This is a genomic window from Dactylosporangium darangshiense, from assembly GCF_039537565.1.
GTDB classification, from domain to species: domain Bacteria; phylum Actinomycetota; class Actinomycetes; order Mycobacteriales; family Micromonosporaceae; genus Dactylosporangium; species Dactylosporangium darangshiense.
Genome location: NZ_BAABAT010000014.1, coordinates 1 through 57,019, shown reverse-complemented (window position 1 = coordinate 57,019; position 57,019 = coordinate 1). Strand labels below are relative to the sequence as shown.

Genomic DNA, 57,019 nt, shown 5'->3' with positions numbered 1-57,019 from the left:
GCGCCCGGCCAGGAAGATGCCGCCCAGCTTGTACCGCTGGATCGTCTGCGTCGCGTTCAGCGCCGACCCGATCGGGGTGCCGATCATCAGCAGCTGCCCGGCCTGCTGCTCCAGCGACATCTTGGCCACCAGCGAGGTGGCGCAGTCGGCCGGCCCGCTCGCCGCCGGCCCGGAGGCACCCGCCGACCCGACGCCGGCGTTGCCCGGCGGGGTCTGCCCGTCGGACGCGGTCGCCCCCTCGTCCTTCTTCACGCCGGCGAAGGCGACGACGACCCCGGCCGCGACCAGCGCGAGCGCGACGGTGACGACGACCCAGACCGGGAACGGCCCGATCCTCCCGCGCCCGCCCGGCCGGCGCGATCCTCTCGGCATCCGTCACTCCATCCGCATCCGCGATCGGGGGTCGCTCTGCGGAGGGCGACCCCGACCGAGCATACGGACGTTCCGCCTGACCGCCCTCGGCGGTTCGTCTCGCTTCCTGTGCGTGGGCGGTCTTTTCTTGGTTTTCTTGTGCGGAAGCGGTTTTCCTATGCGTAGGCGGTCAGGAACTTGTCGCGGAAGGCGTTCATCGGCCAGACAGGTGCCTTCGGGTCGGGTCGCAGTCCGCTCTGCCATCCCCACCCGGAGATCCGGTCGAGCACCTTCGGGTCCTTGGCCACGATGGTGATCGGCACGTCGTGGCTGGCCTGGTCGCCGACGATGATCGGCGAGGGCTGGTGGTCCCCGAGGAACACCACGACCAGGTTGTCGTCGCCGTACGTGTTGATGTAGGAGATGAGGCTGCTCAGCGAGTACACGATCGAGTTGCGGTACGCCGTGCGGATCTTCTCCGACGTGCGCCAGGCGACGTCCGGCGGATCGCCGTCCGTGCTCATCGAGCTGTAGATCGTCCCGTCACCGACCTGGTCCCACCCGACCATCTGCGGGATCGGCGTCCACGGCGCGTGGCTGGACACGAGCGGAATCTCGGCGAACACGGGCGCGTGCCCCGGCTGGCGCTCCAGCCGCTGGTACGCCGCCAGCGTGAACTGGTCCGGCACCGGCACGTAGCTGAACTTCGGCCCCTTGTACCCCATGTTCCGCGAGTCGTACAGCTCGTGGTACTGGAAGAACTTCCCCTCCGGCCAGTCCCGGTCGTTGGCCGGCATGATCCCGGCGACGTGCCACCCGGCCCGCCGGAACGCCCCGTTGATCGTGAACCGGTCGCCGGCCAGCAGCGTCTGGCTGCGCTGCGCGTTGTCGACCCACAGCCCGGACAGCAGCGTCTCGTGCGCCATCCAGCTCCCACCGCCGGTGATCGGCGAGGTCAGAAACGCGCTGCGCGCCTGGAACCCTTTCGCGGCGAGCGCGCGGGTCCCCTCGTCGAGCGTGGTGTTCACCTGCGGCGCGTACTGCGGGTCCTCGACCGCGTTGCGCCCGTAGCTCTCCACGAACGTGAACAGCACGTCCTTGCCGCGCAGCCCGGTGAGCAGCTGCGACCCGGGCACGTCCCGGAACGCGTCGACCGCGGCCTGCGCCCCGAACTTCTGCCCGTCGTTGATGTCGCGCCGCACCAGCGCCACCTGGTCGCCGAGCGTCCCGGTCGCCCCGTCGGAGGCCACCGGCAACCCCTGCGCGGCCTGCAGGTTGAACAGCGCGCAGATCGCCCATACCGCCGCGAGCAGCGCCGTCCCGCGGGTGGTGGCCGTCCGGTACCGCAGCGCCAGCCGCCCCAGCCGCCGTAGCGCCAGCGTCATGACGACGGGCACCGACAGCACGATCAGCCCCAGCACGACGGCCACGGCGATGGCGGCCGGCCGGCCGACCGACGAGCTGACGAGCCCGAACGCCGGCCCGAACAGCACCCAGTCCAGGATGGGGTCGAACGGCCGCGACAGCGCCGTGTAGAACCCGAGGTTGAACAGCCGCACGATGACGAGCACGCCGAGGATGACGCCCGCGACGGCGAGCACCACGGTGCGCATCCGCCCCCGCACGGCGAGGAACAGGGCGACCAGCAGCAGCCCTTCGATCGGGATGCGCAGGAACGCCGCCGGGCTGAACTGGGTGAGGCGGTCCGGGCTGACCAGCGTGAAGTACACGACCGCGGCCCCGAGGATCGTCCCGACCCACCGGAGCACGGTCCGGACGACGGAGGCTTTCTTCTCTTCTACGTTTGCTTCCGCTTTTGCTTCGGTCTCCACAGTCAGTGAGGTCACGGAATGCTCCGCTTCGATCACCGGCTGTTCATCGACTTCCGCCGTCGATCCGTCCCCCGAGGCGTTCACGGACTGTGACGATACGGACATCAGGACGACACCGCCACCGTGAGCGACTGCCGCCGCCAGCGCCACAACAGCTCGGAGCCGAACGACTCCACGAGGAAGAGCAGCGAGATCGCCACGGCCGCCGTCGCCACCGCGATCGGCAGAATCCCGGACGCGGCGACCGCGAGCGTCACGCCCTGCATCGCCGCCACCACCTTCCGCCAGTACCGGGGCGGCACCGTCCCGCGCAACCACGGCAGCAGCCAGTTCGCGATCCCGATCACGTAGCGCATCGCCCCGATCGCCAGCACCCACGCCCCGACCGACTCGGCCACGAACGCGCTGAGCACCAGGATCAGCCAGGCATCGATCTCCATGTCGAAGCGCGCCCCGAGCGCAGTGACCCCACCGGTACGCCGCGCAACGTTGCCGTCCACGGCGTCGAGCGCGAGCGCAACCGCACTCATCGCGCACAGCACCGCTACGGGCACTCCCCGGCTGAAGGAGTCCGCGGTCAGCGCGGCAACGCCGCCGACCAGCCCGGCGCGGGTCATCGTCACCCAGTTCGCCGCCCCGAACGTCTGCGCGCCGGAGCGTTGCAGCCCGCGACCGAGCGCCACGAACGTGACGATCCCGGCAGTGAGGCCGACCACCCACCCCGCCGCACCGAGCCCAACACTCGCCGCAAGCACGGCCAGCACCGCAAAATGGAAGATCAATCCGACGACCGGACCGGTTCGAACCCTCGGCATCATCGCTCCGTATACGAGGCTGTGCTTGCTGACCATGGACCTGACAGTGCATACGCGCATGGCGCCGTAACGGTTCGATCGCACATTTCGGCACCGAACGACCCGGCCGGGGGTACACGATCACTGCAGGACATCGCTCGTCATGAAGGAGCACCGCATGCATGAGGCCCGGGCCTTCTGGACCACCGCTGCCGGCGGCGAGCTCCGCCCGGCCGCCCTGCCGGCCCCGGCCGGCGACGAGGTCCTGGTCCGCACCCTGTACTCGGGTGTGAGCCGCGGCACCGAAACCCTGGTGTTCGCCGGCAAGGTCCCCGCAGACCAGCACGCGATCATGCGCGCACCGTTCCAGGAGGGCGACTTCCCGTACCCGGTCAAGTACGGCTACCTCAACGTGGGCGTCGTCGAGTCGGGCCCGCCGGACCTGCTCGGCCGCGAGGTGTTCTGCCTTTACCCGCATCAGAGCGCGTATGTGGTACCGCGCGATGCGGTCGTCCCCCTCTCCGACGGCCTGCCGCCGCGCCGCGCGGTGCTCGCCGGCACCGTGGAGACGGCAGTGAACGCCCTGTGGGACGCCGCCCCGCTGATCGGCGACCGGGTGACGGTCGTCGGAGCCGGCATGGTCGGTTGCAGCGTGGCGGCCCTGCTCGCCCGCGTACCGGGCGCCGAGGTCGAACTGATCGACACCGACCCATCGCGCAGAGCGATCGCCGACGCGCTCGGTGTGACCTTCGCCTCCCCCAACGCCGCCTCGACGGAGCGTGACCTGGTCATCCACGCCAGCGCCACCGAGCAGGGCCTGCAGCGCTCGCTGGAGCTGCTCACCCGCGAGGGCACGGTGGTGGAGCTCAGCTGGTACGGCGACCGCCCCGTCACCCTGTCCCTGGGCGGTGCCTTTCACTCCGGCCGCCTGACGATCCGCAGCAGCCAGGTCGGCACGGTCTCACCGGCCCGCGCCGCCACCCGCACCTACGCCGACCGGATGGCCCTGGCCCTGCGCCTGCTGCGCGACCCGGCGTTCGACGCGCTCATCACCGGCGAGTCCCCGTTCGAGGAGCTCCCGACGGTCCTGCCCGCCCTGACCGCCGGCACCCTGCCGGCCCTGTGCCACCTCATCACCTACGGCAACTAATCCTCACCTACGGCAACGAATCCCCGAGGAGTCAACCCGCGTGTACAGCCTCACCGTCCGTGACCACATGATGATCGCCCACAGCTTCCGCGGCGAGGTCTTCGGCCCGGCCCAACGCCTCCACGGCGCCACATACGTCGTGGACGTGACGTTCTTCCGCACCGAACTCGACGCCGACAACCTGGTGGTGGACATCGGCCGCGCCGCGGAGGAGCTCAAGTCGGTCCTGTCGGCGCTGAACTACCGCAACCTCGACGACGAGCCCGACTTCGCCGGCATCAACACGTCCACTGAAGTACTCGCCGCCGCGGTCGCGGACCGCCTGGCCGCCCGCGTGCACGCCGGCGCCCTGGGCGCGGGCGCCGCCGGCCTGGAGCGCATCTCGGTCACGCTCCGCGAGTCCCACATCGCCTGGGCAACGTACGAGCGCGCGCTGTGAATCGACGAGGTCGCGGGCGTGGGTGAGGACGGCCCGTTGTGAACCCAAGCCCGGACACCACGCGTGCGGCATCGCCGAACGATGCCGCACGCCCGGCACACACACCGTCACCACACACGAACCTGCCCAGCGCGCCGTCCCCGCACCACGCACTGTCCCCGCACACACCGTCGTCAGACGTGACGTCGCCGGACGCGCTGTCCCTCCGGGCACCGTCCCCGCATACGGCTGCCCCCCACGCGGCGTTGCCGACCGGCATCGCACACGTGGCGCAGACCGTGCACGTCGTGCTACCCAACGACATCGACGATCCGTCCACACCGAGCGGCGGCAACCGCTACGACCGGGAGGCCTGCACCGCCCTGGCCGCCCTCGGCTGGTCGGTCCATGAGCAGTCCGCCCACGGCGCCTGGCCCAACCCGTCGCCGAACGACCTGGCGACTCTCGACGCACTCCTGGCCGACCTGCCCGCGACCGCAATCGCGCTGGTCGACGGCCTGATCGCCTCGGCCGCGCCCGACGTCATGGCGGCCTACGCCGCACGGCTCCGGCTGGTCGTACTCGTCCACATGCCCTTCGGCGACACCGACCCGGCGACCCGCCCCGCCGAGCACCGGGCCCTGCGCGCCGCGACCGCGATCATCGCCACGTCCGAGTGGACGCAGCGCCGACTGCTGCAGCTGTACGCCCTCCCCACCGAACGCATGTCGGTCGCCATCCCCGGCGTCACCCCGGCCCCGCCCGCACCGGGCACCGAGAGTGGCGACGCGTTGCTGTGCGTCGCGGTACTCGGCCGGCACAAAGGCCACGACATCCTGATCGACGCCCTGGCACGGCTCACACACCGAACGTGGACCTGCATCTGCGCCGGCGCCGCCGACCGCGACCCGGCATTCGTACGCGCCCTGCAGACCCGCATCGACGAGGCCGGCCTGACCGATCGCATCCACCTGGCCGGCCCGCAGACCGGCGCGGCACTCGAAGCGCTGTACGCATCCGCGGACCTGCTGGTCCACCCGTCGCGCGGCGAGACGTACGGAATGGTCGCCGCCGAGGCCCTCGCCCGCGGGATCCCCGTGCTGGCCACCACGGCGAAGGGCCTGCCGGACGCCGTGGGCCGCACCGCATCCGGCATCGTGCCGGGCCTGCTCGTCCCGCCGGATGACCCAGAAGCGCTGGCCGCCGCCCTCGAGCAGTGGCTCACCGACGCCGACCTGCGGATCCACCTGCGCGCCGCCGCGCTGGCCCGCCGCGCGGACCTGACCGACTGGACGGTCACCGCCCGCAATATCTCGGCCACCCTACGAGCGCTGCCAGCAGAGACGCCCGCGGGCTGACCGGTCACTACCGACCGTTCGTGTGCAAGCACGAATAGCAATCGAGCGGAACTTGGGCCGGCGAGAGCCTACGAGCAGTGTCCGAGTCTCGATCGCAAGGTCTCCGTCGCTGGAACGGGCATCCCTTCCACCGCTCCTGGGCGGAATGGCCGTTTTCGACGGCGGCGGCGCGGATGGTTCCCTTTTCTGACACTCGGCGGCGCGGCGCCTCGAGATCTGAACCCGATGGCCCGTCGCGGCGTATGACAAGAGAGATCCCCATGAAGGAGTTCGCCGATGCAGCGCACCGACGTCGCCATTCGCCCCGAGGGCGAAGGCGAGACGATCGCGAGCGCGCGGGCGGGCGGGGGTCGGCCACGGATTCCGTGGGGGCTGGTGCGCACGATCGGCGGTGTGGCGGTGCTCGCGCTGCTGGTGTGGCGGGTCGGCAGCGGGCCGTTCCTCACAGGGCTGCGGATGATCGACGCCTGGGCGATCGTCGCGGCGCTCTCGGTCGGGGCGGCCACCATCGTGGCGTGCGCCTGGCGGTGGCGGCTCGTCGCGCGCGGGCTGGGGCTGCAGCTGCCGTTGCGCACCGCGGTCGCGGACTGCTACCGGGCGGTACTGATCAACTCCACCCTGCCGGGCGGGGTGCTGGGCGACGTCGACCGGGCCGTCGGTCACGGGCGGGAGCGCGGCGACCTCGGGCGGGGCATCCGGGCCGTGGTGTGGGAGCGCAGCGCGGGGCAGGTGGTGCAGTGCGCGCTCGCGCTCGGGCTGCTCTGGGCACTGCCGTCGCCGGTGCGGCCCTACGTCCCCCGCATCGCCCTCGTGCTCGCCGCTGTCGTCGCGGTGTTCGCGCTGCTGGCCCTGGTCGCCGGGCGGCGCGGGCCGGAGGCGTGGCGGCGGCTGGTGCGCATGGTGCGCACCGATGTACGCAGAGTGCTGCTCGCGCGCCGCATCTGGCCCGGCGTGGTGTTCTTCTCCGCCGTCGCGGTCGGTGGGCACCTCGTGACGTTCCTGGTCGCCGCGCGCACCGCCGGCCTGACCGCCCCCGCCACCCAGCTGCTGCCGCTGACGCTGCTGGCCCTGCTCGCGATGGGCGTGCCGACGAACATCGGCGGGTTCGGGCCCCGCGAGGGCGTCGCCGCGTGGGCTTTCGGCGCCGCCGGGCTGAGCGCCGCCGACGGAGTCGCGACGGCGACCGTCTACGGGGTACTGGTCTTGGTGTCGAGCCTTCCCGGCGTCGCGGTCCTGCTGTTCCGCCGACGCGCCGTGGCCAGCTGAAGGAGAAGGATGTTCGAAACTCTGCCCGGGGCAACGATGCGCACGCAGGTGACGGTGCCGCTGCGACTCCTCGACGGGTACTCCACCACCGCCCGTCTGTTCTCGTTCAACGGCCTCGTCGACGGGCGCGAGCACGTCGCATTCGGCCTGGGTGACTGGTCCGGCGCGCTGCGTCGAAGCGCCGACGGCGGCGCCGCGCCGCTGGTGCGCCTGCACAGCGAGTGCCTGACCGGTGACATCTTCGGCAGCCAGCGCTGCGACTGCGGCCCGCAGCTGCGCGAGGCGATCGAGCGGATCACCGACAAGGGCGGCTTCCTGCTGTACCTGCGCCAGGAGGGCCGGGGCATCGGCCTGTACTCGAAGCTCGACGCGTACGCGCTGCAGGACACCGGCCTGGACACGTACGAGGCGAACATCGCCCTCGGTCACGCGGAGGACGAGCGTGACTACTCGGCGGCGGCGCAGATGCTCGACGCGCTCGGAGTGTCGCGGATCGCGCTGCTGACCAACAACCCCGACAAGGCCGACCAGCTCGACCAGCTCGGCGTGACCGTGGCGAGTGTGGTCCCGACCGGCGTGTTCCTGAGCCCGGCCAACGCCGGGTACCTGGCAGCGAAGGCCAACCGTGCCGCGGCAAGGTGAGTCCGCGCCGCCGCGCAGCGCGGCGACGACTCCCCGGAACGAGCGCACGCCCGGCATGATCGCTCTCCGCGACAACATGACCACGTTCAGCCCACTCGAGCCGCCCACCCGCGAACACGACGACCCGACGCACGAACGCAACGGCACCACCCGAGGTCCGGACGCGACCACCCACGAGCAGGACAACCCGACCCGCGAACGCAACGGCACCACGCGAAGTCCCGACGCGACCACCCGTGAGCGCGAAGCGCCGACCCGTGAGCGTGAAGCGCCGACTCGCGAGGAAGACGGTGGCGGACACGACACCGACACCGCCGGGTTCGCTCTCGACGTGGCTGACCGTGTGCACAACGAGGCCGGCCGTGCACACCATGGCCCCGTGCGGGACGGAGACGGAGCGGGAGCGGTGCGTGGGGGCGTGGCCACGCCCCGTGCTCGGCCCTATGTGGTGCTCAGCTGCGCGATGTCGCTCGACGGATACCTCGACGACGCCAGCGACGAGCGGCTCGTGCTGTCCAACAGCGAGGACCTCGACCGCGTCGACGCCATGCGGGCCGAGTGCGACGCGATCCTCGTCGGGGCGAACACGATCCGGCGCGACAACCCGCGGCTCATGGTGCGCGACGCCGAGCGGCGCGAACGGCGGGCCGAGAACGGGCTGCCGCCGCTGCCGGCGAAGGTCGCCATCTTCGGTCACGGCGACGTCGACCCGCAGTCACGGTTCTTCACCGACGGGGAGACCGACAAGATCGTGTACTGCGCGACGACGACGGCGTGCCACAACCGTGAGCGGCTGGAGGGGCGGGCGACCGTCGTCGACGGCGGCGAGCCGGTCGATCTCGAGCTCGCGCTCGAGGACCTGGCCGCGCGCGGCGTGCGGCGGCTGCTGGTCGAGGGCGGCAGCACGGTACACACGATGTTCCTCACGGCCGGGCTGGTCGACGAGCTGCAGCTGGTCGTCGCGCCGTTCTTCGTAGGCGACGGCCGCGCGCCGCGCTTCGTCGGGGACGGTCGTTTTCCCTGGCACCGCGGACATCGTGCGACGATGGTCGAGGTTCGCCAGATGGACGATGTAGTGCTGTTGCGGTACGCCCTGTCTGACCGATTCGAGGCCAAATGACCACCGTCTCACAGCGCACCCGGCCCACTCGTGGCCGATTAGGCACCGGACCCCAGCGAGCCACCGCGGCGGTACTCGCCGTAGCGCTCGCCAACGCGATCGTGGTCGAGGTGCTGTTCTTCACCGCGGCCGGCACGCCGGAGCCGATGCTCTCGGTAGGGCGCTTCCTCGGCCTGCACGCCGCCGTGCTCCTGGCGCTGCAGCTCGTGCTCGTCGCCCGGGTGCCCTGGCTGGACCGGCGCCTCGGCATGGGGCAGCTGACCTCGTGGCACCGCTGGGTCGGCATCACGCTCGCGTGGACGATCACTGTGCACGCGACGCTCGCGTCATGGGCGTACGCGCGGATCCGCGACTGGCCCTTCGCCACCCTGGTGGACAAGTGGCTCGGCTCGCTGGGCACGCTCGCCGGCATCATCGCGGGCACCCTGCTGCTGCTCATCGTGCTCGCCTCGACACGGACCGTGCGCCGTCGCCTGCCGTACGAGCTGTGGCACGCGCTGCACCTGGGCACCTACGCCGTGGTCGGGTTCGCGATCGTGCACCAGACCGTGGAGAACCCGATCTCCCAGCCGGCCACGTGGGCGAAGGTCTACTGGGTGCTGCTGTGGACGGTCGCGATCGGCGCATTCGTGCTCGGCCGCATCGTGCTGCCACTGTGGCGTAACGCTCGGCACGGGCTGCGCGTGTCCGCCGTCGTGCCGGAGACCGACAACGTTGTGTCAGTGCACGTCACCGGCCGTGACCTCGACCGGATGCCGGCGCAGGCCGGGCAGTTCATGCTGTGGCGGTTCCTGACCCCGAGCCGCTGGTGGCAGGTCAACCCGTTCTCGCTGTCCAAGGCCCCGGACGGGCGCAGCCTGCGGCTCACCGCGAAGGCGGTCGGCTCGGGCAGCGCCGGGCTGCGCAAGCTGCGGGTCGGCACGCGCGTGTTCGTCGAGGGCCCGTACGGTGCGTTCACCGGCCAGCACCGTACGCAACCGGCGACGCTCCTGATCGCCGGCGGCGTCGGGATCACGCCGATCCGGTCGCTGCTGGAGGATCTCGACGGCTCGATCGTGGTGCTGTACCGCGCCCGCTCCGAGGCCGACGCCCCACTGCTCGGCGAGCTGCGCCAGCTGGCGGCGGCGAAGGGCGCCGAGGTGCACCTGGTCACGGGTCGCACCCGGGACACCACGCCGACGCCGTTCGGCCCCGAGCATCTCCTGTCGCTGGTCCCCGACGTCCGCCAGCGCGACGTCTACGTCTGCGGGCCGTCGGCGATGACCAACGCGGTCCTCGCGACCCTTCGTGGCCTCGGCGTTCCCGGCACCCAGCTGCACGCCGAGATCTTCGCCCTGGCCGACTGAGCGACCCCTGCTTCGCACGAGCCACGGCTCCGCGAGGGCCCGCCGGGAGAACCCAGGCACCTCCAGAAACGAGACGCCGCGAGAACCAGGTACCGCAAGAACGCGAAACCAGGCACCGCGAGAAACGAGAAAGAGGCGCCGCGAGCAAGACGGGCAGAACCGCCGGCAAACGAGATCGCGCGCGGGCTACTTCTTGTTCTTCTTGCGCGGCTTCACGGTGATGTGGATCGGGGTGCCGGTGAACTCGAACTCCTCGCGCAGGCGGCGCTCGACGAACCGGACATAGCCGGGGTCCAGCGCGCCGGTGGTGAACAGCACGAACTTCGGCGGGGACACGCCGGCCTGGGTGGCGAAGAGCACGCGCGGGGCGCGGCCGCCGCGGACCGGGTGCGGGGTGGCCTGCACGAGGGCGGTCAGCCACTGGTTGAGCTGGCCGGTCGGGACGCGGCGCTCCCAGTTGGCCAGAGCCGTGCGCAGCGCGGGGGCGAGCTTGTCGACGGCGCGGCCGGTCAGTGCGGAGACGTTGACCCGCACCGCCCACGGCACGCGGCGCAGCTCGCGGTCGATCTCCTTGCCGAGCTGGTAGCGGCGGTCTTCGTCGACGAGGTCCCACTTGTTGAAGGCGATGACGAGGGCGCGGCCCGCCTCTATGACCATCGAGATGATGCGCTGGTCCTGCTCGGAGATGACCTCGCTCGCGTCGAGCAGGACGATCGCAACCTCGGCTGCCTCGATCGCGGCGTTGGTGCGCAGCGACGCGTAGTACTCGGTGCCGCTCGCGTGCGACACCCGCTTGCGCAGGCCCGCGGTGTCGACGAGATGCCACGTCTCGCCGCCGAACTCGACCAGGCTGTCGACGGGGTCGACGGTCGTGCCGGCGACGGAGTCGACGACCGCGCGCTCCTCCTTCGCGAGCTTGTTGAGCAGGCTGGACTTGCCGACGTTCGGGCGACCGACGAGCGCGATGCGGCGAGGGCCGGCCTCGCGCCTCACTGTCGGACGGACCTCTGGGAGGTTCTCCAGGATCTTGTCGAGGAGGTCTCCGGCGCCGCGGCCGTGCAGGGCGGAGATCGGGAAGGGCTCGCCCAGGCCCAGGCCCCACAGGCTGGCGATCTCGCCCTCGATGCGGTCGTTGTCGACCTTGTTCGCGACGAGGATGACCGTGCGGCCGCCGCGGCGCAGCATGCGCACAGCCGCCTCGTCGTCCGAGGTCGGCGGGATCGTGGCGTCCACGACGAAGAGCACGAGGTCGGCGGTCTGCGTGGCGATCTCGGCCTGGGTGGCGATGGCCTTGGCGCGCTCTCGCGCGTCGGGCAGCCAGCCGCCGGTGTCGACGATCGTGAAGTTACGACCCGACCACTCCGCGTCGTAGGCGACCCGGTCGCGGGTCACGCCGGCGACGTCCTCGACCACTGCCTGTCGCCGGCCGAGCACGCGGTTGACGAGGGTCGACTTGCCGACGTTGGGGCGGCCGACGACGGCCACGATGGGCAGAGCGAACTCGATCTCCGGCTCGGCGTCGACGGCCTCGCGGGAGATCTCCGCGGGCATTGCGTTCACGCCGTCACCTTGTCGAGCATGCGTTGCAGCCGCTCGACGACCTCGCCGATACCGAGCTCGGTCGTGTCGAGCACGACGGCGTCCTCGGCCTGGCGCAGCGGGTCGGCGGCACGGGTCGAGTCGAGCCGGTCGCGCCGCGCGAGGTCCGCGGCGGTCGCGGCCTGGTTGGTGGCGTTCTCGCTGCTGCGGCGGCGGGCGCGCTCGGCGGCGTCGGCGGTGAGGTAGACCTTCAGGTCCGCGCCGGGCGCTACGACCGTGCCGATGTCGCGCCCCTCGACGACGATGCGCCCGGACTCGGCGATGATCTCCCGCTGGCGGGCGACGAGCAGCGCGCGCACCGCGGGCACGGCGGAGACCGCGGAGACCGCCTGCGTGACCTCGGGCCCGCGGATCTCGCGGTCCACCCCGATCCCGTCCACGCTGATGTGCGGCGAGGTGGGGTCGGTGCCGATCGAGAGCTGGACGTCCTCGGCGACCGCGGCGATCTTGTCGGCGTCGCGCAGGTCGACGTTGTCGCGCAGCACCGCATACGTCACGGCGCGGTACATAGCGCCGGTGTCCAGGTAGCGGGCGTTGAGCGCCTGTGCGACCCGGCGCGAGATGGTGGACTTGCCGGAGCCGGACGGCCCGTCGACGGCAACCACCAGTTGCCGACCTTCGTCGTGCACGCCCGTCTCCTTACGCAGATGACTCGATGAAGCCCTTCAAAACAGTACTTGACTCGCCGATGACGCCGGTTCACGGGAGGTCGTCGTCACACCCCGTTTGCGCCGTATCACAGCCGCCCTCGGCGGGCTCGTCGCCGGGCGCGACGTCGATCGCGGAGTACAGGTCGGGGCCCCGCGTCTCGGCCGCCGCCACGAGATCCGGGCCACACGATGCGGCGTCCTCCATGCACGGCTCCCCCATCACCCGGTCGGCCTCGGGTAGCCGAGACAGTACCGTCCGTGAGATGTCGAGCAGCGCTTCGACCTGCTCCGGTTGCAGAGCGTCGAAGAACCAGTGCCGCACGTGAGCGACGTGGCGCGGCGCCGCGGCCGTCACCGCCTCCCAGCCGGCCTCGGTCAGCACCACGAACGCGCCGCGCGGGTCGTCGGGGCAGGGCTCGCGCGCCAGGAGGCCACGGGCCGTCATGCGGGTGATCTGGTGCGTGAGCCGCGTCTTCTCCCAGTCGGCGACCCTGCGCAGCTGGAACACCCGCAGCCGGCCGCCCGGCGCCTCGGACAGGGCCACCAGCACGGCATACTCTGCGGCGGTGAGCCCGGTCTCGCGCTGTAGCTGCCGCGCCACGCGGCGTTGCACCTCGGAGTTGAGGGAGAGGTATCCGCGCCAGGCCCGCTGCTCACGGTCGTCGAGCCAGTCAGGTTCTGTCACATCTCACATTCTACGGGAATGGGTGACATGTCACCGTGGTTCGAGCTAGCGTCACGGTGACACGTCACCCTCCAGGGTGGCGTTCCCTTCAGGAAGAGGAACCACGCACATGACCAAGGTCGGAATCATCCTCGGCAGCACCCGCCCGGGCCGGAACGGCGAGGCCGTGGCCAAGTGGGTGTACGACATCGCGAGCCGTCGCGGCGACGCGGAGTTCGAGCTGGTCGACCTGCTCGACTACAACCTGCCGCACCTGGACGAGGCCATCCCGCCGTCGCAGGGCCAGTACGCGAACGAGCACACCAAGCAGTGGGCCGCCAAGATCGCCGAGTTTGACGCCTTCATCTTCGTGACGCCCGAGTACAACCACTCGACCAGCGGCGCCCTGAAGAACGCGATCGACTTCCTCTACGCCGAGTGGAACAACAAGGCGGCCGGCTTCGTCAGCTACGGCGCGGCGGGTGGCACCCGGGCGGTCGAGCACCTGCGCCTGATCGCCGGCGAGCTGCAGATCGCGGACGTACGGGCCCAGCTCGCGCTGTCGCTGTTCACCGACTTCGAGAACTTCAGCGTCTTCAAGCCCGGCCCGCAGCACGAGGCCACGCTGAACACCGTGATCGACCAGACGGTCACGTGGGGCAAGGCCCTGGCTGCGGTCCGCAACAAGGCCTGATAGCCAGCTCTTTTTCGAAGCCGGCCGGAGATTCCGAGGGAGGTTCTCCGGCCGGCTTCTCTTCGCAGTCGGTACGCCCAGTGCTTCCCCTTCAACCACCGCCCCCGGTCGGCAAGGCTGCTCCCGGCTGCTACGAAATCGTCGCTCCCGGCCGCAGCGGGTCCGCTACCCGGCGAAGCGGGCCCAATCGCTCCCGGCTGCTACGAAATCGTCACTCCCGGCTACACCGGGTTCGATGCCCGGGCGAAGCGGGCGGCCAGCTCCGACGCGGCCTCGAGCAGCTCGGGCGGGCCGACGAGCTCGAAGTCCACGCCGAACATGCCGAACCACGAGGCGAGGCCGGTCCACGACCACGAGCCGGCGGTCACCCGGCAACGGTCCTGCGCGATGTCCTCCACCAGGCCCTGGCCGCGCATCCACTCGTTCATCGCCGCGGCCGGCGCGCGCAGGATCGCGGTGCCGCGGCACGGCAGCGGATCGTGGCGCTCGAAGCGCTCCGCGATGAACTCGTTGATGTCCGGCGCCGGCAGCTCCCGCGGCGCGAACCGCGGGCCGTTCGGCGTGCGGGGCGTCATGCGGTCGACACGGTACGTGCGCCAGTCCTTGCGATCGAGGTCCCAGCCCACGAGGTACCAGCGGCCACCCCACGTCACCAGATGGTGCGGCTCCGTACGGCGGGGCGGCCGCGACTCGTCGGGGCCCTCGGCCAGCTCCCGGCGGCCCTCGTAGTCGAAGCGCAGCACCTCGCGGGCGCGCACCGCGGTGCCGATCGCCAGCAGGTGCTCGGCGTCGATGTCTCCCTCGCGCCAGGTGTTCTTGACGATGCGGGTCACCTGCAGCGCGTCGACCCGGTGGCGCAGCCGCGCGGGCATGACCTGACGGACAGTGGCGAGCGCGCGCAGCGCGGCCTCCTCCACACCCTGGATCGACATCGTCGCCGTCTGTAGCGCCACGGCTACGGCCACGGCCTGGTCGTCGTCGAAGAGCAGCGGCGGGAGCTCGGAGCCGGCGTCGAGCCGGTACCCGCCGTCGGGGCCGCGCGTGGCCTGCACCGGGTAGCCGAGCTCGCGCAGCCGGTCGACGTCGCGCCGGACCGTGCGGGGGCTCACCTCGAGCCGGTCGGCGAGCGTACGGCCCGGCCAGTCCCGGCGCGCCTGCAACAGCGACAGCAGAGCGAGCAAGCGGGCCGAGGTCTCCAACATGGGTTCAGTATTGCGGCAGAACAGGACAGGAGCTGTCCGCATGTCCGCGGACCGGCCGCCGCCGAGGCGCGGGCGCAGCCGAGGCGCGGTCGAGGCACGTCCGGGGCACGTCCGGGGCACGTCCGGGGCGCCGAGGCGCGGGCGTCGGCCGGACGGCTCGACTCTGCCCCGCCGCCGCGACCGCCGGCCGGGCACGGCGACGGACGCCGCCGCCCTCGGAAACGGTTGAGCCCGGGCGCTGGCGCGTCCGGGCTCAACCGACTTTCCGCATATATATGTCGCGGTGCTCTACTTGTGACGGTTGTACATGCGCGGCGCCTTCGGGTTGCCGCCCTTGCCGATGCCGCGGCCCCCGCGCCCACCCGCGGTCGGGGGGAGCGAGCGGTTGGCCTGGGCGCGGCGGATCGCCTCGAGCGGGCTGAGCGGGGCGTCCCCCTCGGCCTGGTTGTCGACCGCGTCGGGCTCGGCGGATACGGCGTCCGTGACGGCTGCCGCGGTCTCGGCAGCGGCCTTGTCGGATGCCGCAGCCTTCGGGGCCGCAGTCTTACCGGAGGACGCAGCCTTCGAGGCCGCGGCCTTACCGGAGGACGCAGCCTTACCGGAGTCGGTGGTCGTGCCGGAAGCGGCCTGGTCGGAGGCCGGACTATCGGCAGTGGCGGCCCCGGCCTTGGCGGGCTTGTTCGAGCGACTAGCAGCAGGCATGGCGAGCGTCTCCTTCGCGGGACGTGCGTGGGCGGCGATGGACAGACTGCGGCCGCGCGGAACACGAAGCGGGAGGAATGAACCCACAACGGGGGCCGGCCTGCTGTGCCGGCATTCGGCGGTCAGCGGCGGGCGCGCGCGGCGTCGGTGGGCTCAGAAACGCATGCCGAAACGTTAGCAGCCGCCCGGCCGGTGCGCACGTGCGTTTCCGGGCCGGGCGGCGTGAACATCGTGACGACGTTGGTTACGGGAAGGTCTTCACGGCGGCGGGCCACGCCGCCATGTCGTCCGGATCCTGGGGTTTCATCGCCACGGCGATCTGCGTAAGCTGCATCGCCTGTGTGATCTTGAGGCCGTTGACGTCGACGCGGACGTAGGTTGCGCCGTCGTCCAGGACGCGCGTGCAGGTGGTGTTGCCGGCGCAGTCGTACTTCTGGGCCATCTTCGGGTTTGCGTCCATGTGCCCGAACGAGAGCGTGAGCGACGGCCACTCGTCGAAGTTGATCGGCTCGGTGAGCGGCAAGGCGGGCGGCTTCGGGGTCAGGCGCGCGGCCGAGACCACGCGGTTGCCGTAGCCCATGTCGGTGCCGTAGCTCACCGACATCAGCACGTAGCCGCGCGGGAGGTACCCGGGCTGGAAGCCGACCGGGAAGGCCTTCGGGGCGGCCGGGGTCAGGCCCTCGGCGATCGCGATGAGGTGGTCGCGGTCGGGCACGGTCTGCCAGGACGACCAGTAGATCGCCGCCCAGGAGTCGGTGGTGTACTGCCACGCGAGCGCCGGCACGTTGTCCGCGAACTTCTCCAGGCGGGCCTGGTCGGTGGCGCTCAACACGGGCCCGCTCATGCCACCGGCATAGTGGAGTAGGCCGACACCGGACCGCATCTCGATCTTGTCGCCGCCCTTGGCGAAGACGACCGGATCAAAGACGCCGCTTCGGTACACCACGAGGGTCCCCCCGGCCACCAGTTCCGGAGCCCGGGCCCGCGTCAGCGGGTCGGTCGTCAGCGAGGGCTCCGGCGTCGCGCCGCTCGGGTCGAAGGTGGCCTCGATCGAGGACTGCTGGTACGCGGTGGTCACCAGGTCGGGGTCGCTCACCACGTAGGAGCCGGCCTCGTAGCCGCGGTAGGTGGTCACGAACGGCGGCGCCTCGCCGAACGCGGTCGGGGCCGGTGACGCGGCAATGTTCGGCAACGTGCTCGGGTCGACCGCGGGCGTCTGCGGGGCGGTCGGGGACGCTGCGAGGACGAACGCCGCGGCGAGGGCCGCGACCGCCGCAAGGGCGCCGCCGCCGACCGAGGACAGCAGGGTCAGGCGCCGGCGGCGACGGGCCAGGTGCCGGCCCGCGGCCGTGATGTCGTCAACGCTGAGCCGCGGTGGCGGCGCGTCGTCCCGAACCGACGTCAGCAGCGTGTGCAGATCCTGATCCATACCCTTCCCTCCCGTCCTGGTCGAGGCCGAGGGTGATCCCGACGCCACGCGCTGCAGGGCCACTCTTAGCGTCGTCCGTGACGCGGAGTTCCTCCGAGCCGAGCAGGGCGCGCAGTGCGGCGAGCCCCCTGGCGGTCTGACTCTTGACGGTGCCTGGCTGGCGGCCGAGCACCTCGGCGGTCTCCTCAACGCTCAGTCCCTCGTAGTACCGCAGCACCAGCACGGCGCGCTGGCCGGGTGCCATGCGGGCGAGCGCGGCGCGGATCCGCAGCCGCTCGTCGACCTGGTCGGCGTGGTCGGGGCCGGGCAGCTCCGGCAGGGCGTACCCCGCCGATCGCTCGCGCCGCCGCCACGGCCGGCGGCTCTCGTCGACCAGCGCGTGCACGATCGCCCGCCGCACGTACGCCAGCGGGGTGTCGACCTTCTTCCACCGCACGTACAGCTTGGCCAGGGACGCGGCTACCGCATCCTCTGCGGCATGCCAGTCCCCGCACGTCAGGTAGGCGAGCGAGCGCAGACCGTCGAATCGCGCGGTGACGAATTCGCGGAAATGCGCCTCGTCGTCTTGGTTCACCCGTCCGGGCTCCCTTCGTTCCGGGGTAGACGTCACCGCCGACCGAAGGGTTGCATACGGTTCGGGAAACTTGTTCCGGCAAAAGGTACGTACATGGATGTGATCGGGCAATTGCGGCGCAAGATCGTACGTCCGTAGGACTTCGGCGCCATTACTCGCGGTAGTTCGCCCTGCGCCCAGCCTGTTTGACTCGGCCCTTTTGAGACGCGCACCGCACGGCTGACGGCGGGGTTACCCGCCGTTGCCCGCCGCGCGCGCTCGGCCTTTCGAGCCGTGCACCGCGCCGCCGGCGCCGCGGTTACCCGCCGCTACCCGCCCCGCACGCGGGGCCTTCGAGCCATGCACCGCGCGGCCGGCATGCAGGGCGTACAGGACCGTTACCCGCCGTTACCCGCCCTGTACCACGCCCGTTGCGCCGCCCGAGGCCGGCGGCTGCGTCGGGCCCTGGGTCGTGGGCTCGATCGTCGGCTCGCCGGTCGGGGTCGCCGGTGCGGACGACGCCGGCGGGTTGCCGGGCGCCGACGACGGGGGCGCGCTCGGCGGTGCCGAACTGGCGCTCGGCTGGGCGGTGCGCGTGGCCGTGTGCGACGGGGCGGGTGCGTCCGGGACCGCCGTCGAGACCGAGACGCTCGGCAGGGACGTCGGCTGGGCGTCCGAGCCGGGCGGGTTGATGACCTCGCGAGTCAGGGCGACCACGGCGAGTACGACGCCCGTGACCAGCACCACGATCGCCAGGCCCGCGGCGACCGGCACCCACACGGGGCGACCGGCCGGCTCCTCCGCGTCATCGTCGTCGCCGTCGTGGGATGACGGCGTCGAGGTTACTGCCGGTGCGGAGGCGCGCACCTGGGGTACCGAATCATCTTCCTGAGTCGGTGTGGCAGCGTTACGGGCCGCGGCGGCGAGTGACGCGGCAGTCGGGAAGCGTTCTTTCGGGTCTTTGGCCATGGCCCGCTCGACCAGCGCGCGCGTGGCGGCCGACAGGTTCGCGGGCAGCGGCGGTGGCTCGTCCTGCAGATGCTTGATCGCGATCTCCAGCGGCGAGTTGCCGTTGAACGGCGGGGCTCCGGTCAGGCAGTGGTACGCCACCACGCCGAGCGCGTAGATGTCCGCCGATGGCGAGATCGGCTCGCCGGACGCCTGTTCGGGCGACATGTAGAGCGCAGTGCCGATGACCGCGTTGACCTTCGTCACCGACGTTACGGACTCGGATCGAGCCACGCCGAAATCGACGAGCGTGACCGCGCCGGCCTCGCCGACGAGGAGATTGCCGGGCTTGACGTCGCGGTGGATGATCCCCTTCTCGTGCGCGGCGTGCAGCGCGTCGGCCGCCTGCGCGACGATCGCCAGGGTCCGGTCGACGGACAGCGTGCCCTCGGCCGCGATGAGCTCGCCGAGCGGTCGCCCGTCGACGAACGCCATGACCAGGAAGAGCGTGCCCTCGGGGGTCTCGCCGTAGTCGTACACGCCGACGACGCCCGGGTGGCCGATGGAGGCCATGATGCGCGCCTCGGAGCGGAACCGGCTGCCGAACTCGGCGTTGCTGACGTGGCCGGGCAGCAGCACCTTGACCGCCACCGTTCGCCCGAGCGTCTTGTCGGTGGCACGGAACACCTGTCCCATGCCGCCGCTGGCGACGAACTCGTCGAGACGGTACCGGTCGCCGAGGACGTCCCCTGGTCCCAACACGTGCATGACCGTACCCAACGATCCGCCGCGCGACACGCCGGGCGCGCGGTGCGATATGTACCCTGCATTGGCGTAGAGTCGGGCAACGGCTGACTCCCTCCCCCCAAAGGCCGCCGCCGATGCGGTCCCGGGTGGAGGCAAAGCCGCCGGGAGGGGCGCAGACAGCGATGACAGGCATGGGCGACCAGGCGGAGTCGTGGACCACCACGATGCGCGCTGAGCAGGCCTCGCTTGACCTCGGTGCGGAGCTCGGGCCCGCGGACCCGACCGCGTACACGATGCGCAAGCCGATTCCCGAGCCGATGCCGATGGACCGGCACGGCCCGGCGCGGATCATCGCCATGGCCAACCAGAAGGGCGGAGTCGGCAAGACGACATCGACCATCAACCTGGGTGCGGCGCTGGCGGAGTACGGGCGGCGGGTGCTGCTCGTCGACTTCGACCCGCAGGGCGCCCTCTCGGTCGGCCTCGGCGTCAACCCCCACAACCTCGATCTCACGATCTACAACGTCCTGATGGACTCCGATGTGACGGTCGAGGACATCAGGATCAAGACGGACATCGCCGGCCTGCACCTCCTGCCGGCCAACATCGACCTGTCCGCCGCCGAGATCCAGCTGGTCACCGAGGTCGCGCGCGAGATGGCCCTGGCCAGGGTGCTGCGCCCGGTGCTCAAGGAGTACGACTACATCCTGATCGACTGCCAGCCGTCGCTGGGTCTGCTCGCGATCAACGCCCTGACGGTCGCACACGGCGTCATGATCCCGCTGGAATGTGAGTTCTTCTCACTTCGTGGCGTTGCGCTGCTGCTCGACACGATCGACAAGGTGCGCGAGCGGCTCAACTTCGACCTCGAGCTCGAGGGCATCCTCGCCACGATGTACGACTCGCGCACCACTCACTGCCGCCAGGTGCTGCAGCGGGTCGTGGAGGCGTTCGGCGACAAGGTGTACCAGACCGTCATCACCAAGACGGTGAAGTTCCCGGAGTCGACGGTGGCCGGCGCGCCCATCACCACGCTCGACCCGGCCTCGTCCGGCGCCCGCAACTATCGGCAGCTCGCGCGGGAGGTCATCGCGCAGCAGGCCGAGCGGCGGCTTTGAGGGTTTTCGCTGTTCGTGCGCTAGGTTCTTCGCGTGACTGAGCCGGTTCTGTCGTCGGCCTCCGCGCCCCCGGCTTCCGCTGCCGCCGGGCCGTTGTCGCCTGCGCCGCCGACGTCCGTTGCTCCGGACGTCGCCTCGGGCGCCGATTCGGATACTTCGGAAATGCCGGATTCGGCCGAACTGGCGGCGCTGGCCGCCGCGGCCGCGCCTGCGACCACCGGTTTCCAGGTCAAGCTGGCCAACTTCACCGGCCCCTTCGACCTGCTCCTGCAGCTCATCGGCAAGCACAAGCTCGACGTCACCGAGGTCGCGCTGCACACGGTCACGGACGATTTCATCGCGTACATCAGGGCGATGGGCAACGACTGGGACCTCGACGAGGCATCGGAGTTCCTGGTCGTGGCCGCGACGCTGCTCGACCTGAAGGCGGCCCGCCTGCTGCCCTCCGCCACGGTCGAGAACGAGGAGGACCTGGCGCTGCTCGAGGCGCGGGACCTGCTCTTCGCGCGGCTGCTGCAGTACAAGGCCTTCAAGGAGGCGGCCGCGCACATCGCCGGCCTGGAGGCGGTGGGCTCGCGGCGGTACCCGCGCTCCGTCACGCTCGAGCCCCGCTTCGCCGAGGCCCTGCCCGACCTGGTCCTCGGCGTCGGCCCCCAGCGCCTGCTGAAACTCGCCCTGAAGGCCTTCACCCCGAAGGTCCCGCCGGTGGTCTCGATCGCACACATCCACCAGGTGCGGGTGAGCGTGCGCGAGCACGCCAACATCATGAAGGACCGCCTGATGAAGCAGCGGGTGGCGACCTTCACCGACCTGTGCAGCGACTGCGAGTCCACGCTCGAGGTGGTCGCCCGCTTCCTGGCTTTGCTCGAGTTGTACCGCGAGAATCTGATCGGCTTCGAACAGCTCCAGGCCCTTGGTGAACTCATCATCCGCTGGACGGCCGGCGACGATGCGGACGTGAACATCGAGGTCGAGGAGTACGAGGGTTCGCCCGCGCCCGCGACGCCGCCTTCCGCCGGCGACTCGGCCGACTCCCCGGACGGTTCGGACCCGGCTCTCTCCGACTCGGCCGATTTGTCGGACCCGGCCCTCTCCGACTCGGCCGATTCATCTGACCTGGCCATTTCCGGCTTGGCTGATGTTTCGGAACTGGCCGTCTCCGCCGACTTGGTCGCCGCTTCATCCGGCTTTGCCGTTTCAGATTTGTCGGATTTGACTCTGGACGCGGACTTGGACCCGGACCTGGACGCCGATGCGAGCGCGGAGCCGGCTCCCGACGCCGTCTCGCCGGCCCCGGATTTGGATCTGGCGATCACGGATTCGGCCGCCGCGGATTCGGCGGCCGCGGATTCGGCGGCCGCGGATTCGGCGGCCGCGGATTCGGCGACCACCGAGTCGGCGACTGCGGAATTGGCGACTACGGAGTTGGCGGCCGAAGTGGCTTCCGACCTGGCGGACGTTCCGGATGTTCCGGACTCGGCTCTCATCCCCGATTTGCCGGACTCTCCGCATTCATTGGATGCTTCGACCCCGTCGACGGATGAGAATGCCGCGATCGACGCGGTGAACGTGAACAACGAGGTGGACAGGTGAACCAGGACGACAAGCCAACGGGGTCGCTAGCCGACCAGGCCGCGAACTGGATTCCTCCCTGGGCCCGCCCCAAGCCGGAGCCACAGCCCCAGTCCTTCCCAGACCTGCAGTGGCAGTCCGATTCCGACGACGAGCCGGCCCCCAGCGAGGACGACGACACCGCCGCGCCCCAGCCCGAGGCCGGTTCCACCACCGCCCAGTCGCCCGACGACGAGGCGGTGAGCGCGGAACCCACCGAGGACTGGCCCGTCGAGGCCGAGGCTGCCGAGGACGCGCCCGTCACCGTGGAGGTTCACGCCGCCCAGCCCGTCGACGCCGAGGCTGCCGAAGACACGTCCGTCATCGCGGAAGTCAACGACGGCCAGCCGGACGACACCGAGGCTGCCGAGGACGCGTCCGCCATCGCGGAAGTCAACGACGGCCAGCCGGACGACACCGAGGCTGCCGAGGACGCGCCCGCCATCGCGGAAGTCGACGAGGGCCAGGCCGCCGACGCCGAGGTTGCTGCCGAGCCGGTGGCACATGACGAGCCTGCCGACGAGCAGCTCGCAGATGTGGCTGTTGTTGACGAGCGCCTTGAGGACGCAGCGCCCATCGACGAGCACCCCGCGGACGCGGACGCCGTGGCATCGGGCTCCGTCGTCGAGGAGGTCATTCTCACGGAATCCGGCGCGGTGGACGAGCCGGCCATCGGCGCGTCTTCGTCGGACGTCGACGAGACCCAGAACACCGACTTGGGCTTTGACGAACCCGCCAATGCCGCGCCGGAACCCGACGCCGGACCAGCACCCGAGCTCGAGTCACTTTCGGAGCCCGAATCGGTCGCTGACGGCGAGCCGGTTTCCGAACCCGAGCCGGTCGCGGACGCCGAGCCCATCGCGCACGTCGAGCCGATCGCGGACGCCGAGCCGATCGCCGACGCCGAGCCGATCGCCGACGCTGAATCCACGGCGAATGCCGAGTTGGTCGCCTACGCCGAACCCGCCGCGGACGTTGAACCCATCGCGGATGCCGAGTCCACCTTCGGTGGCGAGTCCGCGACGGTCGGTGACGCCGCCGAGCTGGTAGACGGCGGGGACGAGCAGCTTGTCGTGCAGACGCTGCCGGGTGTCGGGCCGGACACCGAGGGTGAGGCCGAAGCGCCCGCCGAGGCTGTTCGGCCGGAGATCACGGACAGTGAGCTTCGCGGTGCGGTCGAAGCGATCCTGCTGGTCGTCGACGAGCCGACCAGTGAGGTGACGCTCGCCCAGGTGCTGGAGCAGCCCGTCGAGCGGGTGGTAGCGGCGCTGGAGGCGGCGTCGCGGGATTACACCTCGCTGGGGTTTGGGTTCGATCTTCGGCGTGTCGCCGGAGGATGGCGGCTGTACACGCGGCCTGAATACGCGGCGTACGTGGAGAAGTTCGTTCTCGACGGGCAGCAGATCCGGTTGACGCAGGCGGCACTGGAGACACTGGCTGTGATCGCGTACAAGCAGCCGGTGACGCGGTCGCGAATTTCGGCCATCCGCGGTGTGAACTGTGATGGCGTGGTCCGTACGCTGGTGACTAGGGGTCTGATCGAGGAAACCGGGAGTGAGCCCGAGAGCGGCGCGTTCCTGTACCGCACGACCACGCTGTTCCTGGAGAAACTCGGTCTGGACAGCGTCGATCAGCTGCCGCCGCTCGCCCCATTCCTGCCCGACGACATAGATGAGATCGCCGATGCCCAGCGTTGACCCGTCCGTACAGTCCGAGTTCGTGGCTTCCTCGGCCCCCGAGCCGACGAACGCTCCGCCCGCCGCGCATTTCGAGGGTGCGCAATCCGTCAATGCGCAGGCGGAGGAAACCCCCTCTGACAGCGCCCGGTCCGCCGACGCTCAATTCGACGACTTGCAGGCCGCCGACGAGCACGACGAGCGCGACGAACTTGACCGAGGCGCGGACCAGCGCGACGAGCTTGACCGGAGCGCCGACAAACTCGAGCAGGGCGCGGACGAGCACGAGGGTGCCGAGAGTGTGCGGCCCTCGCGCGGGCGGTTCAGCCGCGAGCGCCGCGTGAGCGCCGAAGACGACGGGCTGGAGTTCCAAGGGTCCGTGTTCGACGCGCCGCCGGACGCCGAGGCGCCGCGCAACGAGGAGCGACTACAGAAGATCCTTGCCGCCGCCGGGTTGGGGTCGCGGCGAGCCTGCGAGCGCATGATCGACGAGGGGCGCGTCACCGTCAACGGCAAGGAGGCGACGCTCGGCGACAAGGCCGATGCCGTGCGCGACGCCATCCACGTCAACGGGCAGCGGCTGGTGACGGATTCGCGGATGGTGTACCTGGCGCTGAACAAGCCGCGCGGGGTCGTCTCGACGATGGACGACGATAAGGGGCGCGACGCGATCGCGGACTTCCTGCCGAACATCACCGCGCGGGTGTTCCACGTCGGGCGGCTCGACCAGGACAGCGAAGGGCTCCTGCTGCTCACCAACGACGGCGGGCTGGCGCACAAGCTGATGCACCCGTCGTACGAGGTGGCCAAGACCTACCAGGTCGAGATCCCCGGGCCCGTGCCGCGCTCGATGGGGCGGGAGCTCAAGGCCGGCATCGTTCTCGAGGACGGGCCGGTGAAGGTGGACTCGTTCCGGGTCGTGGACGCGTTCGGGAAGGTCGCGCTCGTCGAGGTCGTGCTGCACGAAGGGCGCAACCACATCGTGCGGCGGCTGTTCGACAAGGTCGGGTTCCCGGTTCAGCGGCTGATCCGCACGCAGATCGGGCCGATCCGGCTCGGTGACCTGCGGCCGGGGCGCACCCGGCACCTCTCGCAGGCCGAGATCGGCGCCCTGTTCAAGGCGGTCGGCGAGTAGAGCTGCGGCAATTATCGATTATTGGATTACCGCAATCCGTAATTCAGTAAATCCGCGCCATGATCAAACCAGACGTCGCGGCCAAGGCCCCCGGCTTCGATGATCAAGCTGATCAAGGCCGCCCCACGCCGGATTAAGGCCGGGCCTGATCAAATGCTTGCCGCGGAGCGGAATCGGAAATGATCGAGACTGCACCGCGAACAAATCGCCGAGGTGATCAAGGCTAGGCCGCGACCAGAAAAGGGCCGATCATCGCTCGCCGGTGAGATACCGCTGCACCGTCGGGCCTACCCGCTCGATGACCGTCTCGGGCGGCATGGCGGCCACGGAGGGAATGCGCAGAATGTGGCGGCACATGGCCAGGCCGAGCATCTGCGTTGCCAGCAATCCGGCGCGTTCGGCGGCTTCGAGCTGGTCCTCGTGTGACAAGGTCGAGCCGGGCGAGCGAGACTCGCGGACCACGCCCAGCACGATGGGCATGATCTGGTCGCGGAAGATGCCGCGCACTCGCTCCGCTGCTGTCGGGTCCGTGGCCGCCGAGCGCAGCAACGTCAGCAGAGCGTCCGCCGTCGGGTCCTCCTCCCACCGGTAGAGGAAGTGCCGCACCAGCTCGGGGCCTAGGCGTGACGGAGGTAGGTCGGCCAGGTCGGGCAGGCGCAGGTCGATGTCCACCGCCGCCGCGAACAGGCGCTCCTTGTTGCCGTAGTACCGCATCACCATCGACGGGTCGATGGCGGCGTCCGCGGCGATCGCGCGGATCGTGGCGCGCTGGTAGCCGTCGCGGGCGAAACGGATGCGGGCGGCCTGCAGGATGGCGGCCCGGGTAGCGTCGGAGCGTCGCGGCGCGTCGGTCATGCCAACAACTGTAGGCCAACGAGCGTTGGGAGATCACCCAGCCGCAGACCAACGAGCGTTACGTGATCAGCCAACCCGCGATCAGCCGACCGCACGGTCGACGAGCATTACGCGATCGGCCAAGCCGCAATCACCCCACCGCACGGCCGACGAACGGCCGACGACGGCCGACGAGCATTGCGCGATCAGCCAATCTGCGATCAGCCGACCGCACGGCCGACGAACGGCGGACGACGGACGACGGACGACGGACGACGAGCGTCACGTGATCAGCCAAGCTGCGATCAGCCGACCGCACGGCCGACGAACGTTGCGTGATCAGCGGGCGCGGGGGTGAGCCGTGGCGTAGACCTCGCGAAGCCGGTCGACGGTCACCAGGGTGTACACCTGCGTCGTGGTCACCGAAGCGTGCCCCAGCAACTCCTGCACGACCCGAATGTCCGCCCCGCCGTCGAGCAGGTGCGTGGCGAACGAGTGCCGCAACGTATGCGGCGAGACGCCGGACGGCCCCTCGACCGGCAGCCCGGCCAGCTGCGCGGTCTTACGCAGGATCGTCCACGCGCTCTGGCGGGACAAGGCGCCGCCGCGGGCGTTGAGGAAGACGTTGGGCACGCCGCTGCCGTTGGCCGCGAGGGCCGGGCGGGCGCGGACCAGGTAGGCGTCGAGGGAGGCGCGGGCGTAGCTGCCCATGGGCACGAGGCGGGTCTTGCCGCCCTTGCCGCGCAGGACGACCATCCCGGGGCGGGCGTCGAGGTCCAGGTCGTCCACGGCGATGCCGACGGCCTCCGAGATGCGTGCGCCGGTGCCGTACAGGAACTCCAGTAGCGCCGCGTCGCGCAGGTCGAGAGGGCCGGCGGACTGGGAAGGGACCGCGAGGAGGCGGGAGATCTGGTCGACGTCGAGGGCCTTCGGCAGGCGCTTGGGCAGCGACGGCGGCTTGACCTCGCGGGACGGGTCGGTGGGTGCGAGGCCCTCCAGCAGCGCGAAGCGGTGCAGGCCGCGCACGGCGCTGGCGGCGCGGGCGGCCGAGGAGGCCGAGAGCGGCGGGGCGTCGCCGTCGGGCGAGCGCAGGTCGGCGACGTGGGCGGCGATGTCGCGGGCGGAGACGGCCGGCAGCTCGGCGATGCCCGCCGCGACCAGCCAGTCGACGTAGCGTTCGAGGTCGCGGCGGTAGGAGGCGAGCGTGTTCGCGGCGAGGGCGCGCTCGACGGTCAGGTGGTCCAGGTACGTGTCGACGGCGCGGCGCAGCGCAACGCCCGCATCCGCACCGCCGACATCCACCATGGTGTTCTATGCCAGGACGTCGCCCAGGGCAACGTGGCTCATCCCGTGCGCGTCGGCGACCGGGCCGTAGGTGACGTGACCGTCGTGCGTGTTGAGGCCGAGCGCGAGCGCCGAGTCGCGGCGCAGGGCGTCGCGCCAGCCGCGGTTGGCCAGCTCCAGCGCGTACGGCAGGGTGACGTTCGTCAACGCGTACGTGCTGGTGTGCGGCACGGCGCCGGGCATGTTCGCCACGCAGTAGAAGATCGAGTCGTGGACCTTGTAGGTCGGCTCGGCGTGCGTGGTCGGGCGGGAGTCCTCGAAGCAGCCGCCCTGGTCGATGGAGATGTCGACGAGCACGCTGCCGGGCTTCATGCGCTTGACCAGGTCGTTGGTGACGAGCTTCGGCGCCTTGGCGCCGGGGACGAGCACGGCGCCGATGACGAGGTCGGCGTCGAGGACGGCCCGCTCGATCTCGTACCCGTTCGACGCGATCGTCTGCAGGTGCCCCTGGTAGATCGCGTCGGCGCCGCGCAGCCGGGAGATGTTCTTGTCCAGCAGGAGGACCTCGGCCTGCATGCCCAGCGCGATCGCGGCCGCGTTGAGCCCGGAGACGCCGGCGCCGATGACGACGACCTTGGCCGCGTACACGCCGGACACGCCGCCCAGCAGCACGCCGCGCCCGCCGCCCGCCCGCATGAGGTGGTACGCACCGACCTGCGGCGCCAGCCGCCCGGCGACCTCGGACATCGGGGCGAGCAGCGGCAGCGACCGGTCGGGCAGCTCCACCGTCTCGTAGGCGATGCCGGTGACCTTGCGGTCGACGAGGGCCTGCGTGCAGTCGCGGGAAGCGGCCAGGTGCAGGTACGTGAAGAGGACCTGCCCCTCGCGCATGCGGTGGTACTCCTCGGCGACCGGCTCCTTGACCTTCAGCACCAGGTCGCCCTCGGCCCAGACGTCGTCCGCGCTCGGCAGGATGGTGGCGCCCGCCTCGCGGTACTCCTGGTCGGTGATCGACGATCCGTCGCCGGCGCCGGCCTGCACGAAGACGTCGTGGCCGCTCGCGGCGAGCTCGTGGACGCCGGCGGGCGTGATCGCCACGCGGTACTCGTGGTTCTTGACCTCGCGCGGAATTGCGACCTTCACGTTGGGACCCCTCTCCACTCAGCGCACCGTTACGCTGTGTGCATAAGCGGGAGTTTATGTCCGATGTACCCCCGGCGCGGGCTGCACAGTGTGAACTCCTCACGGGGCAGATTGACACTGTGTCGCTCGATGGCCTGATCTATGCTGTGCGGCCATGACCGTCTACGGCGGGCCCCGCCCTACGCCACCCGCGCCGAAGCCCGACAAGGTGCTGCTCGCAGCCCTCGGCTTCACGGTACTCGCGGTCATTGTCGGCGTCATTCTGGGCGTGCAGGCGTTCACGTCGAACTCGCCGAAGGGCACCAGCGCCGCCGAGCGGGAGGCGAGCGTCGCCGACCCGGCGTCGGAGGCACCGCCGTCGGCCGCGCCCTCCTCGGCCCCTGCCCCGCCGTCGCCGAGCCCGTCGCCCACGCAGGCGAAGCCGGCGCTGCTGGCGGCCAAGCCGACGCTCATGCGCCCCGACCATTCGGGCCTGTGCATGCAGGCCAACGCCGGCAACGGCGGCAACGCCTCGCAGCAGGCGTGCGACGGCAACAACGCGACGATGCTGTGGGTACCGCGGGCGATGAACAACACGCAGGACACCTTCGAGTTCATCAACGCCGCCGACAACCGGTGCATGGACGTCAACGGCGCCTCGAAGGACAACGGCGCACAGATCGTGATCTGGGACTGCCACGGCCAGGCCAACCAGCTGTGGAAGCTGGTCCGCGACGGCGACGGCTACCGGTTCGTGAGCCTCAACAGCGGCCGCTGCATCGGCATCGACGCCGGCAACCCGGCCCCAGGCGCGGTGGCCCGCCAGTGGGACTGCGACGGCTCCACGAACCAGCGCTGGCAGTTCCAGCAGCTCGGCTGACGCCGCCCCGGACACGTCACGCGAAGACCGACACGGCCAGGCCGTCCAGCAGCGTGCGCAGGCCGAGCTCGAAGATGCGGTCCAGGTCGAGCTCGTAGCCGCCCTCGCCGAACGACGTCATCATCGCCGTGAAGTGCGGGTAGCGGCCGGACGAGGCGATCGCGCCGAGCCCCGGCCCGTGCACGTCCATCCAGTCGTCCTCGGTCAGCCCGGTCGCCGCCTGGGCCTGCGCCTCCGCCTCCAGCTGGACGGCCAGGCCCTGGATGTGGCTGTACAGCATGATCTGCACATCGAGGCGCGCATGCGCGTCGAGCCCGCGTCCGGCCAGCGCGCGCAGCATGGCCTCGCCATGGCGCAGCAGGTTGGGCAGCGGCAGCGGCCGGGTCAGCGGCGTGACGTGCGCGAGCCACGGGTGCCGGCGGTACAGCGCCCACAGCGTCCGCCCGACGCGCTCCAGCTGCTCGCGCCACGCTGCGGACTCCGGCTCCTGCCCGCCGAGCTCGCCGTAGGCGGCGTCCGCCATGAGCAGCACGAGCTGGTCCTTGCTCTCCACATAGCGGTACGTCGACATCGTCGGCACCCCGAGCTTGGCCGCAACGCCCCGCATCGACAGCGCGGCGAGCCCTTCGGCGTCGGCGATCTCGATCGCCGCGCGCACCAGATCGCCCTGCGCGACGGCACCGCGATGCACCGCGGCCGGGACCGCAACGGTGCCGGCCACGACCGTTCCCGACCGCGGCTTGGAGACCACGACCCCTTGCTGCTGCAGCAGGGTGAGCGCCTTGGTGGCGGTGGCCAGCGCGACACCGTGCCGTTTGGCGAGGTCCCGCGTCGAGGGCAGCCGGTCTCCCGGCCGCAGCCGTCCGTCCCCGATCCGCTCGCGAACGTCGGCGACGATCCGCTGGTACGGCGCCTCGGTCACCCGCGTCTCCTGTCCTAGTACAGACCCGGCTGCCATAGTACACATTCGCCGTTGTTTGTCCAGCTCGTACGGCGTACAGTCAGTTGCGTACAGCGTACCGAACACACAGCGGGAGCAGACACCATGCGCGTACTCATCAGCGGCGGCGGCATCGCGGGACCGAACCTCGCCTACTGGCTGCGAAAGGGAGGCGCCGACGTGACGGTCGTCGAGCGCGCCCCCGCACCGAGGGCGGGCGGCCAGGCCGTCGACGTCCGCGGCGTAGCACTCGACGTGATCGAACGAATGGGCCTGATCGACGAGCTGCGCAGGCAACGCACCAGGATGCGCGGCTCGTCGATGATCGGACCGGACGGCACGGAGCTGTCCCGCTCGACCGAGTACGTCCCGAGCAGCGGCCGCCTGGACAGCGAGGACATCGAGATCCTCCGCGACGATCTGGTCACCCTATTGTCCGAAAAGTCCGGTCAAATCGTCCACAGCAACGCGATCGTCGCGATGCGCCAAGACGAGACCGGCGTCGACGTCGCATTCAGGAACAACACCGAGGGACGCTACGACCTGGTCATCGGCGCCGACGGCCTGAACTCCAAGGTCCGCCGCCTCGCATTCACCGAGCAGAGCGACCAGATCCTGCACCTCGGCGCATACGTCGCCGTCTACACCGCCGCGAACACCCTCGGCCTCGACGAATGGCAGGTCTGGCTGCAGGGCGAGAACGCCGGCGCCGGCATCTACACCGCAAGGAACAACCGGGAGCTCAGGGTCAACATCGGCTTCATGTCCGGCCCCCTGGAGTACGACCGCAACGACCTCGACGCCCAGCGCAGGATGGTGCAGGAGCGCACCGCCGGCCTCGGCTGGGAGATCCCCCGCCTCCTGGAGGCCATGTGGACGGCGCCGGACTTCTACTTCGACGCGATGGCCCAGGTCCGCCTGGACTCCTGGTCGACCGGCCGGGTGGCACTGGTCGGCGACGCCGGCTACTGCGCCTCGCCGTTGTCCGGCCAGGGCACCAGCCTGGCCCTCGTCGGCGGCTACGTCCTGGCCGAGGAACTGACCAGGGCGGGCGAAGCCGGCGCAGGCCACCGGGCCGCCTTCGCCGCCTACGAGGAGCGGATGCGCCCATTCGTGGTCGCCAACCAGGCGCTGGCCACCGAGAACCCCGGCGGCCCCGCGTCCGAGGAGTCGATCGAGAAGGCGAAACACGCGATCACGCTTTGATCAGGGCGATGGCCATGGCGAGCAGCGAGCCGGCCGAGGACACGGTCCGCACCAGGTTCCAGCCGACCCACGGCCCCTCGAACACCCGGCGCACCGCGGCCGGATCCGCGATCGCCGCGGCCGGCCCGGCGGCGTCGAGCTGGTTGTTCATCGGCACGTTCAGCGCGGCCGTGACGATGAACGCGACGGCGTAGAGGGCCACCGCGGCGACGAGCCAGGGCAGCGGCCCGCGGTGCCCGGCCGGCAGGTGCAGCAGCACCGCGACGATGGCGACGAGCAGCGCGCCGACGTACGCGGTCAGGAACCACCCGTTGAGGATGGCCGTGTTGATCTTCTGCATGACGTCGATGAACGTGCGGTCCTCGACCTTGTGCAGGGCCAGCATGACCGAGGTGGAGTAGGCGAAGAAGACGCCGGCGGACAGGCCGACGAGCAGGGTGGCGGCGGCAAGGACAACGCTTCTCATACATCCCAGTGAATCGGCCCGGCCCGAGACGCACCATGGTCGAGACGCGCCGATCCATACGCCGGCGTCTACAATCGTCTCATCGACGCACTCACCGCACTGCTGGACGGGCCCCGAGCACGCGGCGCGTTCCTGCTCCGCTCGGTGCTCACCCCGCCGTGGTCGCTGCGCATCCGCGACGAGGCCGCCCTGTCCATCGCCGCCGTGGTCCGCGGCACCGCGTACTACGTGCCCGACGACGGCGAGCCGATCGCGGCCGGGCCGGGCGACGTGCTGGTGATCCGCGGGCCGGAGCACTACACGGTCGCCGACCCGCCCGGCACCGCGCCGCAGATCATCATCCACCCGGGCCAGCGGTGCACCACCCCGCAAGGCGAGGATCTCGCGGAGCTGATGCACCTGGGCGTGCGCACCTGGGGTACCGACGCGGAAGGCCCGACCCTCGTCCTCACCGGCGCCTATCAGCTCGCGGGCGAGGTGTCGCGGCGGCTGCTCTCGGCTCTTCCCACGGCGGTGGTGGTGCCTCGCCCGGACTGGGACACGCCGCTGGTGTCGCTGCTCGCGGACGAGATCGCGAAGGATCGCCCCGGCCAGGAGGCGGTGCTGGACCGGCTGCTCGACCTGATGCTCATCACCGCGCTGCGCACGTGGCTGGCCCGGCCGTCCTCGAGCGCGCCGGGCTGGTACCGCGCCCAGTCCGACCCGACCGTCGGCCCGGCGCTGCAGCTGCTGCACCACAACCCGGCGCTGCAGTGGACGGTGGCGGACCTGGCGGCCAAGGTCGGCGTCTCCCGGGCGCTGCTGGCCCGGCGGTTCACCGAGCTCGTCGGTGAGCCCCCGATGGCGTACCTGGCGGGCTGGCGCCTGGCCCTGGCCGCCGACCTGTTGCTGGAGCCCGACGCGACGCTCGCCGCGGTCGCCCGCCGCGTCGGCTACGGCAGCGCCTTCGCGCTCAGCGCCGCGTTCAAGCGGGTCCGCGGGGTGTCACCGCGCGAGCATCGGGAACAATGCACGGCATGAACACCTGCCCGTGTGGACTCGGCGAACCGTACGACGAATGCTGCGGCAAGTACCACCGCGGCGCCGAGCCGCCGAGCGCCGAACTGCTCATGCGGGCCCGCTACAGCGCGTACGTGCTGGCCGACCGCGCGTTCCTGCTGCGCACCTGGCACGAGAAGACCCGGCCGCGGGCGCTCACCCTGGAGTCGGAGCAGAACTGGCAGGGCCTGACGATCCTGGGGCGCGAGGGCGGCGGGCTGTTCGACACCGAGGGCATCGTGGAGTTCCGGGCCCGCTACGTCGCCGACGGGCGGTCGGGCACGATGCACGACCGGAGCCGGTTCGTGAAGGTCGACGGCGCCTGGCGCTACCTGGACGAGGTCGCCTGACGGGCGCGCCACTCGCGGTCGAGGATCGCGTAGATGTATTGGTCGCCGAACTCGCCCTTGAACAGCTCGTCCTCGACGAAGTGCGCCTCGCGGCGCATGCCGAGGCGGGCCAGCAGCCGCCAGGAGCCCTCGTTGCGGGTGTCGCAGGCGCCGTAGACGCGGTGCAGGCCGAGGCCCTCGAAGGCCAGCCGCAGCATCGCCTCCGAGGCCTCGCGGGCGTAGCCCTTGCCCTGGTAGGCGGGGTTGAGCACGAACCCGAGCTCGCCCTGGCGGTGCAGCACGCTGGCCCACTTGAGCACGACCTGGCCGATCACCCGGCCCTCGAGCTCCATGGCGAGGACGAGCCACTGGCCCTCCTCGGTCAGCGCGGCCTGACCGATGCGGCGGGCGAGCGACTCGCGGGTCTCCTCCGGCGTGTGGACCTCCCAGTAGAGATACCGCACCACCTCCGGATCCCCGGTGAGCACGTGCAGGTCGTCGAAGTCGCCGTCGGCGAAGGGGCGCAGCGTGAGCCGCTCGGTCCGGATGGGGTACTCGGGTCGCAGCACCCGGCGATGTTAGACCGACAGGGCGCTGCTCAGCCTCACAATTGTTCCCGCGCGCCCGGTGCTCACGGCGACGTCGTCGACGAGATGCTTGGCCAGCCACAGCCCGCGCCCGCTGATCGCGTGGCTGGGCGGCAGGCCGGCGCCGTTGAGCCGCTCGCGGGGTATGCCGCCGCCGCGGTCGGCGACCTCGCAGACGACCCAGCCGTCGACCACCCACATGCGCAGGGTGCCGCCGCCGCCGGCGTGGCGCACGGCGTTGGTGACGATCTCGTTGACCGCCAGCACGAAGTCCTCCAGCCGCTGCCCGGCCAGCCCCGCCTCGGCGGCGCCACGGCTCACGGCGTGGCGCACCGGAGTGATCTGCGCGACACCGAACTCCTCGACCAGAAGCGCCGTTGTCCGAACGGCATCAGCCACGGCGCCGAGAGTACCGCGTGCCGCGCCCGGCCACGGCGTCAAGTCACCCCCCGGTGCAATCTGCGTTCCGCGCCCCGCATGCTGGGCGCATGGACGAGGACCTGCGGGTGACCGACGACATCACCCTGCCCCGCGCCGAGCTGGCGTGGCGCTTCAGCCGATCCGGCGGGCCGGGCGGGCAGTCGGTGAACACCACGGACTCGCGGGTCGAGCTGCGCTTCGACCTGGCCGCGACCGCCGCGCTGCCCGAGCCGCTCAAGGAGCGCGCGCTGCAGCGGCTGGCCGGCCGCCTCGTCGACGGTGTGCTGTCGATCGTGGCCGCCGAGCAGCGATCGCAGCTGCAGAACCGCCGCGCGGCCGAGGAGCGCCTGGTCGCGGCGATCGCGGCCGCGATCGCGCCGCCGCCGCGGCCGCGTAAACGTACAAAACCCTCGAAAGGCGCCGTAGAGCGCCGTCTCGAGTCCAAGCGCCACACGGCCTTACGGAAGCAACGACGCCGCCGCCCGGAAGAATAAGTGCAAAACGCATATATGGTACATCGAGCGCTCCCGCTGCGCGCATCCCTCCTTGCTGGGGGCCGACGCCCACACAAAGCTCCCGGCGGCGCGGCTGCCTGACCGCGTCACGCTGCCGGCGACCTGGGCATGATGATGGGCATGAAGGTCATCCTCTTCGGGGCCACCGGCATGATCGGCCAGGGCGTCCTGCGCGAGTCCCTCCTGGCCGCCGACGTCGACGAGGTCCTGGTGGTGACCCGCACGCCGACGGGCGTGCACCACCCGAAGCTGCGCGAGCTCACCCACGACGACTTCACCGACTACGAGGGCGTCGACTTCGGCGGGTACGACGCCTGCTTCTTCTGCCTCGGCGTGTCCTCGGTCGGCCTGAGCGAGGCCGCGTACACCCGCATCACCTACGACTTCACCCTCGCCGCGGCACGCCGGATGGCCACGCAGCACCCCGGCATGGTCTTCGTCTACGTCTCCGGCGCGGGCACCAGCACCGATGGCCGCCAGATGTGGGCGCGGGTCAAGGGCCGCACCGAGGTCGACGTGGCCGCGCTGGACCTGCAGGCATACGCGTTCCGCCCCGGTTTCATCCGCCCCGAGCACGGCGCCCGCTCGAGGGTCCGCCTCTACCGGGTGATCTACGCCGCATTCAGCCCGATCTCCGCGCTGCTCGTCCGCTTCGCCCCGGGCATCGCCACGAGCACCACCCAGCTGGCCCGCGCGATGCTCATGGTCGCCCGCACCCGCCCCGAGCACCGCGTGTGGACGTCGCGCGAGATCGCAGCCGCATCCGACGTGTGACGCGTGTGACGCCAGGTGTGTCTTCTGCACCGCCGTTTACCTGGTGTTAGGCTGGACTCCCGTGGATCGCTGACTCGGCAGCGTGACGAACCCCACGGGAGCAGGCTTTGTCCTCATCAGCACGGACCGGTGCCAGCCGGCAGGCTAAGCACATCTTCGTCACCGGGGGCGTCGCCTCCTCACTCGGCAAGGGGCTGACCGGCTCCAGCCTGGGCAGCCTGCTCAGCGCTCGTGGGCTGCGGGTCGTCATGCAGAAGCTCGACCCTTATCTCAACGTCGACCCCGGCACGATGAACCCGTTCCAGCACGGCGAGGTCTTCGTCACCGAAGACGGCGCAGAGACCGATCTCGACATCGGCCACTACGAGCGGTTCCTCGACCAGGACCTCTCCCGCAACGCCAACGTGACGACGGGCCAGATCTACTCGGCCGTCATCGCCAAGGAGCGGCGCGGCGAGTATCTCGGCGACACCGTCCAGGTCATTCCGCACGTCACCAACGAGATCAAGGCGCGCATCCGGGCCATGTCGGCCCCGGACGCCGACGGCGTCGCGCCCGACGTGGTGATCACCGAGGTCGGCGGGACCGTCGGCGACATCGAGTCGCTGCCGTTCCTCGAGGCCATCCGGCAGGTCCGCCACGACATCGGCCGCGACAACTGCTTCTTCCTGCACGTCTCGCTGGTGCCCTACCTGGCGCCCAGCGGCGAGCTCAAGACCAAGCCGACCCAGCACTCGGTGGCGGCGCTGCGCAGCATCGGCATCCAGCCCGACGCGCTGGTCTGCCGCTCCGACCGGGAGATCCCGGACAAGACCAAGAACAAGCTGGCGCTGTACTGCGACGTCGACGCCGAGGCCGTGGTATCCGCACCGGACGCACCGTCGATCTACGACATCCCGCGCGTGCTGCACGAGGAGGGCCTCGACGCCTACGTCGTGCGCCGCCTGGGCCTGTCCTTCCGCGACGTCGCGTGGAAGAAGTGGGACGACCTGCTCGACCGGGTCCACCACCCGCGCCAGACGGTCACCGTCGCCATCGTCGGCAAGTACGTCGACCTGCCCGACGCCTACCTGTCGGTCACCGAGGCCGTGCGCGCCGCCGGATTCGCGCACCGCGCCCGCGTCGAGATCCGCTGGGTGCCCAGCGACGCGTGCACGACGCCGTCCGGCGCCGCGCAGGCCCTCGCCGGCGTCGACGGCGTGATCATCCCCGGCGGCTTCGGCGTGCGGGGCATCGAGGGCAAGATCGGCGCGTCGCAGTACACCCGCGAGCGCGGCATCCCGACCCTGGGCCTGTGCCTGGGCCTGCAGTGCATGACGATCGAGGTGCTGCGCCACGTCGGCGGCATCGCGGGCGCCAACTCGCTGGAGTTCGACGCCGACGCCCCCGACCCGGTCATCTCCACCATGGCCGACCAGGAGGACATCGTCGCCGGCAAGGGCGACCTGGGCGGCACCATGCGGCTGGGCGCCTACCCGGCCGTGCTCGCCCCGGGCACCCTGACCGCCGACGCCTACGGCGACACCGAGGTCTCGGAGCGCCACCGCCACCGCTATGAGGTCAACAACGCCTACCGCGAGGCGATGACCCAGGCCGGCCTGCGCATCTCCGGCACCTCGCCCGACGGCCGCCTGGTCGAGTTCGTCGAGCTCGACCGCGAGCAGCACCCGTTCTTCGTGGCCACGCAGGCGCACCCGGAGCTCAAGAGCCGCCCGACCCGGGCCCACCCGCTCTTCGCCGCCTTCGTCGGCGCCGCGGTCGTCTACAACGCCGCCGACCGCCTGCCCGTCGAGCTGGAGACGGTGGACGCATGACGACCTACGAGGTTCGCTCGCACACCGAGCGGCTGCGCAACCGGGTGTTCTCGATCGTGACCGACGCGATCGAGATGCCCGGCGGCGACGTCGTCGACCGCGACTACATGGTCCACGTCGGCGCCGTCGGCGTGGTGGCGCTGGACGCCGAGAGCCGGGTCGCGCTCGTGCGCCAGTACCGCCCGGCCGTGCGCCAGGTCCTGTGGGAGCTGCCGGCCGGGCTCATCGACGTGCCCGGCGAGTCCCTGGTCGGCGCCGCCGCGCGAGAGCTCGCCGAGGAGGCCGACCTCGTCGCGACCCGCTGGGACCTGCTTGCCGAGGCGCACACCAGCCCCGGCTGCTCCAACGAGAAGATCCGCCTCTTCCTGGCCCGGGAGATCGCGTCGGTGCCGGAGGCGCAGCGCCATGAGCGCACGCACGAGGAGGCCGACCTCGAGCTGCACTGGATCGACCTCGACGAAGCGGTCACCATGGCCCTGACCGGCGAGATCACCAACGCCGCGTGCGCCATCGGCGTGCTGGCCGCGGCCCAGTCGAAGGCCCGCGACTGGAAGAACCTGCGCCCCGCGAACGAAGCGGTGTGAGCCCGCAGGAACTGGCCGAGGCGTGTGCCGCCGCGATGTACGCGGCGGACACCGCCTCCCGGTCCCTGGGCATCACCGTCTCCGGCGTGGCGCCGGGCCGGGCCACGGCGTCCATGACCGTGGCCCCGTCGATGGTCAACGGGCACGACATCGGCCACGGCGGCTACGTCTTCCTGCTCGCCGACACCGCCTTCGCCTTCGCCTGCAACACCTACGACCGCGTCACCGTCGCCGCGGGCGCCGACGTCAGCTTCCTCGAGCCGGCCCGGGCCGGCGACGAGCTGACCGCCACCGCCGTCGAGCGCTCCCGCCGCGGCCGCTCCGGCCTCTACGACGTCACCGTGACCCGCGCCGACGGCACTGTCCTGGCCGAGTTCCGCGGCCGCTCCCGCACCCTGGACAAGCCGATCCTCTGAACATGCACAAGCCGGGGGGTGTCGTTCGAGGAGCTCCTCGCCGCGCGGCTCACGGCGCTGACCCGCTACGCGACCGCGCTGGCCGGTGATGCCGACGTCGGCCCGGCGGCAGCTCGCCGCCCGGCTGCGGCGGGAGCGGGCGTTGACCCGCGGTCAGCCCGTGAGCTCCGCCTCCGGCACGCGGGGCGCGGGCTGGCTGCGGTCGTCGGCGTGATCGAGGACCCGCAGGCAGGACAGCACGACCAGAGGCAGTGCGGTGGCGACCGCGGCGCCGAGGACGTTGAACGAGACGCCCTCGATCAGCCCGGCGATCAGGCCGGCGACGACCAGGCCGGACAGCGCGCCGCGCACCGGCGGGAAGACGCCGAGCAGCCGCCGCGCGCCGCCCCAGTCGCGGATGAGCACGAAGGTGGTGTACACCACCGTGCCCAGGACGAGCACCGTGAGCGGGCTCGTCACCGTGGTCACGACGTTGGCCTCGCCGATGCGCCGGGCGATGAACCCGGCGGTGCCGTCCTGGGTGCGCACGAGCAGCCGGCCGACGCTGCTGCGCTGCTCCTCGGGGCGGAACAGGTCGAGCACGCCGAAGCCCGCCATGACGAACAGCGCGGCCCCGCCGGCCCAGAGCAGCCGGGTGATCGTGAGCCAGCCGCCGACGGCCATCGCCGCGGCGATGCACACGCCGGCGGTGAGTGCGACCGCGCCGGAGGCGTCGGCGCCGAGGTACGGGCTGCCGATCATGACCATGCCGAAGGCGCCGATGACGGCCACGACGAACGGGCGCCACCGCCGTTCGAAGCGCTGCGCGAGCGCGGCGCCGCCGAGCAGCGCGCCGGTGACCAGCAGGCCGAGGCCGATGACGCCGACGCCGGCGTAGCGGCCGCCGACCACGGTCGAGTAGCCGGCGACGCCGTTGAGCTGCAGCCGCGACCCGGTGAGCACGTCGAACGCGACGGCGAGCGCGGCGACCGCGGCGACGCCGCCGAGGGGCGCGATGGCGCGGCTGCGGCGGGTGACGTACGCGATGAGGAACGTGGCCACGCACAGCACCCCGAGGGTCACCCCGCCGAAGCCGAGCCCGGGCCGCATCCACCGCCACCAGGGCAGCAGGTCGGCGACGAGCGCGGCCGGCACGGCCAGAGAGGCGGCGATCAGCAGCACCTCGGCGCCCCGCACGATCGGCCGCGGCACGGGCCGGAAGGCCAGCGGCCCGGGTGGGCGCCGGGCCCGCCGCAGCAGCGGCACGCAGGCGACGAAGAGCAGCAGCTCGGCCACGACGAGGGTGGTGAAGAAGTTGGTGCCGACCCGGCGCTGGACGGTGGCCTCGCGGTCGGCGTCGGCGAGGCGGCTGACCGCGGCAGTGACGTCGGCCGGGCGGCCGTTGCCGGTGGCGGAGGCGGCGCCGCCGGCGAAGAGCTTGCCGGGCACCGGCCGGTCGAGGGCGGCCAGGGCGGTCGGTGCGAGGTCGACGACCTGGACGTAGCCGGGCCGCGACGTCGACGGGGAGGTGAGCCAGCCGCCGGTGAACCCGGGTCCCTGCGCGATCGCGACGTGCAGCCGGCTGGTCGCGTCGAGGTCGGACAGGCCGGCGAGCACGACGACGGAGCTCCTCGGCCGGGCGGCGAGGATCGAAGCGAGCGCGGCGTCGGCGCGGCGGGCGTCCGCGGCCCGTGACACCGGGTCGTCGCCGGCGATCTGCCCGAGGTCGATCAGCGTCAGCGCACATTTGTCGAGCAGCCGGTCGTCGAAGTTCTCGGAGTAGATGTCGATGCGCCCGTACGGGCGGGCGGCGGCGACCGCCGCGCCGGGCCCGATCGCGGTGGTGCACCGCACGCCCTCGGCGAGCGCGCCCGGCTGCGCGCCCCAGTGCAGGGCCCGGTTGCGCGCGACGATGTCGCTCTGGTCGGTCAGGGAGGCGCCGGACTTGTCGACGGTGACCGGCACGCCAAGCTCCGGGCACACGGGGGTCACCGGCCCGGCGGTGTACACCGCGAAGTTGCCCGACCCGAGCGTCAGCCACCCGTCGCCGGCGCAGGTGATCCGCCGGGCCGAGCGCACCGACAGCGCGCCGATCGCGCCGCTCTGGGCCATCTGCCACATGGCCGGCGTGTCGGCGGCGTTGATGTCGTCCCAGCGCAGCCCGGCGACGCCGACGACGAGGACGTAGTCGGCGGCCGGCGGGGCCGGCGCGGCGGCCGGCTGCGGGACCAGCGCGACGAGGCCGAGCAGCCCGGCGAGCAGTGCCAGCAGTGCCGGGGTGAACCGATGCAGCCAGTGGCGCATCAGCGCTCCCCGCGGTCGCGCAGCTGTGCGTACACCGCCTCGGCCTGCTCGACGCTGTCCTGCTCGGTCGGCCAGCCGGCCGAGCGCTCCTTGCCCAGGCGGCCGAGCCGCTCGCGCGCCGCGGGGTCGTCGAGCAGTCCGACGACGGCCTCGTACACGGCGTCGACGTCGTGCGGCGCCACGAGCCGGGCCGCGGACCCGACGACGTCGGGGACGCCGCCGACGGAGGTCGACACCAGCGGTACCCCCGCGGCCATCGCCTCCTGGATGAACAGTGGCTGGCCCTCCCACACGCTGGTCGCCACGACGAGGTCCGCGGCGCCGAGCAGGTCCGGCACGTCGTCGCGGTAGCCGAGCAGGTGCACGGGCGCGTGCTCGACGGAGATGCGCTGGGCCAGCGACATGTACGACGGCCCGCTGCCGGCGATCGCCACGAACGGCTCGGGCTCCCGGTCGCGCCAGCGCACGGCGGCGGACACGAGCGTCTCGAAGCCCTTCTGCGGGTGCAGCCGCCCGACGGCGAGCACCAGCGGTTGCCCCGGCTCGGCGCCGAGCTCCTCGCGCACCACGGCCCGGTCGCGCGCGACGGGCCGCAGCACGGGCGCCGGCACCTTGGCCAGCCGCACGTCGCGCGCCCCGAGCTCGCGGGCCCGGTCGGCGAGGTCGCTGGAGACGGCGAGGGTGACGTCGGCGGCGCGGGCGACCCGCCGCTCGAGCGGCAGGTAGAGCTTGCCCCGCAGCCCGGTGGCCAGCACCAGGTTGTGCCAGGTCACGACGAGCGGCGTCCCGCCGGTGCGGGCGAGCGCGGCGACGAGGCCGGCCCGCAGGCTGTGCGCGTGGATGACATCGGCGTCGCGAATGGCGCGCCGCAGCGCACGCACGGCGAGCACGTCCCCCGGCTGCGGGCTGGCCGGGATCTCGACGGGCACGAACCTCGCGCCGCGCGCCGTGAACCCGAACTGCTCCTCGGTGGCCGCCGGCCCGTGCACGCTGACCTCGTGGCCGCGCGCGACCAGGCCTTCGGCGAGCATGGCGACGTGCCGCCCGGTGCCGCCAGTGGTCGTTGCCAGGACCAACGCGATGCGGGCGCCCACTACCCGTCCCTTCTTCCGGTCAACCGCCGCAGGGTGGCCCGGTCGCCGACCGCCGCCCCGGCGAGGAAGACCGCCGCCACCACGACTCCGCACAGCATGCCCTGCGTAACCGCCCCGGCCACACCCGGGGTTGTCAGTTGCCCCCGAACGAGCAGCCCGACGCCTACGGCCGCCGCGGCGGACAGCAGCGACACGGATGCGGTACGCCATGTGCCGCCCAACGCCTCGCCACCGGCCCGGCGGCGCACCGCCACCAGCAGCGCCGCCCCCAGCACCAGCATGCCCACCGAGTTCGCCGCCGCGACCGCCGCCACCCGGTCGGCAAGGGGCAGCGCGAGGGACAGCGTCACCGCGGCCACGGCGCCCGCCCCCCAGCCGATCGCGGTGGCGAGGGCCGCCGGGTAGGCGTTCCCCCCGGCATAGAGCGCCCTCGACAGCAGCGCGAACAGCCCGTACCCGAGCAGCCCCGGCGCGAACCACGCCATCCCGGCCGCGAGCGTGCCCACGTCGGGCGGCTCCGAGGCGGCGGCGGCGAGCAGCACCGCGATGGGCCGCGCGAGCACGATCAGCCCGGCCGCGCCGAGGCAGCTCAGCAGCACGACGGCCCGCGTGGGTGGCGCGAGCGCGGCGGCGAACCCTTCCCGGTCGCCGGCGGCGCCCCGCTCGGCCAGCGCCGGATAGGCCGTGGTCGCCAACGGCACCGCCAGCACCGCCCAGGGCAGCAGGAACATCGTCTGCGCGAGCGAGTAGGTGACGATGACCCCGTCCCCCGGCCCGTAGCTGACGAGCCGGATCGCCAGCCCGAGCACCAGCTGCTGCGTGCCTACGGTGACGATTCCCGCCACGGCGAGCGGCTTGAGCGTGGCCACGGCCCCCACATCGAGCCGCGTGGAGGCCCGGATCCCCAGCCGCAGCCGCCCGACGGGCACGACGAGGCACAGCGACAGCACCGCGACGGCGAGCGTGGTCCCCCCGGACAGCACGAGCAGCTCCCCGCCGGACACGCTCCCGAGCCCGGCCCCGTTTCCGGCCAGCACCCCGAACACGATGTACACGCCCATGACGGTGAGGCTGGACAGCAGCGGCGCGATGACGGGCCACGCAAACCGCCGGTACGTCTGCAGCGCCCCCGTCAGCACGATCCCCACCCCGTAGAGCGGCAGCTGCGGCGCGAACACCCGCAGCATGTCGGCCCCGGCGTCGATGACTTCGGGCGGCTTCCCGCTGGCGAGCACCTGGACGAGCGGATGCGCAAACACGGCGACCAGGAGCGCGACCGGCACGAGGATGATGACGACCCAGGTGAGCAGCGCACCCACGATCCGCCCGACCGTCTCGCGGTCCTTCCCGGCGAGCAGCGGCACCACGAGACTGGCGAGCGCCCCACCGGCGACGAGCTCGAAGATGATGTTGGGCACGGTGTTCGCGGCCTGATACGCACTTCCGAGCCCGGTCGCGCCAACGGTCGAGTTGAACACCATAATGCGGGCAAATCCGGCAATCCGGCTCAGAATGGTGAGTCCCGCGACGAGCGCCGCCGCCCCGAACAGCCTGCTTCTCGTCACCCGCGCGGATACTGCGACGGCTTACGCGGCCGCCGGCCGCCTTCCGGGCCTTCCGCGGACATTTCCGGCATTTCCGATTCATCGCCAACGGTGTCATCATCCGGGCCGTCGTCGGGACCCCGCCGGCCCCACTGGTCGAGGCGGTTCAGCAGCGGGTTGGCCTCGATGACCTTGGTGAAGCTCACCTTCTCGCTGGCCGCCGTCAGCGCCACGATCCCCGCCAGGGCGGCGAGGCGTCCGAAGGTGCCCGTGCGGGCCGTGTACGCGGTGCCGAGCAGCGCGCCGAGCGCGTTGGCCCCGGCGTCGCCCAGCATGATCTCCTCACCGAGGTCGGCCGGCAGCAGCGCGCTCGCCGCGCCGATCGGGCCGGACGCGCCCAGCGGGGTGCCGGCCGCGAGCCCGGCCTTCAGCGCCCGGCCCGGGCGCAGGTCGAGCAGGTTGAACAGGTTGGCCGACCCGGCGATGACCCCGGCGCCGAGGACCACGTCGATCGCCCGGCGGCGGGGCAGCAGCGCGGCGGCGACGAGCCCGGCGGCGCCCACCCCGGCGATCTTCACCAGGCCGCTGGTCACCCGGCCCTGCCGCAGCGCGCCGATGTGGCCGCGGAAGCCCTTGGCCGAATGCTCGGGCCGGCCGCCGACGAGGTCGTCGTAGAGGCCGACGGCGCCGGAGCCGAGCCCGGCGACCACGGTCGCGGCGGCGTGCTCGGGCCGCTGCACGACGGCGCCGGCGGTGGCGCCGAGGGCGAGCGCGGGCCCGCCGGCGAGCGACACGCGCCGGCCGTGGAAGTTGGTGCGCTCGAGCGCCGGGCTGTCCCGCAGGGCACGCAGGGCGGCGCGCGCCACCCCGCCCGCGACGGGGCCGGCCAGCGCGCCGGTGACGAAGCGCAACAGGCGCCTACGAGCCATTGCCCACGCTCGCCGTCTTCGGCAGCAGGCTGCTCGCCCCGTCGCCGATGCCGTAGTGGCCGGTCTTGCCGCCGAGCCGCTCGACGAGCGCCATGACGGCCGCGACCTGGCCGTATGCGGTGACCGCGTTGTCGACCGTCGAGATCGACTTGGCGATGGAGGCATCCCCGCGTACCGACGAAACCAGGCCGTTGGCCGAGAGCCCGGCCACGACGACGCGCCCGGCCAGGTCGAAGCGGCTGGCCAGGGTCAACGCGGCGGTGTTGCGGTCCTTGGCGTCCTTGCCCGTGGCGGGCGCACCGGCGACGATGACGACCGCCTCGGCGGGCGTCTTGAAGTCCCCGTCGAGCCCGATGAACCCGCTGGCCTCGTACGTGCTGAGCACCGTCCGGGTGCCCTCGACCTGCGGGGTGCCGGTCTTGCCGACGAGCACCGCGGCCAGCAGCGCGGCCGAGGTGTCCACGCCGTTGGCCTGGTTGGGCAGGGCGCCGCTCAGGCCGGGCGGCGCTGAGGACTCGGCGAGCTGGAGCAGCGTCGCGCTGTTGCTGGCGGCCGTGAACTTCTCCTTGATCGTGAGCGTGCCGGCGACCTTGGCGCCGGCTGTGCCGAGCATGCTCGCGACCCCGTCGGTGGCGGTGCCGACGTCGCCGCTGTCGCTGCCGTCGAGCTTGATGAGCAGGACGTTCTTGCCGTTGAGCTTGTTGGTCAGCAGCATCGGCGCCACCTCGGTGGCGAAGTCGGCGTTCTTCTTCAGCTCGGCCCGGGACTGCTCGAGGTCGTCGCGCAGCTGCTGCTTCTCGTTGGTGATCTTGTTGACCTGGTCGTTGAGGTTCTCGGCGAGCGGCCCGTTCGCCGCTGCGGTCCCGACGACGAGGCCGATGGCCAGCGCCAGGAAGACGGCGGCCAGCGACACCACGTGGTACCGGAAGTTGATCACAGCAAAGGCGGCCTTCTACGAGAACAGCGTGAAGATCAGGTTGTCCCACCACTCGGCGATGACGCCGAGATAGGCCCGGCCGATCGTGGTGACCGCGAGCGCGGCGGCCATCGCGGCGATCGCCGAGGCGAGCAACAGGATCAGCGACGATCCGGAGAGGCTCTGCCGGTACAGCCTACTGACCCCCTTGGCGTCCACCAGCTTGCCGCCGAGCTTGAGCCGGGTCAGGAACGTCGAGGCCATGCCGCCACGGCCCTTGTCGAGGAACTCGATCAGGGTGTTGTGGGTGCCGACCGCCACCAGGAGCGATGCGCCCTTCTCGTCGGCCAGCAGCATCGCGATGTCCTCGCTGGTCGCCGCGGCCGGGAAGGTGATCGCCTCGACGCCGAGCCGCTGCACGCGGGCGAGCCCGGGCGCGCGCCCGTCGGGATAGGCGTGCACGACGATCTCGGCGCCGCAGCGCAGCACGTCGTCGCTGACGGAGTCCATGTCGCCGATGATCATGTCCGGCGTGTACCCCGCCTCGACCAGCGCGTCCGCGCCGCCGTCGACGCCGATGAGGACCGGCTTGTACTCCCGGATGTAGGGCCGCAGCACGTCGATGTCGGCCTTGTAGTCGTACCCGCGCACCACGATCAGGCAGTGCCGCCCGGCGATCTGCGTCTGCACCTCGGGCACGCCGACGCCGTCGAGCAGCAGCCCGCGCTCCTGCTTGAGGTACTCCAACGTGTTGGCCGCGAACGCCTCGAGCTGCACGGACAGCCCTTCACGGGCGTCGGCCATCGCCTCGGCGACCGAGTCGGAGTCCTGCCGCACGCCCTTGGCAACGGCCTCCTCGCCGATGTACACGGTGTCGCCCTCGATGCGCACCGACTCGCCCTCGCGCAGCCGGTCGAACAGCTCCTCGCCCAGGTCGTCCACGAGCGGGACGCCGGCCTTGATCAGCCCTTCGGGCCCGAGGTTCGGATACCGCCCGGACACCGACGGCTTCGCGTTGAGCACCGCCGCCACGCCCGACGCGGCCAGCGAGTCGGCCGCCACCCGGTCGAGGTCCACGTGGTCGATGACCGCGATGTCCCCCGGCCGCAGCCGCCCCACCAGGCGCTTCGTCCGCCGATCGAGCCTCACGACGCCAGCGATGACACCCGGCTCGGCGGGCCGGGTGCGGCGCAAGGTTGGAAGTCGCATCAGCACCATCCTGGCATGGACCGACGCCGAAAGCTGTGCGCGACATGTCCACCACCAGGTGGAACGCCCCATTTCACGTTTCGGCGTGACGCCGGTCACCCTGCCCGCCACGCGCGCGTGTGTCGCGCACCTGACAGTGTGAGCGCGTATTTACGACGCGCCGACCCGCCTCACGTCTGCACAGGGTTCCATCGTGAGGAGTCGCCTGATGGAAACATTATCGTCGATCCGCCTGACCCGCGTGCCGAACCTCGCCGGAAAGACCCCGGCCGAGGCCACCGCCGCCCTACGCGCCGCCGGACTCGAGCTCGGAGTGATCCGCGAGGTCGGCCCGTCCGGCGCCATGATCGTGCTCGAGCAGTCGACCTTGGCCACGACCGTCGCGCCCGTCGGCACGAGGGTCAACCTCCTGGTCGGCCGGTGCTGAGAACCGCCGCCCCACTTCGGCTGCCAGCAGCAGCATCCCCGCACCCGCGTAGGCGAACAGCAGCGCCTTCCAGGGTTGCCCCGAGAAGTGCCTGCCGCACCAGTACCCGATAAGCCCGGCCATCGAGGCCCAGAGACTCACCCCGAGCGCCGTCCAGGCCTGAAAGCGCCCCGCCGGGTACCCGACCACCCCGGCGGCCAGCGCGGAGGCCGACCGCCCACCCGGCAGATACCGCGCGAACACCAGCACCTGCCCCCCGCGCCGGTCCAGGGTCTTCCCGGCCCAGTAGTAGGCCGCCAGCCCGCGCGTCCTGCCTTGCAGCCGCCGCAGAACCCCCGCTCCCGCCCGCAGCCCGATGCGATAGGACAGCACGTCTCCAGCGAACGCCCCCGAGGCGGCCGCGAGGATCACGAGCACGATATGCGGCGACCCAGTGGACCCGGCCAGCACCGAAACAGCAATCAACGTGGATTCACTGGGCGAAAGCGGAACAATCGCATCCAGCCCAGCCACGAAAAACACCACCAACAACACCCAGGGCGACCCCGCAACCGCATCCACCACAGTCACAACGTAGAGCGATGGATCAAACACCCCGTGAACCCAAGCGGTCCTTACAAAACCGCAACCACTACCACGGCCAAACCGCAACAACCGCAACCACTGCCACTGCCACAACCGCAAGGGGGCCGACGAGGCCGCACGGCTTTCCCGGCCCAGTGCCCAGAGCAGACACCTTCCCCCGGCCCCGCCCCGGCCCCCCGGCCCCGTAACGCGGAAAAGACCCTCAGGCCTTCTCCCGATCCGCCACCGACAACAACTCCTCCGCGTGCGCAATCCCCAGATCCGAATCGGGCAGCCCTGCCAGCATCCGAGCCAGCTCCCGAGCCCGCTCCGTATGCTCCACAACCCGCACCCCACTGGTGGTGACCGCCCCACCCGTGTCCTTCGCCACCACCAGATGCCGATCCGCAAACGCCGCCACCTGCGGCAGGTGCGTCACCACCAGCACCTGATGCTCCCGAGCCAGCCGAGCCAGCCGCTTGCCGATCTCCACGGCGGCCGTCCCGCCGACCCCGGCATCGACCTCGTCGAACACGAGCGTCGGCGGCCCGCCAACCCCGGCGAACACGACCTCGATCGCGAGCATGACCCGCGACAGCTCACCGCCCGACGCGCCCTTCTGCAGCGGCTGCGCCGGCGCGCCCGGATGCGGCAGCAGCCGCAGCTCGATGTCGTCGGCCCCGTCCGGCCCGACCCCGCTGTCCACGCCCGACGCCGTCGGGATCAACGGCCCGTTGCCGGCCGCCTTCGGCACCACCACGACCTCGATCCGCGCGTGCGGCATCGCCAGCCCCGCCAGCTCGACGGTCACGTCGGCCGCGAACCGCCCGGCCGCCTCCTGCCGCGCCGCCGACAGCACCGCCGCCAGCTCGGCCACCTCGCCGTGCAGCCGCTTGCGCTCCCGGTCGAGCTCCTCGAGCAGCTCGTCGGAGGTGTCGAGCTCGGCCAGCCGCGTGCGCGCGTGCTCGGCCCAGGCGACGACGCCGTCGACATCCTCGGCGTACTTGCGGGTGAGCGCCCGCAGCGCCGCCCGCCGCTCGTACACCTCCTGCAGCCGCCCCGGATCGGCATCCAGCGACGCCAGATAGGTGCCCAGCTCCGTCGAGACGTCCCCGGCGAGCGTGGCGACCTCGTCGAGCCGGGCGGCGAGCTCGCCCAGGACCCGGTCGACGCTGGACTGCCCGTCCAGGGTGCGCCGCGCGGTCGCGATCAGGCTCAGCACGTCGACGACGTCGTCGCCCTCGCCGGTGCCGGCCAGCGCCACGTGCGCCAGCTGCGCGGCCGAGCGCAACCCCTCGACGTGCTCGAGGCGCTGGGCCTCCTCGCGCAGCAGCTCGTCCTCGCCGGGCTGCGGATCGACCCGGGTGATCTCGTCGAGGCCGAGCCGCAGCAGGTCGGCCTCCTGCGAGCGCTGCCGCGCATTGGCCCGCCGGTCGGCGAGGTCGTCCTCGACGGCCCGCCAGCGGTTGTAGAGGTCGGTGAACTGCCCCAGCAGCTTCTCGTGCTCCGGCCCGGCGTAGCGGTCCAGCGCGGCGCGCTGCTCGGCCGGGCGCAGCAGGCGCAGCTGGTCGGACTGCCCGTGCAGCGCGAACACCCGCTCGCCGACCTCCGACAGCAGCGACACCGGCACGGTGCGCCCGCCGACGTGGGCGCGCGAACGGCCCTCGGCGGTCAGCGTGCGGCTCATCAGCAGCGTGCCGTCGTCGTCGACCTCGGCGCCCGCGTCGGCGATGCGGCTCTCCACCGCGGCCCGCACGTGCTTCGGCAGCGTCAACCGGCCGTCGACCGTGGCACGACCCGGGTCGGCGCGCACCCGCCCCGCGTCGGCCCGTCCGCCGAACAGCAGGTTGAGGCTCGTCACGACCATGGTCTTGCCCGCGCCGGTCTCGCCCGTGATGACCGTGAGGCCCGGGCCGAGGGGCAGGGTGGCGTCTTCGATCACGCCCAGTCCGGTAATGCGGAGTTCCTCCAGCACGTGAGGAACACTAGCCGCGGGGTATGACAGTTCTCTACTCAGCACACCGTATTGGCGCGCCGCCGGCCCACACGACCGCGCCCTCAGTGGTGCCGTTGGTTGTGCCGCCACCCCTCGACCGGCAGGCCGAACTTCGCTACGAGACGGTCGGTGAACGGGCGCTCACGCAGGCGTACGACGCGGACCGGGAGGGCTCCCCGGCGTACCGTGACCGTGGCTCCCGGAGCGAGATCCATCACTCGCCGCCCGTCGCACGACAGCAGCGCGAAGCTGGTGAAGGGCTCCACGTTCACCGTGATCGTCGACGCCGGCGAGATCACCAGGGGCCGGCTGAACAGCGCGTGCGCCGAGATCGGCACCAGCAGCAGGGCCTCCAGCTCCGGCCACACGACCGGCCCGCCGGCCGAGAAGGCGTAGGCGGTCGACCCCGTCGGCGTGGCGCACACCACGCCGTCGCACCCGTACCGCGACAACGGCCGCCCGTCGACCTCGACGAGCAGCTCCAGCATCTTCTCGCGGGCGCCCTTCTCGACGGTGACCTCGTTGAGCGCCCACGAGTTGCCGACCAGCTGCCCGCCGTGCTCGGCGGTGACGTCGATCGTGAGGCGCTCGTCCACCGTGTACGACCCGTCGACGATCTCGCGGACCGCCTTGTCGACGTCGCCGATCTCGGCCTCGGCCAGGAAGCCGACCTTGCCCAGGTTGATGCCGAGCAGCGGCGCCTTCGCCGGCCGGGCCAGCTCCGCGGCGCGCAGCAGCGTGCCGTCGCCGCCGAGCGCGAACACGATCTCGACGCCCTGCGCGGCCTCCTCGCCGCTGACCGGCACCGCCCGCGGGATGTTGAGCTCCGCGGCCTCCTCGGCCAGCACCCGCACGGTGAAGCCGCTGTCGAGCAGGTCAGCCGCCACGGTCCGGGCATGATCGTTGTTGCTGGCCTTGCCCGTATGGGTAACCAGCAGTGCCTCACGTCCGCTCACGCCGCCACCTCCGCTTCGCTCCGGTCCCGCCGCGAGTCAAAGCCGTGTCCACGGTGAGCGGCCACTCCGCTGCGCTCCGTACCGCTCACGCCGGAACCTCCGCTCCAACCGCATCGTGCACCACGTCCGGGTCCACGGGCGGCGCGCTGCGGCGCAGCCACAGGAAGAATTCCACGTTGCCCTGCGGCCCCGGCAGCGGGCTGCGCGCCACGCCGGCAACGCCCAGGCCGAGCTCGGCGGCCGCGGCGGCCACGTCGAGCACCGCCGCGGCCCGCAGCTGCGGCGAGCGCACCACGCCGCGATCGCCGAGCGCCTCCCGGCCCACCTCGAACTGCGGCTTCACCATCGGCACGAGGTCGCCGTCCGGCGCCGTGCAGGCCGCGAGGGCCGGCAGCACCAGCCGCAGCGAGATGAAAGACAGGTCGGCAACAGTGAGCTCGCACGCGCCGCCGATCTGCTCCGGCGTCAGCGTGCGCACGTTGGTCCGCTCGATCACCTGCACCCGTTCGTCGGTGCGCAGGGACCACGCGATCTGGCCGTACCCGACGTCCACCGCCGCCACCGCCGCCGCACCCCTGCGCAGCAACACGTCGGTGAACCCGCCGGTCGAGGCGCCCGCGTCGAGGCAGCGCCGCCCGGCGACGGGCAGCGCGGCGAACGCGTCCAGGGCGCCGGCCAGCTTGTGCCCGCCCCGCGACACGTACTCGTCCTCCGCCGCCTCCAGCACCCGCACCGGGTCCGCCGGGTCGATCTGGGCCGCGGCCTTGCCGGCGGCCGTGCCGCGCACCTCCACCCGGCCGGCGGCGATCAGCGCGGCGGCCTGCTCCCGGGAGCGGGCCAGCCCACGGCGCACCAGCTCGGCGTCGAGACGGTTCCGGCGCGCCATCTGCCAGCAGCTCCCTGAGAGGTCAACGTTCCTCGATCGTGCCCAGCGTCTCCTGCATCGTGCGGTGGGCGTCGGCGTACACCGAAACCTGCTGCCGCAGTGGAAGCGACGCTACCTCGCCCAACGCCGCAACCGCCGCCTCGACCCGGCCCAGCACCGTCGCGCCGGGCGGCCCGGGCATCGGCCCCGGCCCGGGAACGGGCGCGCCACCAGGGCTCGGGGCGGTCACGACGCCGTCTTCCGGGGCGCGCGAGTGGTCTTCTTCACGGGCAGCTTGGCCGACGCCGGCCCGGTTTCGGAGGCGGCGGCGACGGTCTCGATCGCGGCCTTGGCGGCCGCCTTCTTCGCCTGCGCGCGACGAGCGGGCGCCGCCTTGGCCGACGCCTCGGCGGCCTTGGCCGCAGCAGTCTTCGCCGGAGCGGCGGTCTTCGCCGCAGCAGTCTTCGCCGGAGCAGCAGTCTTCGCCGGGGCGGCGGCCTTGGCCGGCGCCTCGGCGGCCTTCGCCGGAGCGGCGGTCTTGGCCGGCGCGATCTTCTTGGCCACGGCCCTCTTGGCCACCGCCTTGCGAGCGGAAGCCGGGGCCTCGGTGATCGCCTCGGCGCCAACCGGCGGCGCGGGCTCGTGCTCCGGCGCGACGGAGCTCACGGTCGCCTCCTTGAGCTGCGCCTCGAGCTCGTGCACGCGGTTTGTGAGCGACGCCACCTCCTCCGCGGTGGCCAGCCCGACGGCGCCCAGCGCCCGGTCCAGCTCGTACCGCACCAGCTTCGTCACCGCCTCACGGTTCGCCGACCCGGCCTTGAGCAGGTCCTCGGCCATCCCCTGCAGCTGCTCGGCGGTCGCGCCACTCTTGCCGACCAGGCGCCGGACCGTCTTGGTCGCCTTCTTCGTGGTGGCCTCGGTCATGCCGTAGGCGAGCTCCAGATACGCCCGCCATGCTTCCTGCGCCATATTGCGTCTCTCCTCCAAGTGGTGTACGCCATCACGCTACCGGGCGCGCCGCGACGCCGTACGGTACCGTCACAGTTCCACTGGACCGCACAACGACGGGGATTCGCGCAATGGCAACGGTTGACGAGTGTCGCGCCGCACTGCAGAAGCTCGCAGAGCGACTCGCGGCCAACGCGGCGCAGGCCCGTGAGAAGCTCGACTTCGACCGCACACTGGCCTGCCGCGTCACCGACCTCGACGTGGCGTTCCACGGCCGGCTGAGCGGCGGCCAGATCATCGACCTGACCGACGGCGACGACCCGCGCGCGAAGATCAAGCTCACTTCGTCCAGCGACGACCTCGTCGAGCTGGTCAACGGCCGCCTCAACGTCATGGCGGCCTGGACGAGCGGCCGCATCAAGATCGAGGCCGGCATGATGGACCTGCTGAAGCTCCGCAAGCTGCTCTGAGAGCCTCGGGCGGTCAGCCCAGCTTGAGCCACTTCAACGCGGCCTGAGCCCCGTCGCCGTCCGCGACGACCGCGCGTGCCTCGCTCTCCGCCCAGGCCACCCGGCACAGGGCCGCAAGAGCATCGACCGGACGTCCGTCCCCCGCGAGCTCCCACCGTCCCTCACGCTCAGTGACCTGCCATTGCCCCCGCAGTGGTACATCAGGAGTCTCCCCCGCCCGCGGCAGCGCGACACCCGGCTCGAAGAGCCCACCGAGGTCCTCGGCCACGAAGGTCGGCCGCCGCTCAGCGGGCGCCCCGAGCAACTCGGCGGCGTCGGACACCCCGGTCAGCACGAGCAGGCTGTCCATCCCGGCCCGGTTCGCCCCTTCGATGTCCGTGTCGAGCCGGTCCCCGACGACGAGCGCCCGCCGCGCACCGCGCTCCCGCGCCGCCTCGAGGAACAGCCCAGGGTCGGGCTTCCCCACGATCGTGTCCGGCTGCCGCCCGAGCGCCGTGGCGAGCGCCACGACCAGCGACCCGTTGCCCGGCAGCGGCCCCCGCGGCGAGGGCAGCGTCTTGTCGGCGTTGGTCGCGATCCAGGCGGCCCCGCCGCGAATGGCCACGGCGGCGTCGCCGAGGTCCCGCATGCGCACGTCCGGCCCGTACCCCTGCACAACGACCCGCGCTTCGGCCGCCTCCGTCACCGGCGTGAGCCCCGCGGCGACGACCTCCTCGCGCAGCGCCGGCGCCCCGAGGATCAGCACCGGCGTACCGGCCGGAAACCGCTCCGCCATCAGCAGCGCGGTCGCATGCGCCGAGGTCACGACCTCGCGCTCCACGGCCGGAATCCCGATCCGCGTCAGCAGCGCGGCAACGTCGCCCGGCAGCCGCGAGGCGTTGTTCGTCGCGTACGCGCTGGGCATCCCCCGCTCACGCAACTTCGCACACGCCTCCGCGGCCCCCGGAATGACCTGATCGACGAGGTACAGAACCCCGTCAAGATCAAAGATCACCAGGTCGTACTGCCCGACCAGATCCCCGCCATCGACGGCTTCCGCCCGGGCATCGCCCACGACCGCACTCACGCCGACCCCGCCTCGCCACGCTTCCCGGCTGCCTCGTCGCCCTGGCCCGTGTCACCGGCGTCGCCCCGGCCGCCTTCGCCCTGCCCGGCCTTGTCGTCACCGGCCGCGTCGTCGTCAGCTTCGTCGTCGCCGGCCTTGTCGTCGCGGTCCTTGTCGTCGCCGGCCTTGTCGTCGCCGGCTCGGACCTCGCTCGACGCGTCGCCCGCGCCGCTCTTGTCATCGCCGGACGCGTCATCGCCCTGCGCGGTCATCGGCTCCTGGTCGCCGAAGTCCCCGTCGCGCTCGTCATCGGCGTCCCCGCCGTCCTCGCCGCGCCCACGTCCTTCGTCGCCCTCGCCGCTGTCCCCGTCACGCTCGTCGTCTACGTCGTCGTCATCTTCATCGTCGTAGTCGTCTTCGTCGTCGTAGTCATCGCGGTCGTCGTCCTCGTCGTCTACGTCGTCGTCATCTTCGTCGTCGTAGTCGTCGTCTTCCTCGTCCTCGTCGTCTACGTCGTCGTCTTCCTCGTCGTCTACGTCGTCGTCTTCCTCGTCGTCGTCGTAGTCGTCGTCATCGCGATCGTCGTCCTCGTCCTCGTCGTCGTAGTCGTCGTCCTCGTCGTCTACGTCGTCGTAGTCCTCGTCCTCGTCGTCGTCGTCGCGATCGTCGTCGTCGTCATCGTCGTCGTCGCGGTCGTCGTCCTCGTCGTCGAGGTCTTCCTCGTCGTCATAGTCCGCCGCCGCACTCGCGCCGGCCTCGGCACGGTCCTCGCCGGCCCCTTCGCCGTCCTCCGAGTCGTCTTCCGTGTCGCCGTCGAGCGTGATCCCGTCGAGCTCGAGCAGCCGCTCAGCCGCGTCGGTACGCAGGTCCTCGTCCAGGTCCGCGGCCCGGGCAAACCACTCCCGCGCCTCTTCCCGCCGCCCGGCCCGCAGCAACGCATCGGCGTACGCGTACCGCAGCCGAGCCGCCCAGGGCGCCTCGGGCGCCGAGGTGAGCTCCCGGACCTGCAGCATCGCCACGGCCGCGTCCTGCTGCCCCATGTCCCCGCGGGCCCCCGCGGCAACGATCAGCAGCTCCACGATCTCCTCGGCCGACAGCTTCTCGCGGTCCGCCGTCCGGAACAGGTCGATGGCCTTCTCCGGCCGCCCGAGTGCCCGCTCACAGTCCGCGATGACCGCGATGTGCGTCTGCCGCCCGGTCATCCGGTGGTACGTCCGCAGCTCCCCCAGCGCCGTCTGCCACTCCCCGGCGTGATAGGCCGCAAGCCCCGCCGCTTCACGCACGACCGCGATCCGCGACGCCTTCCGCCGCGCCACGAGCGCATGCGCCAGCGCCAGCTCGGGGTCATCGTCAATGAGCTGCCCGGCCGCAACCAGCCGCCGCGCAACCTCCTCAGCCACGGGCCGCGCGAGCGAGCTGAGCTCAGCCCGCACCTCCCGATCGAGCTCCGACGCGTCGATGTCGTCCGCAAGCACCGGATCGGCAACCCGGCTGACAGTCTCTTCCCCGCTCTCGTCACTGCTGACGAACCCGGGATCGCTCACCCGCGGCCGGTACCCGCCGGCATCTCCACGCCGCAGCCCTTCGGCCCGCTGCGCCCCGGCGCCACGGTCCCCGGCGTCCCGATCCCGGAACCCCCCGGCGCGCCCGCGCTCACCGTCCCGATCGCGGTACCCCGGCCGATTCCCGCCCCGCTCCCGGGACCCACCGTCCCGATCGCGGAACCCCGACGGCCGATCGCCACGCGGCGCACCATCGCGGTCCCGGTCGCGGCCGCCTTCGCGGTCACGGAACCCGCCGTCACGGTCGCGGTAACCACCACCGGCCCGCTCACCGCGGAACCCGCCATCACGATCCCGGTACCCCGACGGCCGGTCCCCACGGGGCCCACCGTCCCGGTCACGGAACCCCGACGGCCGCTCACCACGGGGCGCACCATCACGGTCACGGAACCCGGACGGCCGATCGCCACGCGGCGCACCGTCGCGGTCGCGGAAACCACCCTCGCGCCCACGGAACCCAGACGGCCGATCGCCACGGGGCGCACCATCACGGTCACGGAACCCAGACGGCCGATCCCCACGGGGCGCACCATCACGGTCACGGAACCCAGACGGCCGGTCCCCACGGGGCGCACCGTCCCGATCCCGGAACCCGGACGGCCGATCGCCACGCGGCGCGCCATCACGGTCGCGGAACCCGGACGGCCGATCGCCACGCGGCGCACCGTCCCGGTCGCGGAAACCACCCTCACGATCACGCCCACGGAACCCGCCGTCACGGTCGCGGAACCCGCCACCGTCACGATCCCGGAACCCGGACCCCTCACGCCCGCGGTACCCGCCGGCCTCCCGATCGCGGAACCCGCCACCATCACGGTCGCGCGATCCACCCGAGAACCCACCACGGTGCCCGCCACGCTCTGGCCGATCACCCCGGAACTCACCCCGCGGCGGCCCGCCACTGTCACGGCCCCCGTCGCGGAAGTTCCCACGCCCGCGCTCGTCCCGGAATCGGTCCCCACGCGGCCGGTCGAACCCGGGCCGGTCATCACGCGACCGCTCCCCGCGCCCGAACGCGGGCCGGTCATCGCGCGGACGATCCCCGCGCCCCTGGTCGTATCCAGGCTTGTCATCGCGGAATCGATCCCCACGCGGCCGATCAAACCCGGGCCGGTCCCCGCGCGAACGATCTCCACGCGGCCCATCAAATCCAGGCCGGTCAGTACGGGAACGATCCCCACGCGGCCCATCAAACCCAGGCCGATCGCTACGGGAACGGTCGCCGCGAGGCCCATTGAATCCAGGCCGGTCACCACGGGAACGGTCTCCGCGCGGCCCGTCGAACCCGGGCCGGTCGCCGCGGGAGCGATCCCCACGCGGCCCATCAAATCCAGGCCGGTCCCCGCGCGAACGATCCCCACGCGGCCCATCGAACCCGGGCCGGTCACCGCGGGAACGATCCCCACGCGGCCCATCAAATCCAGGACGGTCACCGCGGGCACGGTCACCGCGCGGCCCATCAAACCCGGGCCGATCACCACGGGCGCGGTCACCGCGCGGCCCGTCGAACCCGCGCCGGTCACCCCCGCCATCACGGTCACCGCGCGGCCGATCACCACCGAAGCGGGACGGCCGATCACCGCCGGACCGAGCCGGCCGGTCGCCACCGAAGCGCCCACCGCGCCCACGGTCGTCACGCGGCCGGTCGTCGCCGGACCGCTCCCCGCGCGGCCGGTCACCCCGCGGCTGGTCGTCGCGGCCGCGAGCCGGCCGATCGTCGTCCTTGCGCGGCCGCTTCGGGCCGTCCTGACCGTTGCCGTCGTGTGGCATTGCGTTCACGACTTCATCCTTCCCGACCGGGGCGCGCCGTATGCGCTCGACCCCGGTAAACGAATCGAGGGCCGCCCACTGGGCGGCCCTCGATCGAGAGTTTGTCCGGCGGCGTCCTACTCTCCCACACTCTCTCGGGTGCAGTACCATCGGCGCTGGAGGGCTTAGCTTCCGGGTTCGGAATGGGACCGGGCGTTTCCCCTCCGCTATGGCCGCCGTAACACTAT

54 protein-coding genes, 1 rRNA gene and 2 pseudogenes (1 of these 57 cut by a window edge) are annotated in these 57,019 nt (G+C 71.8%); 23 read left to right on the top strand and 34 right to left on the bottom strand.

Features of this window, described 5'->3' with window-relative positions; all coding sequences use genetic code 11:
• From ABD901_RS25395 to ABD901_RS25385, 3 genes are all read right to left on the bottom strand, one after another.
• Positions 1-372, bottom strand: partial view of a glycoside hydrolase family 3 N-terminal domain-containing protein gene (locus tag ABD901_RS25395; RefSeq protein WP_345129774.1) — the 5' portion only. 891 nt of this gene lie to the left of the window's left edge; the window shows 372 of its 1,263 coding nt (coding positions 1-372); it begins with the start codon at positions 370-372; its stop codon lies beyond the left edge, outside the window.
• A 155-nt stretch (positions 373-527) separates the two neighbouring features.
• A complete protein-coding gene (locus ABD901_RS25390; RefSeq protein ID WP_345129772.1) occupies positions 528-2,120 on the bottom strand; it encodes a sulfatase-like hydrolase/transferase in 1,593 nt (530 codons plus the stop codon).
• A 167-nt stretch (positions 2,121-2,287) separates the two neighbouring features.
• Positions 2,288-2,947, bottom strand: a complete 660-nt coding sequence (locus ABD901_RS25385; protein WP_345129770.1) for a CDP-alcohol phosphatidyltransferase family protein — start codon at positions 2,945-2,947, stop codon at positions 2,288-2,290.
• Positions 2,948-3,155: 208 nt separating this feature from the next.
• Here ABD901_RS25385 and ABD901_RS25380 point away from each other — a divergent pair, with 208 nt between their 5' ends.
• The 7 genes from ABD901_RS25380 to ABD901_RS25350 all read left to right on the top strand — a co-directional run bounded on the left by ABD901_RS25380 (position 3,156) and on the right by ABD901_RS25350 (position 10,277).
• Positions 3,156-4,127, top strand: a complete 972-nt coding sequence (locus ABD901_RS25380; protein WP_345129768.1) for a zinc-dependent alcohol dehydrogenase — start codon at positions 3,156-3,158, stop codon at positions 4,125-4,127.
• A gap of 40 nt (positions 4,128-4,167) precedes the next feature.
• Positions 4,168-4,566, top strand: a complete 399-nt coding sequence (locus tag ABD901_RS25375; RefSeq protein ID WP_345129766.1) for a 6-pyruvoyl trahydropterin synthase family protein — start codon at positions 4,168-4,170, stop codon at positions 4,564-4,566.
• 266 nt (positions 4,567-4,832) lie between these two features.
• A complete protein-coding gene (locus tag ABD901_RS25370) occupies positions 4,833-5,903 on the top strand; it encodes a glycosyltransferase family 4 protein (RefSeq protein WP_345129764.1) in 1,071 nt (356 codons plus the stop codon).
• Positions 5,904-6,179: 276 nt separating this feature from the next.
• Entirely contained in the window at positions 6,180-7,169 is a 990-nt protein-coding gene (locus ABD901_RS25365; RefSeq protein WP_345129762.1) for a lysylphosphatidylglycerol synthase transmembrane domain-containing protein, read from the top strand.
• Between the two features lie 9 nt (positions 7,170-7,178).
• A complete protein-coding gene (locus ABD901_RS25360) occupies positions 7,179-7,811 on the top strand; it encodes a GTP cyclohydrolase II (RefSeq protein WP_345129761.1) in 633 nt (210 codons plus the stop codon).
• Between the two features lie 418 nt (positions 7,812-8,229).
• Positions 8,230-8,931, top strand: a complete 702-nt coding sequence (locus tag ABD901_RS25355; protein ID WP_345130070.1) for a RibD family protein — start codon at positions 8,230-8,232, stop codon at positions 8,929-8,931.
• Positions 8,928-10,277: a ferredoxin reductase family protein gene (locus tag ABD901_RS25350; protein ID WP_345129758.1), complete on the top strand. Its 1,350-nt coding sequence runs from the start codon at positions 8,928-8,930 to the stop codon at positions 10,275-10,277. Before ABD901_RS25355 ends, ABD901_RS25350 begins: the two co-directional genes overlap by 4 nt.
• A 186-nt stretch (positions 10,278-10,463) precedes the next feature.
• On the opposite strand, the gene der is transcribed toward ABD901_RS25350, so the two are convergent.
• The 3 genes from der to ABD901_RS25335 form a co-directional block, all read right to left on the bottom strand.
• Positions 10,464-11,828 carry a ribosome biogenesis GTPase Der gene (gene der, locus ABD901_RS25345; RefSeq protein WP_345130069.1) on the bottom strand — a complete coding sequence of 455 codons (1,365 nt, stop codon included), beginning with the start codon at positions 11,826-11,828 and terminating at the stop codon, positions 10,464-10,466.
• Between the two features lie 5 nt (positions 11,829-11,833).
• Positions 11,834-12,505 (bottom strand): (d)CMP kinase, encoded by a 672-nt coding sequence (gene cmk / locus ABD901_RS25340; RefSeq protein ID WP_345129756.1) that lies wholly within the window; start codon positions 12,503-12,505, stop codon positions 11,834-11,836.
• A gap of 70 nt (positions 12,506-12,575) precedes the next feature.
• Positions 12,576-13,211 carry a MarR family winged helix-turn-helix transcriptional regulator gene (locus ABD901_RS25335; protein WP_345129754.1) on the bottom strand — a complete coding sequence of 212 codons (636 nt, stop codon included), beginning with the start codon at positions 13,209-13,211 and terminating at the stop codon, positions 12,576-12,578.
• A 109-nt stretch (positions 13,212-13,320) separates the two neighbouring features.
• Between ABD901_RS25335 and ABD901_RS25330 the strand changes: the two genes are divergently transcribed.
• Entirely contained in the window at positions 13,321-13,884 is a 564-nt protein-coding gene (locus ABD901_RS25330; RefSeq protein ID WP_345129751.1) for an NADPH-dependent FMN reductase, read from the top strand.
• Between the two features lie 221 nt (positions 13,885-14,105).
• Here ABD901_RS25330 and ABD901_RS25325 read toward each other — a convergent pair whose 3' ends face one another.
• From ABD901_RS25325 to ABD901_RS25305, 5 genes are all read right to left on the bottom strand, one after another.
• The gene (locus ABD901_RS25325) at positions 14,106-15,086 is read right to left on the bottom strand and encodes a helix-turn-helix transcriptional regulator (protein WP_345129749.1); all 981 of its coding nucleotides are present in this window, start codon (positions 15,084-15,086) and stop codon (positions 14,106-14,108) included.
• 288 nt (positions 15,087-15,374) lie between these two features.
• The gene (locus ABD901_RS25320; RefSeq protein WP_345129747.1) at positions 15,375-15,788 is read right to left on the bottom strand and encodes a hypothetical protein; all 414 of its coding nucleotides are present in this window, start codon (positions 15,786-15,788) and stop codon (positions 15,375-15,377) included.
• A 244-nt stretch (positions 15,789-16,032) separates the two neighbouring features.
• Entirely contained in the window at positions 16,033-17,217 is a 1,185-nt protein-coding gene (locus ABD901_RS25315; RefSeq protein ID WP_345129745.1) for a hypothetical protein, read from the bottom strand.
• Positions 17,147-17,791, bottom strand: a complete 645-nt coding sequence (locus ABD901_RS25310) for a SigE family RNA polymerase sigma factor (protein ID WP_345129743.1) — start codon at positions 17,789-17,791, stop codon at positions 17,147-17,149. Before ABD901_RS25310 ends, ABD901_RS25315 begins: the two co-directional genes overlap by 71 nt.
• A gap of 387 nt (positions 17,792-18,178) precedes the next feature.
• Positions 18,179-19,486 (bottom strand): serine/threonine-protein kinase, encoded by a 1,308-nt coding sequence (locus tag ABD901_RS25305; protein WP_380139139.1) that lies wholly within the window; start codon positions 19,484-19,486, stop codon positions 18,179-18,181.
• A gap of 161 nt (positions 19,487-19,647) precedes the next feature.
• On the opposite strand from ABD901_RS25305, the gene ABD901_RS25300 reads away from it, so the two are divergent.
• From ABD901_RS25300 to ABD901_RS25285, 4 genes and pseudogenes are all read left to right on the top strand, one after another.
• Entirely contained in the window at positions 19,648-20,583 is a 936-nt protein-coding gene (locus ABD901_RS25300; protein WP_345129739.1) for a ParA family protein, read from the top strand.
• A gap of 162 nt (positions 20,584-20,745) precedes the next feature.
• Positions 20,746-21,639, top strand: a pseudogene (locus ABD901_RS25295) (segregation and condensation protein A); the annotation flags it as partial.
• 1,466 nt (positions 21,640-23,105) lie between these two features.
• Positions 23,106-23,891 carry an SMC-Scp complex subunit ScpB gene (gene scpB, locus ABD901_RS25290; RefSeq protein WP_345130066.1) on the top strand — a complete coding sequence of 262 codons (786 nt, stop codon included), beginning with the start codon at positions 23,106-23,108 and terminating at the stop codon, positions 23,889-23,891.
• 358 nt (positions 23,892-24,249) lie between these two features.
• A complete protein-coding gene (locus ABD901_RS25285) occupies positions 24,250-25,005 on the top strand; it encodes a pseudouridine synthase (RefSeq protein WP_345130064.1) in 756 nt (251 codons plus the stop codon).
• Between the two features lie 249 nt (positions 25,006-25,254).
• On the opposite strand, the gene ABD901_RS25280 is transcribed toward ABD901_RS25285, so the two are convergent.
• The 3 genes from ABD901_RS25280 to ald all read right to left on the bottom strand — a co-directional run bounded on the left by ABD901_RS25280 (position 25,255) and on the right by ald (position 28,266).
• A complete protein-coding gene (locus tag ABD901_RS25280; protein WP_345129737.1) occupies positions 25,255-25,860 on the bottom strand; it encodes a TetR/AcrR family transcriptional regulator in 606 nt (201 codons plus the stop codon).
• A 318-nt stretch (positions 25,861-26,178) separates the two neighbouring features.
• Positions 26,179-27,144 carry a site-specific tyrosine recombinase XerD gene (locus ABD901_RS25275; protein WP_345129735.1) on the bottom strand — a complete coding sequence of 322 codons (966 nt, stop codon included), beginning with the start codon at positions 27,142-27,144 and terminating at the stop codon, positions 26,179-26,181.
• Between the two features lie 6 nt (positions 27,145-27,150).
• On the bottom strand, positions 27,151-28,266 hold the full coding sequence (gene ald, locus ABD901_RS25270) for an alanine dehydrogenase (protein WP_345129733.1): 1,116 nt from the start codon (positions 28,264-28,266) through the stop codon (positions 27,151-27,153).
• A gap of 154 nt (positions 28,267-28,420) precedes the next feature.
• Here ald and ABD901_RS25265 point away from each other — a divergent pair, with 154 nt between their 5' ends.
• Positions 28,421-29,125 (top strand): RICIN domain-containing protein, encoded by a 705-nt coding sequence (locus ABD901_RS25265; RefSeq protein WP_345129731.1) that lies wholly within the window; start codon positions 28,421-28,423, stop codon positions 29,123-29,125.
• 16 nt (positions 29,126-29,141) lie between these two features.
• On the opposite strand, the gene ABD901_RS25260 is transcribed toward ABD901_RS25265, so the two are convergent.
• Complete coding sequence (locus ABD901_RS25260; protein ID WP_345129728.1) at positions 29,142-30,047, bottom strand: TetR/AcrR family transcriptional regulator C-terminal domain-containing protein; 906 nt, start codon at positions 30,045-30,047, stop codon at positions 29,142-29,144.
• A gap of 123 nt (positions 30,048-30,170) precedes the next feature.
• Here ABD901_RS25260 and ABD901_RS25255 point away from each other — a divergent pair, with 123 nt between their 5' ends.
• A complete protein-coding gene (locus ABD901_RS25255; protein ID WP_345129726.1) occupies positions 30,171-31,271 on the top strand; it encodes an FAD-dependent monooxygenase in 1,101 nt (366 codons plus the stop codon).
• On the opposite strand, the gene ABD901_RS25250 is transcribed toward ABD901_RS25255, so the two are convergent.
• Entirely contained in the window at positions 31,261-31,737 is a 477-nt protein-coding gene (locus ABD901_RS25250) for an anthrone oxygenase family protein (RefSeq protein ID WP_345129724.1), read from the bottom strand. The two genes, ABD901_RS25255 and ABD901_RS25250, sit on opposite strands and share 11 nt — an antisense overlap.
• An 81-nt stretch (positions 31,738-31,818) precedes the next feature.
• Here ABD901_RS25250 and ABD901_RS25245 point away from each other — a divergent pair, with 81 nt between their 5' ends.
• Both ABD901_RS25245 and ABD901_RS25240 read left to right on the top strand, forming a co-directional pair.
• The gene (locus ABD901_RS25245; protein WP_345130062.1) at positions 31,819-32,757 is read left to right on the top strand and encodes an AraC family transcriptional regulator; all 939 of its coding nucleotides are present in this window, start codon (positions 31,819-31,821) and stop codon (positions 32,755-32,757) included.
• The gene (locus ABD901_RS25240; RefSeq protein WP_345129721.1) at positions 32,754-33,125 is read left to right on the top strand and encodes a YchJ family protein; all 372 of its coding nucleotides are present in this window, start codon (positions 32,754-32,756) and stop codon (positions 33,123-33,125) included. The genes ABD901_RS25245 and ABD901_RS25240 overlap by 4 nt, the downstream gene beginning before the upstream one ends.
• On the opposite strand, the gene ABD901_RS25235 is transcribed toward ABD901_RS25240, so the two are convergent.
• Positions 33,104-33,673 carry a GNAT family N-acetyltransferase gene (locus ABD901_RS25235; protein WP_345129717.1) on the bottom strand — a complete coding sequence of 190 codons (570 nt, stop codon included), beginning with the start codon at positions 33,671-33,673 and terminating at the stop codon, positions 33,104-33,106. The two genes, ABD901_RS25240 and ABD901_RS25235, sit on opposite strands and share 22 nt — an antisense overlap.
• A gap of 9 nt (positions 33,674-33,682) precedes the next feature.
• Complete coding sequence (locus tag ABD901_RS25230; RefSeq protein ID WP_345129715.1) at positions 33,683-34,090, bottom strand: ATP-binding protein; 408 nt, start codon at positions 34,088-34,090, stop codon at positions 33,683-33,685.
• Between the two features lie 89 nt (positions 34,091-34,179).
• Between ABD901_RS25230 and arfB the strand changes: the two genes are divergently transcribed.
• From arfB to paaI, 5 genes are all read left to right on the top strand, one after another.
• On the top strand, positions 34,180-34,605 hold the full coding sequence (gene arfB, locus ABD901_RS25225) for an alternative ribosome rescue aminoacyl-tRNA hydrolase ArfB (protein WP_345129713.1): 426 nt from the start codon (positions 34,180-34,182) through the stop codon (positions 34,603-34,605).
• A gap of 141 nt (positions 34,606-34,746) precedes the next feature.
• Entirely contained in the window at positions 34,747-35,400 is a 654-nt protein-coding gene (locus ABD901_RS25220; RefSeq protein WP_345129711.1) for a Rossmann-fold NAD(P)-binding domain-containing protein, read from the top strand.
• Between the two features lie 107 nt (positions 35,401-35,507).
• Entirely contained in the window at positions 35,508-37,214 is a 1,707-nt protein-coding gene (gene pyrG / locus ABD901_RS25215) for a CTP synthase (RefSeq protein WP_345129709.1), read from the top strand.
• Positions 37,211-37,798 (top strand): NUDIX domain-containing protein, encoded by a 588-nt coding sequence (locus tag ABD901_RS25210; protein WP_345129706.1) that lies wholly within the window; start codon positions 37,211-37,213, stop codon positions 37,796-37,798. The genes pyrG and ABD901_RS25210 overlap by 4 nt, the downstream gene beginning before the upstream one ends.
• 35 nt (positions 37,799-37,833) lie before the next feature.
• Entirely contained in the window at positions 37,834-38,214 is a 381-nt protein-coding gene (paaI, locus tag ABD901_RS25205; protein ID WP_345130060.1) for a hydroxyphenylacetyl-CoA thioesterase PaaI, read from the top strand.
• A 153-nt stretch (positions 38,215-38,367) separates the two neighbouring features.
• Here the strand turns inward: paaI and ABD901_RS25200 are convergent, their stop codons facing one another.
• Genes ABD901_RS25200 through steA form a run of 6 tightly spaced genes read right to left on the bottom strand, consistent with a single transcriptional unit; the run spans position 38,368 to position 46,189 of the window.
• Complete coding sequence (locus ABD901_RS25200) at positions 38,368-40,497, bottom strand: hypothetical protein (protein ID WP_345129703.1); 2,130 nt, start codon at positions 40,495-40,497, stop codon at positions 38,368-38,370.
• Complete coding sequence (locus tag ABD901_RS25195) at positions 40,497-41,591, bottom strand: glycosyltransferase family 4 protein (RefSeq protein ID WP_345129701.1); 1,095 nt, start codon at positions 41,589-41,591, stop codon at positions 40,497-40,499. The genes ABD901_RS25200 and ABD901_RS25195 overlap by 1 nt, the downstream gene beginning before the upstream one ends.
• A complete protein-coding gene (murJ, locus tag ABD901_RS25190; RefSeq protein WP_345129699.1) occupies positions 41,591-43,156 on the bottom strand; it encodes a murein biosynthesis integral membrane protein MurJ in 1,566 nt (521 codons plus the stop codon). Before murJ ends, ABD901_RS25195 begins: the two co-directional genes overlap by 1 nt.
• Positions 43,153-44,064, bottom strand: coding sequence for a hypothetical protein (locus tag ABD901_RS25185; protein ID WP_345129697.1), 912 nt, complete (start codon positions 44,062-44,064; stop codon positions 43,153-43,155). Before ABD901_RS25185 ends, murJ begins: the two co-directional genes overlap by 4 nt.
• Positions 44,054-45,001: a copper transporter gene (locus ABD901_RS25180; RefSeq protein WP_345129695.1), complete on the bottom strand. Its 948-nt coding sequence runs from the start codon at positions 44,999-45,001 to the stop codon at positions 44,054-44,056. Before ABD901_RS25180 ends, ABD901_RS25185 begins: the two co-directional genes overlap by 11 nt.
• Positions 45,002-45,016: 15 nt before the next feature.
• Complete coding sequence (gene steA, locus ABD901_RS25175) at positions 45,017-46,189, bottom strand: putative cytokinetic ring protein SteA (protein WP_345129693.1); 1,173 nt, start codon at positions 46,187-46,189, stop codon at positions 45,017-45,019.
• A gap of 208 nt (positions 46,190-46,397) precedes the next feature.
• Between steA and ABD901_RS59115 the strand changes: the two genes are divergently transcribed.
• Positions 46,398-46,616 (top strand): PASTA domain-containing protein, encoded by a 219-nt coding sequence (locus ABD901_RS59115; protein WP_425556718.1) that lies wholly within the window; start codon positions 46,398-46,400, stop codon positions 46,614-46,616.
• Between the two features lie 114 nt (positions 46,617-46,730).
• Here ABD901_RS59115 and ABD901_RS59110 read toward each other — a convergent pair.
• The 6 genes and pseudogenes from ABD901_RS59110 to ABD901_RS25145 form a co-directional block, all read right to left on the bottom strand.
• A pseudogene (locus ABD901_RS59110) lies at positions 46,731-47,129 on the bottom strand (DedA family protein); the annotation flags it as partial.
• A 274-nt stretch (positions 47,130-47,403) separates the two neighbouring features.
• Positions 47,404-49,155 (bottom strand): DNA repair protein RecN, encoded by a 1,752-nt coding sequence (gene recN, locus ABD901_RS25165; protein WP_345129689.1) that lies wholly within the window; start codon positions 49,153-49,155, stop codon positions 47,404-47,406.
• Positions 49,156-49,238: 83 nt separating this feature from the next.
• A complete protein-coding gene (locus tag ABD901_RS25160) occupies positions 49,239-50,132 on the bottom strand; it encodes an NAD kinase (RefSeq protein WP_345129686.1) in 894 nt (297 codons plus the stop codon).
• 85 nt (positions 50,133-50,217) lie between these two features.
• Positions 50,218-51,018: a TlyA family RNA methyltransferase gene (locus ABD901_RS25155; protein ID WP_345129684.1), complete on the bottom strand. Its 801-nt coding sequence runs from the start codon at positions 51,016-51,018 to the stop codon at positions 50,218-50,220.
• A gap of 22 nt (positions 51,019-51,040) precedes the next feature.
• Positions 51,041-51,247 (bottom strand): hypothetical protein, encoded by a 207-nt coding sequence (locus ABD901_RS25150; protein WP_345129682.1) that lies wholly within the window; start codon positions 51,245-51,247, stop codon positions 51,041-51,043.
• Positions 51,244-51,966, bottom strand: coding sequence for a phasin family protein (locus tag ABD901_RS25145; protein WP_345129680.1), 723 nt, complete (start codon positions 51,964-51,966; stop codon positions 51,244-51,246). Before ABD901_RS25145 ends, ABD901_RS25150 begins: the two co-directional genes overlap by 4 nt.
• A gap of 110 nt (positions 51,967-52,076) precedes the next feature.
• Here ABD901_RS25145 and ABD901_RS25140 point away from each other — a divergent pair, with 110 nt between their 5' ends.
• The gene (locus tag ABD901_RS25140; RefSeq protein ID WP_345129678.1) at positions 52,077-52,415 is read left to right on the top strand and encodes an SCP2 sterol-binding domain-containing protein; all 339 of its coding nucleotides are present in this window, start codon (positions 52,077-52,079) and stop codon (positions 52,413-52,415) included.
• Between the two features lie 13 nt (positions 52,416-52,428).
• Here ABD901_RS25140 and ABD901_RS25135 read toward each other — a convergent pair whose 3' ends face one another.
• The 4 genes from ABD901_RS25135 to rrf form a co-directional block, all read right to left on the bottom strand.
• The gene (locus ABD901_RS25135) at positions 52,429-53,481 is read right to left on the bottom strand and encodes an HAD-IIA family hydrolase (RefSeq protein ID WP_345129676.1); all 1,053 of its coding nucleotides are present in this window, start codon (positions 53,479-53,481) and stop codon (positions 52,429-52,431) included.
• The gene (locus tag ABD901_RS59105; protein ID WP_380139122.1) at positions 53,478-55,004 is read right to left on the bottom strand and encodes a tetratricopeptide repeat protein; all 1,527 of its coding nucleotides are present in this window, start codon (positions 55,002-55,004) and stop codon (positions 53,478-53,480) included. The genes ABD901_RS25135 and ABD901_RS59105 overlap by 4 nt, the downstream gene beginning before the upstream one ends.
• Entirely contained in the window at positions 55,001-56,659 is a 1,659-nt protein-coding gene (locus tag ABD901_RS25125; protein WP_345129674.1) for a hypothetical protein, read from the bottom strand. Before ABD901_RS25125 ends, ABD901_RS59105 begins: the two co-directional genes overlap by 4 nt.
• A gap of 236 nt (positions 56,660-56,895) precedes the next feature.
• Positions 56,896-57,012: ribosomal RNA gene (gene rrf, locus ABD901_RS25120) — 5S ribosomal RNA — on the bottom strand.
• Positions 57,013-57,019: the final 7 nt, after the last annotated feature.

Coding starts and splice junctions, on each gene's coding strand:
- ABD901_RS25380 (WP_345129768.1), top strand. CDS start 3,156: ATGCATGAGGCCCGGGCCTTCTGGACCACCGCTGCCGGCGGCGAGCTC.
- ABD901_RS25365 (WP_345129762.1), top strand. CDS start 6,180: ATGCAGCGCACCGACGTCGCCATTCGCCCCGAGGGCGAAGGCGAGACG.
- ABD901_RS25360 (WP_345129761.1), top strand. CDS start 7,179: ATGTTCGAAACTCTGCCCGGGGCAACGATGCGCACGCAGGTGACGGTG.
- ABD901_RS25350 (WP_345129758.1), top strand. CDS start 8,928: ATGACCACCGTCTCACAGCGCACCCGGCCCACTCGTGGCCGATTAGGC.
- der (WP_345130069.1), bottom strand. CDS start 11,828: ATGCCCGCGGAGATCTCCCGCGAGGCCGTCGACGCCGAGCCGGAGATC.
- ABD901_RS25330 (WP_345129751.1), top strand. CDS start 13,321: ATGACCAAGGTCGGAATCATCCTCGGCAGCACCCGCCCGGGCCGGAAC.
- ABD901_RS25325 (WP_345129749.1), bottom strand. CDS start 15,086: ATGTTGGAGACCTCGGCCCGCTTGCTCGCTCTGCTGTCGCTGTTGCAG.
- ABD901_RS25320 (WP_345129747.1), bottom strand. CDS start 15,788: ATGCCTGCTGCTAGTCGCTCGAACAAGCCCGCCAAGGCCGGGGCCGCC.
- ABD901_RS25315 (WP_345129745.1), bottom strand. CDS start 17,217: ATGGATCAGGATCTGCACACGCTGCTGACGTCGGTTCGGGACGACGCG.
- ABD901_RS25305 (WP_380139139.1), bottom strand. CDS start 19,486: ATGCACGTGTTGGGACCAGGGGACGTCCTCGGCGACCGGTACCGTCTC.
- ABD901_RS25300 (WP_345129739.1), top strand. CDS start 19,648: ATGACAGGCATGGGCGACCAGGCGGAGTCGTGGACCACCACGATGCGC.
- ABD901_RS25280 (WP_345129737.1), bottom strand. CDS start 25,860: ATGACCGACGCGCCGCGACGCTCCGACGCTACCCGGGCCGCCATCCTG.
- ABD901_RS25275 (WP_345129735.1), bottom strand. CDS start 27,144: ATGGTGGATGTCGGCGGTGCGGATGCGGGCGTTGCGCTGCGCCGCGCC.
- ABD901_RS25265 (WP_345129731.1), top strand. CDS start 28,421: ATGACCGTCTACGGCGGGCCCCGCCCTACGCCACCCGCGCCGAAGCCC.
- ABD901_RS25255 (WP_345129726.1), top strand. CDS start 30,171: ATGCGCGTACTCATCAGCGGCGGCGGCATCGCGGGACCGAACCTCGCC.
- ABD901_RS25250 (WP_345129724.1), bottom strand. CDS start 31,737: ATGAGAAGCGTTGTCCTTGCCGCCGCCACCCTGCTCGTCGGCCTGTCC.
- ABD901_RS25240 (WP_345129721.1), top strand. CDS start 32,754: ATGAACACCTGCCCGTGTGGACTCGGCGAACCGTACGACGAATGCTGC.
- arfB (WP_345129713.1), top strand. CDS start 34,180: ATGGACGAGGACCTGCGGGTGACCGACGACATCACCCTGCCCCGCGCC.
- ABD901_RS25220 (WP_345129711.1), top strand. CDS start 34,747: ATGAAGGTCATCCTCTTCGGGGCCACCGGCATGATCGGCCAGGGCGTC.
- ABD901_RS25210 (WP_345129706.1), top strand. CDS start 37,211: ATGACGACCTACGAGGTTCGCTCGCACACCGAGCGGCTGCGCAACCGG.
- paaI (WP_345130060.1), top strand. CDS start 37,834: ATGTACGCGGCGGACACCGCCTCCCGGTCCCTGGGCATCACCGTCTCC.
- ABD901_RS25200 (WP_345129703.1), bottom strand. CDS start 40,497: ATGCGCCACTGGCTGCATCGGTTCACCCCGGCACTGCTGGCACTGCTC.
- ABD901_RS25185 (WP_345129697.1), bottom strand. CDS start 44,064: ATGGCTCGTAGGCGCCTGTTGCGCTTCGTCACCGGCGCGCTGGCCGGC.
- steA (WP_345129693.1), bottom strand. CDS start 46,189: ATGCGACTTCCAACCTTGCGCCGCACCCGGCCCGCCGAGCCGGGTGTC.
- ABD901_RS59115 (WP_425556718.1), top strand. CDS start 46,398: ATGGAAACATTATCGTCGATCCGCCTGACCCGCGTGCCGAACCTCGCC.
- ABD901_RS25155 (WP_345129684.1), bottom strand. CDS start 51,018: ATGGCGCGCCGGAACCGTCTCGACGCCGAGCTGGTGCGCCGTGGGCTG.
- ABD901_RS25145 (WP_345129680.1), bottom strand. CDS start 51,966: ATGGCGCAGGAAGCATGGCGGGCGTATCTGGAGCTCGCCTACGGCATG.
- ABD901_RS25140 (WP_345129678.1), top strand. CDS start 52,077: ATGGCAACGGTTGACGAGTGTCGCGCCGCACTGCAGAAGCTCGCAGAG.